General features: G+C 53.8%; 52 protein-coding genes. 31 read left to right on the forward strand and 21 right to left on the reverse strand.

What is annotated here, in order from left to right:
* Positions 1-265: 265 nt before the first annotated feature.
* Positions 266-502: a hypothetical protein gene (locus tag ACVB80_RS21520; protein ID WP_481083344.1), complete on the reverse strand. Its 237-nt coding sequence runs from the start codon at positions 500-502 to the stop codon at positions 266-268.
* Between the two features lie 157 nt (positions 503-659).
* On the opposite strand from ACVB80_RS21520, the gene ACVB80_RS21525 reads away from it, so the two are divergent.
* The 5 genes from ACVB80_RS21525 (at position 660) to ACVB80_RS21545 (ending at position 7,093) form a co-directional block, all read left to right on the forward strand.
* Entirely contained in the window at positions 660-2,375 is a 1,716-nt protein-coding gene (locus tag ACVB80_RS21525) for a dipeptide ABC transporter ATP-binding protein (protein WP_481083423.1), read from the forward strand.
* A 70-nt stretch (positions 2,376-2,445) separates the two neighbouring features.
* Complete coding sequence (locus ACVB80_RS21530; protein ID WP_481083345.1) at positions 2,446-3,999, forward strand: ABC transporter substrate-binding protein; 1,554 nt, start codon at positions 2,446-2,448, stop codon at positions 3,997-3,999.
* 141 nt (positions 4,000-4,140) lie between these two features.
* Positions 4,141-5,118, forward strand: coding sequence for an ABC transporter permease (locus ACVB80_RS21535; RefSeq protein WP_481083346.1), 978 nt, complete (start codon positions 4,141-4,143; stop codon positions 5,116-5,118).
* Between the two features lie 2 nt (positions 5,119-5,120).
* Positions 5,121-6,062, forward strand: a complete 942-nt coding sequence (locus ACVB80_RS21540; RefSeq protein ID WP_481083347.1) for an ABC transporter permease — start codon at positions 5,121-5,123, stop codon at positions 6,060-6,062.
* A 107-nt stretch (positions 6,063-6,169) separates the two neighbouring features.
* Positions 6,170-7,093, forward strand: coding sequence for an SPOR domain-containing protein (locus ACVB80_RS21545; protein WP_481083348.1), 924 nt, complete (start codon positions 6,170-6,172; stop codon positions 7,091-7,093).
* A gap of 47 nt (positions 7,094-7,140) precedes the next feature.
* Here the strand turns inward: ACVB80_RS21545 and ACVB80_RS21550 are convergent, their stop codons facing one another.
* The 7 genes from ACVB80_RS21550 to ACVB80_RS21580 form a co-directional block, all read right to left on the reverse strand.
* Complete coding sequence (locus ACVB80_RS21550) at positions 7,141-7,668, reverse strand: phosphatase PAP2 family protein (protein ID WP_481083349.1); 528 nt, start codon at positions 7,666-7,668, stop codon at positions 7,141-7,143.
* Positions 7,669-7,799: 131 nt separating this feature from the next.
* Positions 7,800-9,095 (reverse strand): hypothetical protein, encoded by a 1,296-nt coding sequence (locus ACVB80_RS21555; RefSeq protein WP_481083350.1) that lies wholly within the window; start codon positions 9,093-9,095, stop codon positions 7,800-7,802.
* A gap of 99 nt (positions 9,096-9,194) precedes the next feature.
* On the reverse strand, positions 9,195-9,755 hold the full coding sequence (locus tag ACVB80_RS21560) for an ECF-type sigma factor (RefSeq protein ID WP_481083351.1): 561 nt from the start codon (positions 9,753-9,755) through the stop codon (positions 9,195-9,197).
* A 3-nt stretch (positions 9,756-9,758) separates the two neighbouring features.
* The gene (locus ACVB80_RS21565) at positions 9,759-10,718 is read right to left on the reverse strand and encodes a hypothetical protein (RefSeq protein WP_481083352.1); all 960 of its coding nucleotides are present in this window, start codon (positions 10,716-10,718) and stop codon (positions 9,759-9,761) included.
* 2 nt (positions 10,719-10,720) lie between these two features.
* On the reverse strand, positions 10,721-12,037 hold the full coding sequence (locus ACVB80_RS21570; RefSeq protein WP_481083353.1) for a serine/threonine protein kinase: 1,317 nt from the start codon (positions 12,035-12,037) through the stop codon (positions 10,721-10,723).
* 150 nt (positions 12,038-12,187) lie between these two features.
* A complete protein-coding gene (gorA, locus tag ACVB80_RS21575; RefSeq protein ID WP_481083354.1) occupies positions 12,188-13,543 on the reverse strand; it encodes a glutathione-disulfide reductase in 1,356 nt (451 codons plus the stop codon).
* Between the two features lie 292 nt (positions 13,544-13,835).
* Positions 13,836-14,675, reverse strand: a complete 840-nt coding sequence (locus ACVB80_RS21580) for a 23S rRNA (adenine(2030)-N(6))-methyltransferase RlmJ (protein WP_481083355.1) — start codon at positions 14,673-14,675, stop codon at positions 13,836-13,838.
* Positions 14,676-14,874: 199 nt separating this feature from the next.
* Between ACVB80_RS21580 and prlC the strand changes: the two genes are divergently transcribed.
* Positions 14,875-16,914 carry an oligopeptidase A gene (gene prlC / locus ACVB80_RS21585; RefSeq protein ID WP_481083356.1) on the forward strand — a complete coding sequence of 680 codons (2,040 nt, stop codon included), beginning with the start codon at positions 14,875-14,877 and terminating at the stop codon, positions 16,912-16,914.
* A 126-nt stretch (positions 16,915-17,040) separates the two neighbouring features.
* Here prlC and asnC read toward each other — a convergent pair whose 3' ends face one another.
* Positions 17,041-17,505 (reverse strand): transcriptional regulator AsnC, encoded by a 465-nt coding sequence (gene asnC / locus ACVB80_RS21590; RefSeq protein ID WP_481083357.1) that lies wholly within the window; start codon positions 17,503-17,505, stop codon positions 17,041-17,043.
* Between the two features lie 90 nt (positions 17,506-17,595).
* On the opposite strand from asnC, the gene ACVB80_RS21595 reads away from it, so the two are divergent.
* The 3 genes from ACVB80_RS21595 (at position 17,596) to ACVB80_RS21605 (ending at position 22,171) form a co-directional block, all read left to right on the forward strand.
* Positions 17,596-20,733: an ABC transporter substrate binding protein gene (locus ACVB80_RS21595; RefSeq protein ID WP_481083358.1), complete on the forward strand. Its 3,138-nt coding sequence runs from the start codon at positions 17,596-17,598 to the stop codon at positions 20,731-20,733.
* An 88-nt stretch (positions 20,734-20,821) separates the two neighbouring features.
* On the forward strand, positions 20,822-21,607 hold the full coding sequence (locus ACVB80_RS21600; protein WP_481083359.1) for a class I SAM-dependent methyltransferase: 786 nt from the start codon (positions 20,822-20,824) through the stop codon (positions 21,605-21,607).
* A 75-nt stretch (positions 21,608-21,682) separates the two neighbouring features.
* Complete coding sequence (locus ACVB80_RS21605; protein ID WP_481083360.1) at positions 21,683-22,171, forward strand: hypothetical protein; 489 nt, start codon at positions 21,683-21,685, stop codon at positions 22,169-22,171.
* A 66-nt stretch (positions 22,172-22,237) separates the two neighbouring features.
* Here ACVB80_RS21605 and ACVB80_RS21610 read toward each other — a convergent pair whose 3' ends face one another.
* Positions 22,238-22,666 (reverse strand): universal stress protein, encoded by a 429-nt coding sequence (locus ACVB80_RS21610; protein WP_481083361.1) that lies wholly within the window; start codon positions 22,664-22,666, stop codon positions 22,238-22,240.
* A gap of 158 nt (positions 22,667-22,824) precedes the next feature.
* Between ACVB80_RS21610 and ftnA the strand changes: the two genes are divergently transcribed.
* From ftnA to ACVB80_RS21625, 3 genes are all read left to right on the forward strand, one after another.
* A complete protein-coding gene (ftnA, locus tag ACVB80_RS21615) occupies positions 22,825-23,352 on the forward strand; it encodes a non-heme ferritin (RefSeq protein ID WP_481083362.1) in 528 nt (175 codons plus the stop codon).
* Positions 23,353-23,429: 77 nt separating this feature from the next.
* On the forward strand, positions 23,430-23,753 hold the full coding sequence (uspB, locus tag ACVB80_RS21620; protein ID WP_481083363.1) for a universal stress protein UspB: 324 nt from the start codon (positions 23,430-23,432) through the stop codon (positions 23,751-23,753).
* 85 nt (positions 23,754-23,838) lie between these two features.
* Positions 23,839-25,026, forward strand: a complete 1,188-nt coding sequence (locus tag ACVB80_RS21625; RefSeq protein ID WP_481083364.1) for a BaiN/RdsA family NAD(P)/FAD-dependent oxidoreductase — start codon at positions 23,839-23,841, stop codon at positions 25,024-25,026.
* 141 nt (positions 25,027-25,167) lie between these two features.
* On the opposite strand, the gene ACVB80_RS21630 is transcribed toward ACVB80_RS21625, so the two are convergent.
* Positions 25,168-26,058 carry a LysR family transcriptional regulator gene (locus tag ACVB80_RS21630; RefSeq protein WP_481083365.1) on the reverse strand — a complete coding sequence of 297 codons (891 nt, stop codon included), beginning with the start codon at positions 26,056-26,058 and terminating at the stop codon, positions 25,168-25,170.
* A gap of 151 nt (positions 26,059-26,209) precedes the next feature.
* Between ACVB80_RS21630 and ACVB80_RS21635 the strand changes: the two genes are divergently transcribed.
* Positions 26,210-26,572, forward strand: a complete 363-nt coding sequence (locus tag ACVB80_RS21635) for a MaoP family protein (RefSeq protein ID WP_481083366.1) — start codon at positions 26,210-26,212, stop codon at positions 26,570-26,572.
* A 35-nt stretch (positions 26,573-26,607) separates the two neighbouring features.
* Here the strand turns inward: ACVB80_RS21635 and ACVB80_RS21640 are convergent, their stop codons facing one another.
* Positions 26,608-27,513, reverse strand: coding sequence for a DMT family transporter (locus ACVB80_RS21640; protein WP_481083367.1), 906 nt, complete (start codon positions 27,511-27,513; stop codon positions 26,608-26,610).
* 141 nt (positions 27,514-27,654) lie between these two features.
* Here ACVB80_RS21640 and rmuC point away from each other — a divergent pair, with 141 nt between their 5' ends.
* From rmuC to tatC, 7 genes are all read left to right on the forward strand, one after another.
* Positions 27,655-29,157 carry a DNA recombination protein RmuC gene (rmuC, locus tag ACVB80_RS21645; RefSeq protein WP_481083368.1) on the forward strand — a complete coding sequence of 501 codons (1,503 nt, stop codon included), beginning with the start codon at positions 27,655-27,657 and terminating at the stop codon, positions 29,155-29,157.
* 42 nt (positions 29,158-29,199) lie between these two features.
* On the forward strand, positions 29,200-29,970 hold the full coding sequence (gene ubiE, locus ACVB80_RS21650) for a bifunctional demethylmenaquinone methyltransferase/2-methoxy-6-polyprenyl-1,4-benzoquinol methylase UbiE (RefSeq protein WP_481083369.1): 771 nt from the start codon (positions 29,200-29,202) through the stop codon (positions 29,968-29,970).
* 7 nt (positions 29,971-29,977) lie between these two features.
* Positions 29,978-30,583: a ubiquinone biosynthesis accessory factor UbiJ gene (locus ACVB80_RS21655; RefSeq protein ID WP_481083370.1), complete on the forward strand. Its 606-nt coding sequence runs from the start codon at positions 29,978-29,980 to the stop codon at positions 30,581-30,583.
* Positions 30,580-32,214, forward strand: coding sequence for a ubiquinone biosynthesis regulatory protein kinase UbiB (gene ubiB / locus ACVB80_RS21660; protein WP_481083371.1), 1,635 nt, complete (start codon positions 30,580-30,582; stop codon positions 32,212-32,214). The genes ACVB80_RS21655 and ubiB overlap by 4 nt, the downstream gene beginning before the upstream one ends.
* A gap of 143 nt (positions 32,215-32,357) precedes the next feature.
* Positions 32,358-32,606 (forward strand): Sec-independent protein translocase subunit TatA, encoded by a 249-nt coding sequence (gene tatA, locus ACVB80_RS21665; RefSeq protein WP_481083372.1) that lies wholly within the window; start codon positions 32,358-32,360, stop codon positions 32,604-32,606.
* A gap of 3 nt (positions 32,607-32,609) precedes the next feature.
* A complete protein-coding gene (tatB, locus tag ACVB80_RS21670; RefSeq protein WP_481083373.1) occupies positions 32,610-32,984 on the forward strand; it encodes a Sec-independent protein translocase protein TatB in 375 nt (124 codons plus the stop codon).
* 95 nt (positions 32,985-33,079) lie between these two features.
* A complete protein-coding gene (tatC, locus tag ACVB80_RS21675) occupies positions 33,080-33,838 on the forward strand; it encodes a twin-arginine translocase subunit TatC (protein WP_481083374.1) in 759 nt (252 codons plus the stop codon).
* Between the two features lie 36 nt (positions 33,839-33,874).
* Here the strand turns inward: tatC and ACVB80_RS21680 are convergent, their stop codons facing one another.
* Complete coding sequence (locus ACVB80_RS21680; protein ID WP_481083375.1) at positions 33,875-34,639, reverse strand: TatD family hydrolase; 765 nt, start codon at positions 34,637-34,639, stop codon at positions 33,875-33,877.
* 147 nt (positions 34,640-34,786) lie between these two features.
* On the opposite strand from ACVB80_RS21680, the gene hemB reads away from it, so the two are divergent.
* From hemB to spfP, 4 genes are all read left to right on the forward strand, one after another.
* The gene (hemB, locus tag ACVB80_RS21685; protein ID WP_481083376.1) at positions 34,787-35,827 is read left to right on the forward strand and encodes a porphobilinogen synthase; all 1,041 of its coding nucleotides are present in this window, start codon (positions 34,787-34,789) and stop codon (positions 35,825-35,827) included.
* 72 nt (positions 35,828-35,899) lie between these two features.
* Positions 35,900-36,343 carry an N-acetyltransferase family protein gene (locus ACVB80_RS21690; RefSeq protein ID WP_481083377.1) on the forward strand — a complete coding sequence of 148 codons (444 nt, stop codon included), beginning with the start codon at positions 35,900-35,902 and terminating at the stop codon, positions 36,341-36,343.
* A gap of 581 nt (positions 36,344-36,924) precedes the next feature.
* A complete protein-coding gene (polA, locus tag ACVB80_RS21695) occupies positions 36,925-39,705 on the forward strand; it encodes a DNA polymerase I (RefSeq protein WP_481083378.1) in 2,781 nt (926 codons plus the stop codon).
* A gap of 192 nt (positions 39,706-39,897) precedes the next feature.
* On the forward strand, positions 39,898-39,945 hold the full coding sequence (gene spfP / locus ACVB80_RS21700) for a small protein SpfP (protein WP_438356636.1): 48 nt from the start codon (positions 39,898-39,900) through the stop codon (positions 39,943-39,945).
* A 426-nt stretch (positions 39,946-40,371) separates the two neighbouring features.
* Here the strand turns inward: spfP and yihA are convergent, their stop codons facing one another.
* Positions 40,372-41,037 (reverse strand): ribosome biogenesis GTP-binding protein YihA/YsxC, encoded by a 666-nt coding sequence (yihA, locus tag ACVB80_RS21705; protein ID WP_481083379.1) that lies wholly within the window; start codon positions 41,035-41,037, stop codon positions 40,372-40,374.
* A 136-nt stretch (positions 41,038-41,173) separates the two neighbouring features.
* On the opposite strand from yihA, the gene ACVB80_RS21710 reads away from it, so the two are divergent.
* The 5 genes from ACVB80_RS21710 to hemN all read left to right on the forward strand — a co-directional run bounded on the left by ACVB80_RS21710 (position 41,174) and on the right by hemN (position 45,148).
* Positions 41,174-41,791 (forward strand): c-type cytochrome, encoded by a 618-nt coding sequence (locus ACVB80_RS21710; RefSeq protein WP_481083380.1) that lies wholly within the window; start codon positions 41,174-41,176, stop codon positions 41,789-41,791.
* A 153-nt stretch (positions 41,792-41,944) separates the two neighbouring features.
* Entirely contained in the window at positions 41,945-42,595 is a 651-nt protein-coding gene (locus ACVB80_RS21715) for a class I SAM-dependent methyltransferase (protein WP_481083381.1), read from the forward strand.
* Positions 42,582-43,106: a Der GTPase-activating protein YihI gene (gene yihI / locus ACVB80_RS21720; protein WP_481083382.1), complete on the forward strand. Its 525-nt coding sequence runs from the start codon at positions 42,582-42,584 to the stop codon at positions 43,104-43,106. The genes ACVB80_RS21715 and yihI overlap by 14 nt, the downstream gene beginning before the upstream one ends.
* Before the next feature lie 5 nt (positions 43,107-43,111).
* On the forward strand, positions 43,112-43,603 hold the full coding sequence (locus ACVB80_RS21725; RefSeq protein WP_481083383.1) for a DUF2489 domain-containing protein: 492 nt from the start codon (positions 43,112-43,114) through the stop codon (positions 43,601-43,603).
* A 171-nt stretch (positions 43,604-43,774) separates the two neighbouring features.
* A complete protein-coding gene (hemN, locus tag ACVB80_RS21730; protein WP_481083384.1) occupies positions 43,775-45,148 on the forward strand; it encodes an oxygen-independent coproporphyrinogen III oxidase in 1,374 nt (457 codons plus the stop codon).
* A 246-nt stretch (positions 45,149-45,394) separates the two neighbouring features.
* On the opposite strand, the gene gepA is transcribed toward hemN, so the two are convergent.
* From gepA to glnA, 5 genes are all read right to left on the reverse strand, one after another.
* Positions 45,395-47,950 carry a phosphodiesterase GepA gene (gene gepA, locus ACVB80_RS21735; RefSeq protein ID WP_481083424.1) on the reverse strand — a complete coding sequence of 852 codons (2,556 nt, stop codon included), beginning with the start codon at positions 47,948-47,950 and terminating at the stop codon, positions 45,395-45,397.
* Between the two features lie 59 nt (positions 47,951-48,009).
* Complete coding sequence (gene glnG / locus ACVB80_RS21740; protein ID WP_481083385.1) at positions 48,010-49,422, reverse strand: nitrogen regulation protein NR(I); 1,413 nt, start codon at positions 49,420-49,422, stop codon at positions 48,010-48,012.
* 23 nt (positions 49,423-49,445) lie between these two features.
* Positions 49,446-50,501: a nitrogen regulation protein NR(II) gene (gene glnL, locus ACVB80_RS21745; protein ID WP_481083386.1), complete on the reverse strand. Its 1,056-nt coding sequence runs from the start codon at positions 50,499-50,501 to the stop codon at positions 49,446-49,448.
* A 102-nt stretch (positions 50,502-50,603) separates the two neighbouring features.
* On the reverse strand, positions 50,604-51,167 hold the full coding sequence (locus ACVB80_RS21750; RefSeq protein ID WP_481083387.1) for a DUF4124 domain-containing protein: 564 nt from the start codon (positions 51,165-51,167) through the stop codon (positions 50,604-50,606).
* Positions 51,168-51,288: 121 nt separating this feature from the next.
* Positions 51,289-52,698, reverse strand: a complete 1,410-nt coding sequence (gene glnA, locus ACVB80_RS21755) for a glutamate--ammonia ligase (protein WP_481083388.1) — start codon at positions 52,696-52,698, stop codon at positions 51,289-51,291.
* Between the two features lie 497 nt (positions 52,699-53,195).
* On the opposite strand from glnA, the gene typA reads away from it, so the two are divergent.
* Positions 53,196-55,025: a translational GTPase TypA gene (typA, locus tag ACVB80_RS21760; protein WP_481083389.1), complete on the forward strand. Its 1,830-nt coding sequence runs from the start codon at positions 53,196-53,198 to the stop codon at positions 55,023-55,025.
* A 111-nt stretch (positions 55,026-55,136) separates the two neighbouring features.
* On the forward strand, positions 55,137-55,658 hold the full coding sequence (locus ACVB80_RS21765; RefSeq protein ID WP_481083390.1) for an AAA family ATPase: 522 nt from the start codon (positions 55,137-55,139) through the stop codon (positions 55,656-55,658).
* 179 nt (positions 55,659-55,837) lie between these two features.
* On the opposite strand, the gene ACVB80_RS21770 is transcribed toward ACVB80_RS21765, so the two are convergent.
* Together ACVB80_RS21770 and ACVB80_RS21775 are read right to left on the reverse strand one after the other, a co-directional pair.
* A complete protein-coding gene (locus ACVB80_RS21770) occupies positions 55,838-56,392 on the reverse strand; it encodes a hypothetical protein (protein ID WP_481083391.1) in 555 nt (184 codons plus the stop codon).
* A 441-nt stretch (positions 56,393-56,833) separates the two neighbouring features.
* On the reverse strand, positions 56,834-57,463 hold the full coding sequence (locus ACVB80_RS21775) for a DUF2959 domain-containing protein (RefSeq protein WP_481083392.1): 630 nt from the start codon (positions 57,461-57,463) through the stop codon (positions 56,834-56,836).
* Positions 57,464-57,496: the final 33 nt, after the last annotated feature.

Here is a 57,496-nt window from a genome sequence, read left to right on the forward strand (position 1 = left end):
AACCACAGAACCACAGAACCACAGAACCACAGAACCACAGAACCACAGAACCACAGAACCACAGAACCACAGAACCACAGAACCACAGAACCACAGAACCACAGAACCACAGAACCACAGAACCACAGAACCACAAAAAAAGCCGAATATTTTCACCAGCCTTTGTGCCCCGCGCTTTCCCCAGTTTTTTATTCCAACCGCTTTCGTTATTCATTTTATTTTGGCCAGTGAATTGTGCTGCCTTGTTCCGGTTGTACAGATCGTTTCATCCAGATAATCGCTGTGCTACTGGTGTTTGTTTCTGTTTTGTTAATTTTGCTTTTGGCATATTTATTGTTTTATAAATAACTGCCGAGTGTGTCTTTGGTAGTGGTTTGTTGTGCTTCTTTGCTTGTTTTTCCGATGTTTTCGCTGTGGGGGAAGATTTATTAATCCGCACTAAAAGTCTTAAATGATGCATTAATATGCAGTTATTCTGCTTTAAATTCAGGCTAAAACCCATTTTTCTGCTTTATTTGTTGCTTTCCTGTGAATTATTTGCCAAATTGTGTGCTGACTGATTTTTGTCAGAGGGTCGCATGAAGCATAAACCTCTGGCGCTGAATGGATTCAATTTTACAGACAGGGCAGAAAGCTGCCGAAGCAGTAGAGGTCTGGTGATGTCACTATTAGAAGTAAAAAATCTTCGCATTGAGTATCCGTCCCGTCACGGTGTGCACGCTGCGGTTAAGTCATTGTCGTTCAATATCGAGCGCGGCGAGATCGTGGGTGTGGTTGGTGAATCGGGCGCGGGTAAATCGACCGTGGGCAACGCGGTTATCGATCTGCTGAGCCCTCCGGGTCTTATCGCAGACGGTGAGGTGTTTCTCGATGGCGAGAAAATTTCCGGGCTGAGCCCTGAGCAGATGCGCAGAGTGCGCGGCTCAAAAATCGGGTTTATCTTTCAGGACCCGATGACTTCCCTGAACCCCCTGTTTACCGTAGAGCAGCAGCTGACCGAGACCATTCATGCCAATATGAAAGTCTCCGAGCAGGAAGCGTACGACCGTGCGCTGGCGCTGATGAATCAGGTGGGCATCCCGCAGCCGGAAAACCGTTTAAAACAGTATCCACACCAGTTCTCTGGCGGTATGCGCCAGCGGGTGGTGATTGCGATTGCACTGGCCGGTGAGCCGGACCTGATCATTGCCGATGAGCCGACTACCGCACTGGATGTGTCGATTCAGGACCAGATCCTGACCCTTATTCGCGAGCTGTGTATTAAAAACAACGTCGGCTGTATGCTGGTGACCCACGATATGGGCGTGGTGTCTAACGTGACCGATAAGGTCGCGGTGATGTACCGCGGCGACCTGGTAGAGTTTGGGCCAACCCAGAAAGTATTAGGTACTCCGGAACACTCCTATACCCGCAGTCTGATCTCAGCGGTACCGCGCTCGGATATTAAGCTGGAGCGTTTCCCGCTGGTGAGCTACATCGAAGAGGCCCACGAGATGGAGCCGCTGGATGTGAAAAACCACTGGCTGGGCCAGAGCCAGGACCAGCGCGAGTACACCGGACCGCTGCTGAACGTGGAAAACGTCAATCTGCGTTTTATCACTAAAGATTCGCTGTTTGAGAGCCGCCGCCAGTACGTGCAGGCCTCCAATAACGTCAGCTTTGAAGTGCATGAAGGTGAAACCTTTGGCCTGGTGGGTGAGTCCGGTTCGGGCAAATCGACCATTGCACGGGTTATCGCTGGTCTGTATGAGCCGAACTCGGGCAAAGTAACTTTTGAAGGCATCGACCTGACATCGCTGAAGTCAGAGAAAGAGCGCCGTCCGATGCGCCGTCAGATGCAGATGGTGTTCCAGAACCCGTACACCTCAATGAACCCGCGGATGAAGATCTTCGATATTATCGCCGAGCCGATCCGTTTCCATAACCTGACCGCCAATGAAACCGAGACCCGTCAGATCGTCCACGATCTGTTGGATCACGTGGGGCTGGGCAGAATGGCCGGGGTGAAATACCCACACGAATTCTCCGGGGGCCAGCGTCAGCGTATCTCTATCGCCCGCGCACTGGCGACCCGCCCAAGACTTCTGATCTGTGATGAGCCGACATCGGCACTGGATGTATCGGTTCAGGCACAGATCCTCAACCTGCTTAAAGACCTTCAGGACGAGCTCAACCTGACGATGCTGTTTATCAGCCATGACTTGCCGGTAATACGTCAGATGTGTGATCGGATTGGGGTGATGCAGATGGGTACCCTGCTTGAAGTGGCGCCCACTGAACAGCTGTTTAATGACCCTCAGCACGAGTACAGCAAGCAGCTTATTTCCCTGATGCCTGAATTTACCGGGCTGCGGGAAGACGTAAAAACGGCATAAGCCAACAACAAACACAACACAGACAAATACAACAAACAGGGATTCGGATTCCCGCATAAGGAGTTATGCAATGAAAACCATTAAGAGCAAATTAGCTTTGGCGCTAATCGCAGCAGGCCTGAGTGCCAGCGTTGCTGCGGCAGATATCACTGTTGCTTACGATGCTGACCCGGTATCACTGGACCCGCATGAGCAACTGTCCGGTGGTACTCTGCAAATGTCTCACATGGTGTTTGATCCTCTGGTTCGTTATACCCAGAAGCTGGACTTTGAACCTCGCCTTGCAAGCAGCTGGGAGCGTGTCGATGACAAGACCTTCCGTTTCAGCCTGCGCAAAGGTGTGAAGTTCCACTCCGGCAACGAGCTGACCGCTGATGATGTGGTGTGGACCTTTGAGCGACTGAAGAACTCTCCGGACTTTAAAGCCATCTTCGACCCGTACGAGAAAATGGTCAAAGTGGACGATTACACCGTAGAGCTGGTGTCTAAAGGCGCTTACCCTCTGGTTCTTCAGACCGCGACTTACATCTTCCCGATGGACAGCAAGTTCTACTCAGGCCAGACCGCAGACGGCAAAGACAAAGCGGAAGTGGTTAAGCACGGTAACTCATTTGCATCGACCAACGTTTCCGGTACCGGCCCGTTCGTGGTGACCTCGCGTGAGCAGGGCATCAAGGTGGTATTCGAGCGTTTTGCTGACTACTGGGATAAAGACGCAGGTAACGTGGACAAGCTGACTCTGGTACCGATCAAGGAAGACGCGACCCGTGTTGCAGCACTGCTGTCCGGTGACGTAGACATGATCGCGCCGGTTGCGCCGAACGATCACAAGCGTGTTGAGAAAGCCAAAGGTGTGGATCTGGTGACCCTGCCGGGTACCCGTATCATCACCTTCCAGATGAACCAGAGCAGCAACGAAGCACTGAAAGATGTGCGCGTTCGTCAGGCGATTGTTCACGCGATCAACAACGAAGGTATCGTGAAGAAAATCATGAAGGGCTTTGCGACCGCTGCCGGTCAGCAGGGACCGGAAGGTTACGCGGGTTATGGTGCAGATCTGGTACCACGTTATGACCTGAAGAAAGCCAAGGCGCTGATGAAAGAAGCAGGCTACGAGAAAGGCTTTAACCTGACCATGATGGCACCGAACAACCGTTACGTGAACGATGCCAAAGTGGCTCAGGCTGCCGCGGCGATGCTGTCTAAGATCGGTATCAAGGTTGACCTGAAGACCATGCCTAAAGCGCAGTACTGGCCTGAGTTCGACAAATGTGCGGCAGACATGCTGATGATCGGCTGGCACTCGGATACCGAGGATTCAGCGAACTTCTCTGAGTTCCTGACCATGACCCGTAACGAAGAGACCGGCCGTGGCCAGTACAACTGTGGTTACTACTCGAATGCCGAAGTCGACAAGCTGGTGGAAGCGTCGAACGTAGAAACCGATCCGGCCAAACGTGCGGCGATGCTGAAGCAGGTTGAAACTACCCTGTACAACGAAGCGGCGTTTGTTCCTCTTCACTGGCAGAACCTGGCGTGGGGCGCGAAATCTACTCTGGATATCAAGCCAATCGTCAACGCAATGAACTTCCCTTACTTCGGTGACCTGGTGGTTTCTGAGTAAGGTGCTGATGGCTGCCTGCAGTGCGGGCAGCCACGGGTGACCAGGAGGTCACCCTGGTTTTTTGGTGCTTAACCTTCCTTCAGTCGGGTTGAGTGCCATTTTTCAGACTGAATAGTCAGGGAAAGCAAAAAGGGGCAGGGAATGTTTACGTTTCTGGTCAAGCGCCTGTTTCAGGCACTGATAGTGATGTTTGTGATCAGTTTGGTGGCGTTTGCTATTCAGGATAACCTGGGGGACCCGCTGCGTGAGCTGGTCGGCCAGTCGGTTTCTGAAGCGGAGCGTCAGGCATTACGCGACGAGCTTGGTCTCAACGACCCGTTTATTACCAAATACACCCGGTTTATCGGCGCTGCATTGCAGGGCGATCTGGGGACATCTTATTTCTTTAAACGTCCGGCGGTGGACGTGATCCTCGATAAGCTGGTGGCCACTCTTGAACTGGTGTTCGGAGCCTCCGTGATTATCGTGGTGCTGTCGATTCCGCTCGGGGTTTATTCCGCCATCCATCCAAAGAGTCTGTTTACCAAATTTGTGATGGCGATGAGCAGTATCGGGATCTCGATACCGGTCTTTCTGACCGCGATTATGCTGATGTACATCTTCTCCATTGAGCTGGGCTGGCTGCCGTCCTTTGGCCGCGGTGAGACCGCCAATGTGCTCGGCTGGGAGTCCGGCTTCTTTACCGCAGACGGACTGGCGCACCTGGTGCTGCCGTGTATCGCGCTGGCTTCGATCATGCTGCCGTTGTTCATCCGTCTGGTGCGTTCAGAGATGCTGGAAGTGCTGAGTTCAGAGTACATCAAGTTCTGTAAGGCCAAGGGCCTGGCAATGAACAAGGTGTATTACCAGCACGCGCTGAAAAACACCATGCTGCCGGTACTGACCGTCGGCGGGGTGCAGATAGGTACCATGGTGGCCTACACCATACTGACTGAGACCGTGTTTCAGTGGCCGGGTACCGGTTTTCTTTTCCTTGAGGCGATCAACCGGGTAGATACCCCGCTTATCACCGCCTATGTCATCTTTGTCGGCCTGATTTTTGTTGTGACCAACACCATCGTTGACCTCATGTATGGTCTGATCAACCCGACCGTTAACCTGACCGGAAAAGGAGCATAACCATGAATACCACAACCGCCGCTGCTCCTGGCCGCTGGGAGCGTTTTAAGCAGTCCGATATTCTGTATTACTTTCTGAAAGACAAAGTCGCCATGTTCAGCTTTACGGTGTTTATGCTGTTCCTGGTGATGTCACTGGCGGCGCCGCTGATTGCGCCGACCAACCCGTACGACCTGACTTCGATCGATATCATGGACGCTGAGCTGCCGCCTTCCTGGATGGAAGATGGCGAAGAGCGTTTTGTACTGGGTACCGATGAGCAGGGCCGGGATATTTTCTCGACCATTCTTTACGGTTCGCGCCTGTCGCTGACCATCGGCTTTCTGGCTGTGGGTCTGCAGCTGCTGCTGGGCATCATCATCGGCCTGTCGGCGGGCTATTTTGGTGGCCGTATCGACAGCTTCCTGATGCGTTTTGCGGATGTGCAGCTGTCGTTCTCGACCATGATGGTGGCGATCATCGTCTCGGCGATTTTCAAAGCCAGTTTTGGCAGTGAGTTTTACAGCCAGTACGCAGTGGTGATGCTGATTGTGATCATCGGTGTCGCCGAGTGGCCGCAGTACGCCCGGACCATACGTGCTTCGGTACTGGCTGAGAAGAAGAAAGAGTACGTGGAAGCCGCGCGGGTGATGGGCTTTAAAGCGCCGCGGATCATGTTCCGCCACATTCTGCCGAACTGTCTCTCGCCAATTCTGGTGATCTCAACCGTGCAGGTGGCGAATGCCATCATGTCTGAGGCTGCACTCTCATTCCTTGGTCTGGGTCTGCCGGTAGACCAGCCGTCTCTGGGCGCGCTGATCAGTACCGGTTTTAACTACATCTTCTCCGGTGCCTGGTGGATCACCGCCTTCCCTGGCATCGTACTGGTCCTTCTGGTACTGGTGATTAACCTGCTGGGTGACTGGTTGCGTGATGTATTTAACCCTAAGATCTACAAAGGGTGATCCAAGCCGATTGATTTCTAATCAGTTTTATTCCTAAACTAAAGAGTCGAATTTTTCGGCTCTTTTTTTGCATCCGTTTAGACCTGGATTTGCTGTGGAGAGGAACTATGGACGGAAAAGTGACGGTGCGTGCCGTCTTCATTGCAGCTGTGATTGCCCTTATGCTGCCTGCACGCGCCGCAATGGCGGATGATTACCTGTGTGACGCTACTCAGGCGTCAAAGAACGAGTTGCCGCTGCTGAGCGCCGGTTGCCCGATCGGTGATGGTCTGTGGGGCAAGAAACGGCCGCGCAATCAGGAAAACCTGTTCTGGGTGCAGTGTGGCATCCTGGATAAAGCGATGCCGCTCAAAGACGCCAAGCCTCTCTACCGTCAGATTTCTGCCGATGTGTGGATGAAAAAAGAGGGGAAGGGTTACCGGTGTCTGATTGGTCCTTACGAGGATTATGCGACCGCCCGCAGTGACTGGAGCAAGGTACGCAAGCTTGCCGGCTATCAGGATGTGTTTATCCGTGAGGTCGCCATTAAGCCTGATCTGAAACCTGCCGCCAAACAGAAACGTCCTGCACCAAAGCCGGCGCAAAAGAGCGCCTCTTTACCAGCCAAACCTGCGGCCGCCGCTCCGGCTGCTGTATCGACTGCCGCAACATCAAAAACGGCAAATTTTTCTTCGGCGCCCAAAGCCGTTGCTAACGGGAACATCGAAATCCGCCGCAAAGCCAGCCTGAATGGTCACAACTATGTGGTGCCGTACATCAATGATGGTTCAGATACTTTCTATATGGAGTACGACACGCCCTGGAACAGGATGAGTTACAAGTCCGCCAAAGCGCTGTGTGGCAAGTTGTCGATGCGTCTGGCCAACCATGATGAGTGGCAGGCCATTCTGCAGAGCGATGAGCTGGGTAAGAACAGCTGGCCGGTGCACCTGCCGTACTGGGGTATCAACCAGCAGGGCTTCTTTACCAGCGGAAAGGTCACCCAGCTGAAAGGTACCTCGCTGCTCAATGTGCTTTGTATCGAGCCGTAACCGCAAACCTGAATAAAAAAGCCAGCTTATCCAGCTGGCTTTTTTATTCAGAAATTTACCTGTGCCGTCAGGCCGGTCTCTTCGCCGGTGAAGTAAGGCAGCACCGTAATCGAGTAGCCTTTTTCGGTGACCATATACTGAATGCCGGTCGCCAGTGCCATGCCGGCTACCACATCACGCCAGTAATGGTAATCTCCTTCAACCCTGGAATACCCAACCAGTGCCGCCGCTGCATAGGCAGGAATGCCATACGCCGCGCCGTAGCGGAACTGCAGATAGGCCGCGCCCTGAGTGGCTGCCGAAGTGTGGCCGGACGGGAAAGAGTGCTCGCCGCCGTTTGGCCGCTCGGCATTGACCGAATATTTCAGCGCCTGGGTGGCGACCACGGTATAAACCGCGCCTTCAGCGAGCTGAATAAAGCCCTCTTTATCGCCCTTATACAGTGAGATGGCACCGGCGGTCAGCGGAATACCGATCTGGGCGATATCGCCGTAGGTGGTCAGGGTATCTTTAGCCTGCAGGGCCGGGGAGGTCAGGCTGGCACCGAGTGCGAGCAGGGTAAGGGGCTTTTTCATTCCGTTGGATTTCTTTGTGTTTTGGGGCGGCTATTGTAACGGGCGGGGAGATTTCTTTCAGCCGGATATTTGTAAGTCTTCGTATTGACCTCATAAATTAAAGCCCGGCGATGCCGGGCTGTATTTTTCTGTCAGTCATTACAATCGGTGCAGATCGCGACGCCGGAGAAATCAATATCACCCAGTTCACCATTTTTAACGGTTTTGGTTATAGGGCCGTAAATCACATCGTCTGTCGTTCCTGCGTAGATGAGCCAGGTACCATCCTGCAGTGGCTGATTAAAGGTGTAGCTGTCCTGAGCCTGGTTGATCCAGCCGGTTGTCAGCTCTTTGCTGCCATCGGACGTAAACACGTACAGCTCTTTCATCGGGCTGGTGATGTCATCGGTGTAACCCGCACTGTAGTTTTCATTGCCCAGCCAGCCGTCGATAACATGCGCCTGGTAGTCCGCAGTGTTTTGCCTGAGGTTGGTATAGGTGGTTGGCAACTGCAGGCTGTTTTCCAGAGTCGCCATTGCGGTATCGAAAGCTGTAAAATTTGTATTGCCCGGGGCCGTGTAAGCGTCACGGGTCAGCTGAAGCAACTGTTCACTGGTCATGCCTTTTTCGTACATGTATTCCAGTGATACCAGGTACATACGGTACATGTGGTTTTCATACTTACCCGCAGTGGCTGCAGTGATGTTCTGCTCGTCGTTCCAGGTGGTGACAGCCAGTGGTGTCTGGCGGGTCTCTGCCAGGTATTCGGTCAGCAGACCGGCAGTAACGCTGGAGGTGTCTTTACCGGCAAACAGCTCTGCAGAGGCTTCCTGGAACCAGCGTGGCAGATGCAGGTAGACGGTATTTTCACCCAGCAGGGAGTCCTGAATTACGTGAAACAGCTCGTGCTTGGCCAGTTGATAGCCTTCGGTGAAATTAACGGTGTCAGCCGGGTTGAGCGTTTTCGGAGAGAACTCAAACCGGCGGGTTAAACCTGAGCCATTACCTGACTTGTCGTCGTTATAGCACACTGTCCACTTGTTGCTGGTGGTGATTTTCAGATCATCGGTTTTGCTCAGACCAGTGTGGGCGATCAGCTCATCCAGAGCCACCTGGGCCAGGCGGGCGACCTGGTTCAGCTCTTCCATGTTTTTGTGGGTGTTGTTCTGCCCAAATGTAACTCTGAAGTCAGCCGTTTCAATAACAGCCCCGGCAGCAGGAGTCTGACACAGGTTAGCATTCTCTGTTTGAGTAGTGTTTTCTGTGCTCATTTTGGTGACCACGGTATCGTTGGTCCAGGCTTTGATCAGCGGAGCTCTTTCACCGCCCGGCGTTACTACTGGTGGCACTGACGGAGTTGTTGAAGTACTGTCGCTGCTTTCTGAACCACCACCGCAACCGCTCAGAGCGGCTGCCAGTGCGATGGTCAGTAGAGAGTATTTGTTCATTGGTTGATCCCTGTTTATAAACCTTATTGGCAGTTATCTTGTTGATAAAACCGCCAGTTAACAAGGAACGTAATTTCAGCAAAAAACCGTAAAAATAAATCAGCTGATCTGCAGTTGCATCCATCCCCGGGAGAAGCGCAGGTCTTTTTCTATCAGACTTTCGCTGCATTCCAGTATCTGGCTGATCTCTTTGGTTTTCAGGCCCGCGAAGTATTTCAGCCTGACCACATCGGCCTGACGCGGATAGTGAGTGCTCAGTCCGTCCAGCGCCTGGTTGAGGCTGATGAGCCTGTCGACCGGGTCATCCGCTTGCTCAGGGCTGCCGGGCTGGCGCTTTTGTGCACTGGCTTTGCGGGCGTGGTCGATCAGCAGCTGACGCATCACTTTGGCCACCATCAGAAAGAACTGGCGGCGGTTGGCGAGCTCCGGGGGCCGGCTCTGGCTTAGTTTCAGGTAGGCATCGTGGACCAGGGCGGTAGTGTTGGCCATAGCGCTGCCGAGTACCTGATTATCGTCACCGTATTTTTGTGCGCAGCGGACTCTTTCCTGTTTTGCCAGCTGGTGGAGATGCTGATAGGCGAGACTGTAGAGAGCCTGTTCAGCCTGTTTGTCATTTTGCTGCCAGAGCAGCAGCAAATCTGTGTAGTTATCCTGCTTCATCGCTTAGTTTACCCGCTGCAGTTCAGAAATCCGGTAAGTGCTTACTTCGGTGCCGGATACTGCTTGTTCGAGGCGGTAGAGTATGCCCTGTTGCCAGTCTTCGCCTGTTGGCTGATATTCCCAGCTGGTGTAACGCTGCGGCCCCCATTTGACCATACTGTTGAGCTGAGCCAGGCTGGCGCTGCTTCCATTTTCCAGCCACCACATATCGCCAAAGCGGCCTGTGACCTCATCCTGGTAAGCTTTGCTGTTTTGCGGACATTCCGTATTCATTTCTCCGGTTTGCCATACGCGGTTGTCAGCGATGCGCAGGCAGTGTTTTTGTGGGCCTTTGGCGGTATAGGTTGTCATAACCCAAAAGCCTTCCATGCGGATCTTCTGCTGGCGTGAGGCCGGGTAGGAGAACCAGATGTATTCGGCCCGGTTGGCATGCGGCACGCCTTCGGCTTTGCCCAGTCCTTTGGTTTTCTGGATGGCGACCTGGGTCTGAGGGTCAAACTGGTTGGCAACCGAGCGGTATTTTCGCCGGTCATAATCGTAATAGTCGTCGGTATAGAAGCCGTTGAGGTCGTTGTAGGTACAGCCGGTCAGGGCGCAGCCGACCAGGCCGTCCCAGCCGTCAAACACCGTAATCGCCTCAAATTCGGTTTCGGTGTAGCGCATGGAGTGGTTCATTTCACAGTTGTTTTCGCCGTTTTTACCGCCAAAATAGTCGCCGGTGTCCGGGTAGGTGTAGATCCCTTTACGGGTGACTTTGTAAGTCAGGCCGCCGATTGGCCCGAAGTAGCCGGGCTCGTTCAGCCGGGTAGTGTCGATATAACAGGGCGTACCGTTGCGGTCGTGTTTTTTGACGATCTCATTTTTTATTACGGTATCTAACGGGCGAAGCACGACCTGGCTGAGATCTTCAGCGGCGATAGTGGTGCTGGTTGCCAGCAGCAGAAGCAAAGTGGCTTTATTCATGATTATTCTTTTTCTTGATTGCATTCGGGGCCACAGTCAGCGCTGAGCTGCTGTTTGGCCGGGATTGGGGTGACCATAGCGGTCAGCAGTTTTTGTTTGAGTTCGCCGGGCAGTTCCGGGTTGGCCAGTACCCGCCGTCTCGTCAGTTCAAGGATGCTTCCCAGTGGCGCATCCTGCTTGCTGTTAAACATCAGCGCGGTCATCTCGAACACCATCTGCTCGGCGAGTTTTTTCTCGCTGGCGAGCTGGGTATTTTTACTGGCCAGAACATGGTTAAATCCAATCAACAGCGTCAGCAGGCTGATTAGTACCCCTGTACGAAACGGGTGCCGCCGGGCGGCTTTAGCGGCGACCTGGCGAAACTGATGGCGCTGCATACTGAGCGGGTGATGACTGAGCAGGGCCCGGACATCTTCTGCCAGTGATACCACGCTCTGGTAGCGCCAGATCGGGTCAGGGTCGCAGGCTTTGGCGATGATCAGATCCACTTCTTTGCTGGCTTTGTCCTTTCGCAGCATCCATTCCAGCAGCCGGCCGAGCGAGTAAACATCGCTTTGAGTAGTCAGGTACTCACCGGCGGCCTGCTCCGGGCTGGCAAACTCGCGGCTCAGGGCGCGTATTTCGCTGTTGCCGTTACCTGTGATGTTAAAATCGAGCACTTTTGGGGTGTGGTCCGGCTGAATGAGGATGTTTTCCGGTTTCAGGTCCGCGTGCAGAATGTGGTTCTGGTGGGCGTGCGCGATCGCCTGGCAGATGCGTTCAAACAGTACCAGTTTTTCCTTTACCGGGATGGAATGGCGTTGCAGAAAGGTGCCGAGCGGGTCGCCGTCGACCTTTTCCATGACGATGTAGGCCAGGCCATCCTCCCGCCCGCCATCAAAGACTTTGGCGATATAAGGGTGGTTAAGCCTCGCCAGCAGCTGCGCTTCCTGGTAAAGAAAACCACTGCCGAGCATGGCCTGCAGCCTGGGCCTGCTGATTTTAATTGCCAGGGTCTGCTCAAACGTCTCATCAAAACGCTCAGCCTGGTAGACCACGCCCATCCCGCCGCGGCCAAGCAGATGTCTGAGGCGGTATTTTCCAAGCCCAGTCCCCTCAAGCTCAAACAATCGGTCATCGCTGGCCAGCATTTGCTCTGCCTGACCGGATATCAGCTCGGTCAGCAGCGAGGTGTTGGCGGCTTCCGCTTCAATAAAGGGTTTCAGTTCCTCCGCCAGTTGCGGGTTATCGCGTTCGAGCTGATGAAGAAAGCTGGCTTTCTGTTGTTCACATAGGTCAAAGTACTGATAAAGGAGATCGAGTTGCGGGTTGCCGGACATTCGGATATTGCGGTTTGATTAACAGGCGAATCAGCCCATTTTAACCGATTGATTTAGTGAATGCTTGTGAAGGATGTGAGCCGGGCAGGAAATTTTATAAAAAATAAAGCCCGGCAGAAGCCGGGCCTGAATGAGAGGTGGCTGAAGCAGTTACCTCATAGTAACGAACTCTTCCGACCCCGTCGGGTGGATTGCCACTACGCTGTCAAAGTCCGCTTTGGTCGCGCCCATCTTCATGGCCACACCGAAGCCCTGGATCATTTCATCCACGGTAAAGCCGATGCCGTGCAGGCCGACTACGGTCTCTTCTTCACCGGCACAGACCAGTTTCATCTTACATGGCTGACGGTTTGAGGTAACCGCGGTGTACATGGCGGTGAAGCCGGATTTGTACACTTTCACGTTCTCTTCGCCGTATTTGGCGATGGCTTCCGGCTCAGTCAGGCCGATGGTGCCGATTGGCGGGTGGCTGAATACCACGGTCGGAACCAGGCTGTAATCCATTTTGGCGTCTGGCTTGTTGTTGAACAGGCGCTCAGACAGCTGACGGCCCGCTTTAACAGCAACAGGGGTCAGCTCGATGCCACCTTCCATAATGTCGCCGACACAGTAGATGCCTTCAACGTTGGTTTGCTGGTATTCATCCACTTTGATGTAGCCGCGCTCGTTGGTTGCTACGCCGGTTGCCTGCAGGTTGATGGCGTCGGTCGCCGGGTGACGGCCGATAGCCCAGATCAGGGTGTCCACGTTCTGTGAGTTGCCGTTTTCCAGGTGCAGGGTCAGGCTGCCGTCGGCTTCTTTTACGATTTCTTTTGGCACCGAATGGGTGTGCAGGGAAGGCCCTTCGTTTTCCATCACTTCCATCAGGGTGTCGATGATCATAGGGTCAAAGCTGCGCAGCGGAGACTGCTTGCGGCAGAACAGATGTGTTTCGCTGCCCAGCGCGTGCAGTACGCCTGCGATTTCAACGGCGATATAGCCTGCACCCACAACTGCAACGCGTTTTGGCTGCTCGTTCAGCTCAAAGAAACCGTTTGAGTCGATGCCGTGTTCCGCACCCGGAATGTTCGGGATAGTCGGACGGCCGCCAACGGCGATCAGGATATGGTCTGCGGTGTAGTGCTCGCCGTTCACTTCAACGGTGTTGGCATCAACAAATTTGGCAAACCCTTTGATCACGTTGATTTTGTTGTTGCCCAGTACGTTGTCGTATGCGGTGTGAATACGGCTGATGTACGCCTGACGGCTCTCAACCAGTTTGCTCCAGTCAAAGCCTTTCACATCCACATCGAAGCCGTAGTCTTTGGCGTACAGGTGCATGGCTTCCGCGATCTGAGCGCCGTGCCACATCACTTTCTTAGGTACGCAGCCTACGTTGACACAGGTACCACCCAGGTCCTGCGCTTCAATCAGCGCCACTTTCGCGCCGTACATCGCTGCACGGTTCGCCGACGCAATACCGCCGCTGCCACCACCGATACAGATATAATCAAAATGTGTTGCCATGACTTTCTCCTTGGTTTTTATTTGGTTGGCGTAAGGCGTGGGATGTTGTTGAGCTTTCCCTTATTGGAGCCTTACAGCCGTAAACTGTTTTTTGGGACGTGGTACGTGAGCGCTTCGCTGCGTGGGACGAGGGGCTGAGTTGCCTACTGAATGTCCTTAAGTCACGTTTCTCGAACCTTGTTTCCTTTTTTCTGATACGCGGGACGTGTGCGCTTCGCTGCGTGGTACGCGGGGCTGATTTATCCACTGAACATCCTCAAACCGCGTCCCACGAACCACGTACCCATTGTTTTTACTCCGGTACCACCCATTCCACTTTATGGAACCCTGTCGCAGGCGCAATAGCCTGCTTCAGAAACGGCAAAATGACCTCCATCTGCTGCTCCAGTTTCCACGGCGGGTTGATGACGATCATGCCTGAGGCGGTCATGCCGCGCTCGTTGGTGTCCGGGGAGACGCCCAGTTCGATCTGGAGGATTTTACGGATGCCCAGCGCTTTCAGGCCGTCGAGCATGTCGTCGATATCCAGGCGGTTTACTACCGGGTACCAGATAGCGTAGATACCGGTTGCCCAGCGTTTGTGGCTCTCTGCAATTGCTTTAACCACGTCGCGGTATTCGTGTGACAGCTCATAAGGCGGGTCGATCAGCACCAGGCCGCGGCGCTCTTTTGGCGGCAGGCTGGCTTTAAGGCGCTTAAAGCCGTCTTCTTTGTAGATGCTGACCTGGCGGTCACGGTGAAACTCCTGCTCCAGCAGCGGGTAGTCGCTCGGGTGCAGCTCGGTCAGAACCATGCGGTCCTGTTTGCGCAGGTGAGCGCGGGCTACGCGTGGAGAGCCCGGGTAGTAGCGCAGTTCGCTGCCATCGTTCAGGGTTTCAATCGCGGCCAGATAGCTCTGAATATCTTCCGGGATATCCTGCTGTTGCCAGATCCGGGCGATGCCCTGTTTGTATTCGCCGGTCTTTTCTGACCATTCGTGAGTCAGGTCGTAGCGGCCCACACCTGAGTGGGTATCGTGGTAGACAAACGGCTTCTCTTTCTGCTGAAGCGCGTTAAGGATCAATGATTGCACGATATGCTTCACCACATCAGCGTGGTTGCCGGCATGAAAACTGTGTCGATAACTTAGCACGGTAGTCTCTTGATTATTGGATTGGGCTTGCCCGGTTGGCGAAGTATATCAACTCCACTGACGATTTACTTATAGCTGGGGATTAAAAAAACGTCACACTCCGGCGCAAAGTGATTAAGTTTTACGCTTAGCTATTGAATTATTGAGTAGCCGACTACATTTAGTCAGGACAAGAACAGAGATTCAAAAGGAACCCCCGATGTCTAATCCACTTCTTACTATCACCGATTTACCGCAGTTCTCCCAAATCCTCCCGGAGCACGTAAAGCCGGCTATTGACCAGCTGATCGCTGAGTGCCGCGCTATGGTGGAAAAAGTGACGCAGCCGGATGTTGTACCTGGCTGGGAAACGGTTTGCCAGCCGCTGGAAGAAGTGGACGATAAGCTGAGCCGCGCCTGGTCGCCGGTCAGCCATATGAACTCGGTGGTGAACAGCGCTGAACTGCGCGAAGCGTATGAGAGCTGCCTGCCTGCGCTGTCTGAGTACGGCACCTGGGTTGGTCAGCACAAGGCGCTGTATGAAGCCTACAAAACCATTCACGCTTCAGAAGCGTTTGCCGGCCTGAACCAGGCGCAGAAGAAGAGCATCACCGATGCACTGCGTGACTTTGAGCTTTCGGGTATCGGCCTGCCGGCGGATGAGCAGCACCGATACGGTGAGATCAGCAAGCGCATGTCTGAGCTGGGTTCTCAGTTCTCCAACAACGTACTCGACGCGACCATGGGCTGGACCAAACAGATCGCTGACGAAGCCGAACTGGCTGGTATGCCGGAATCAGCCTTGGCAGCGGCTAAAGCCGCAGCAGAAGCCAAAGAGCTGGAAGGCTGGCTGCTGACGCTGGAGATGCCGTCTTACCTGCCGGTGATGACTTACTGTGATAATCAGGAGCTGCGTAAAGAGATGTACGAAGCGTACGTGACCCGCGCTTCTGACCGTGGCCCGAATGCCGGTAAGTGGGACAACAGCGAAATCATGGCCGAAGAGCTGAAACTGCGTCATGAAATCGCCCGTCTGCTGGGCTTTGCCAACTACAGTGAGAAGTCACTGGCGACCAAGATGGCTGAAGAGCCACAGCAGGTCGTGGCATTTTTGAACGACCTGGCGACCCGCGCCAAACCTCAGGGTGAACGTGAAGTGGAAGCGCTGCGTCAGTTTGCTCATGAGAAGTTTGGTGTCAGTGAACTGAACCTGTGGGATATCGCTTACTACAGCGAAAAACAGAAGCAGGACCTGTTCCAGTTCTCAGATGAAGAACTGCGTCCGTATTTTCCGGAAAGCACCGTGGTATCTGGCCTGTTTGAGGTCCTTAAGCGCGTGTTCGGCATGAAGGTTACCGAGCGTGAAGGTGTGGACACCTGGCATGAGTCGGTGCGTTTCTTCGACATCTTTGATGCGGAAGGCACATTGCGCGGAAGCTTCTACCTGGACCTGTACGCCCGTGAGAATAAGCGTGGCGGTGCCTGGATGGATGACTGCCGCGGACGCCGCGTAACTGCATCCGCCGAGCTGCAGACACCGGTTGCCTACCTGACCTGTAACTTCAACAAGCCGGTGGGTGGTAAACCTGCCCAGTTTACCCATGATGAGGTCGTGACTCTGTTCCACGAGTTTGGCCACGGTATCCACCACATGCTGACCCAGATTGAGGTTTCAGCGGTATCGGGTATCAACGGCGTGCCGTGGGATGCGGTAGAGCTGCCAAGCCAGTTCCTGGAAAACTGGTGCTGGGAAGAGGAAGCGCTGAGCTTTATCTCCGGCCACTTCGAGAGCGGTGAGCCCCTGCCAAAAGCGATGCTGGACAAGATGCTGGCGGCGAAGAACTTCCAGTCTGCGATGTTTATCCTGCGTCAGCTGGAGTTCGGCCTGTTCGATTTCACCCTGCACACAGAATACGATCCGGATGTGGGCGCACGCGTACTGGAAACCCTGGCGGAAGTAAAAGCCAAAGTAGCGGTACTGCCTGGCATTGAATGGAACCGTTTCTCACACAGCTTCGGCCATATCTTCGCCGGTGGCTACGCTGCAGGCTACTACAGCTACCTGTGGGCAGAAGTGCTGTCTGCCGATGCGTTCTCCCGCTTCGAAGAAGAGGGCATCTTTAACGCCGAAACCGGTAAGAGCTTCCTGAACAACATCCTGGAAATGGGTGGCAGCGAAGAGCCAATGGACCTGTTCAAACGCTTCCGCGGCCGCGAGCCGGAGATTGATGCGTTGTTGCGACATGCTGGGATTAAATAAGGCGCTTGGCCCTTGGTACTAGGCCCTGGGGGAGTGCGTTGACAGAGAGGCGTCAATCGAAAGGTTGGCGCTTTTTTTATTGTCTGGCAGGACTGGGCTATTGTGGTTCAGAGCCCAGAGCCTTAACTACGGATTCACATTCCTGTTAATCGGGTTCTGCAGCGAGATCAGCGTCTCTGTTGACTGCACTTCATCGATCGCCTGCAGTTTGTCTATCAGGACGAACTGCAGCTCTTCAATCGACTTACACATCAGTTTGACGAAAATATTGTAGGCGCCGGTGGTGTAGTAGGCTTCGACGACTTCATCCAGCGCGTTGAGCTTTTCCAGTGCGGAGTGGTAATCGCGGGCGGCGTTGAGGTTGATGCCGATAAAGCAGCACACGTCGTAGCCGAGTTTCTTGGTGTTGACGATTACCTCGGTGCCTTCAATCACACCAGCGGCTTTCATCTTTTCGATCCGGACGTGGATGGTGGCGGGACTGACATTGAACTGTTTGGCCATCTCCGCATAAGGGGTTCTGGCATCGGTCATCAGCGCTTTGAGTATGGCACGGTCGAGGTCATCGAGGCGCTGCTGGCTGGTTTGCATGTCAATCTCCTGGGGGGAACTCAATCAGTTATCGGATCTGATATACTAATCTACATCGTCTATCTTTTCAGCATTTTGGATATAGCTTACGTGCGTTGGTGGTTGTTGCTTTACACATTTCTGTGCTCAGTTCCGGCTCTGGCCGCCAAGGAGCAGGTGCTGGTGGTGCATTCGTATCATCAGGGCTTTTTCTGGACCGATAATCTGCACCGGGGCATTGAAGAGCAGTTGCACCAGCATCAGCTCAGCCACCGGGTGTTTTATCTTGATTCCAAGCGAACCCAGAGCAGCCGTTACTTTAAGCAACTGGAGCAGCTGTTTCGTACCAAGCTGGAAAACGAATCCTTCCGCGCGATCATCGTCACCGACAACAACGCCCTCGCACTGATGCAGCAGCTGCACGATGTGGTGGGGGATACCCCGGTGATCTTTGGTGGCATCAACAACTACTCCCCGGACCTGCACCCGGATCTGAACGCGACCGGCGTCTCGGAGAATGCGGTACTGGAGAGCAACCTCAGGCTGGTGCATGCCCTGCAGCCGGACGTCGAGCAGATTCTGGTGGTGACCGACAGTTCTAATACCGGTCAGGCGGTGCGTAATGAGCTCAAACAGTTCTATATTGCTGAGCCGGAGCTGGCGAGAAAGATGCGCAGCGTGAGTCCAAAGTCTTATGAGCAGCTGTTTGAGCTGGCTGAGCAGCTGGACAGCAAAAGCGCACTGTTGTTCTGGATCTATTTTCGTGACGACAAAGGTTACTCACCAGATGAGCAGGCCTGGCAGGAGCTGACCCTGCGCTCCAATGCACCTGTGTATATGCTGTATAACGCCGGGGTGGGTTATGGCAGCGTTGGCGGTATCATGCTCGATGGTTATACCCACGGCAGCCAGGTTGGCCGGATCGCCGCGCAGGTGATTAAACACCCGGACGAGCCACTGCCGCCGGTCCGCGCCAGCAGCCCCAAGCTGAGCCTTGATTATGACGCCCTTGAGCGCTGGGGCATGGATGATGAAGTGGTGCTGGCCGATACCCTTCTGCACAAGCCGCAGCCACTGTGGCAGCGCTACGCCCGTCAGCTGAAGGTGTTTGTTATTCTGCTGGTGGTCATGGGAGCGGTGATCCTGATACTGCTCTACTATACCCGCCGTCTCGCACACAGCCGTGGGGAACTGAAAAAGAATCAGCTGCTGCTCGAAAGTATCTTTGATGAGAGTTATATGCACATTGGTATTTTCGATCAGCATGGCCGGCTGGTTTCCAGTAACCGGCGCCTGCAGGAGCTGCTGTTCAGTCAGGATTTCAATATTGAGCGTCCTCTGTGGCAGCTGGGCAGCTGGTCCCAACCTTCTTCTCAGTCGGTGTATCACTTTTTTAATCAGGACAGGGCCACCCAGGACAGGGCCGCCCAGGTCAGCCGCTTTGAAGCTCAGATCCTGCACCACGGGCTGGGCAGCCGCACCCTGGATGTGTCGCTTAAGCCGTTGCCGCGTGAAGTGGATGAGCTGCCGCAGTATCTGCTGGAAGCACAGGACATTACTGAGCGTAAAGCGACCGAAGACAAGCTGTTTGAGAGCGAAGCCAGTTTCCGTCACTACTACGAAAAGCAGCCGGTAATGATGCTGACCCTGGATGACAATAACCGGGTCCAGGCAGTTAACCGCTTTGCCCAGGAGCTGTTGGGTTATGACACCATGGATATGCTTGGTCACCGGTTGCGTGAGTTCTATTTTGATAACCGTGAGCTGAGTGCCCGTCAGTTGCTGCTTCAGCCAAGGGCGTCCGGCCTGTCGGTATGGCGCCGGGAAGTGCAGTACCGGGCCAGTAATGGCATGCCTGTCTGGATCCGGGAGAACATCCGTCCGCTCAGTGATACCCATCAGCTGCTTATTGTCGGGGAGGACATCAGTGAAACCCGCCTGCTGGCGGATCAGCTCGCATACCAGGCTCAGCATGACCTGCTGACCGACACCTATAACCGCAACTACTTTGAGCAGCAGCTGCAAAAAGCGATGCAGGAGACCGAGGGCTACTACCGCACCCACGCCATGCTGTTTATCGACCTCGACCAGCTCAAAGTGATCAACGATACCGTCGGCCATGAAGCCGGGGACGAGGCGATTATCTTCTGCGCCCGGCTGATTCAGGACGTGTTGCCGTTTAATGGCGTGCTGTCGCGTATGGGTGGGGATGAGTTCGCGGTGCTGCTGCGTGACTGCACCGAGCGGGATGCGACCCGCATCGCTCAGGAGATCATCAGCAGCCTGAGCGGGCAGGCTTTTGAGCTGCAGGACCTGCGGCTTAACCTGAGCTGTTCCATTGGTATCCGTTTGATTGACCACACCGCGACTTCGCCGCAGATGGTACACGCCCAGGCCGATACTGCCTGTTACGCTGCCAAGGAAGAGGGCCGTAACCGTTATCAGCTCTATCATGTTGATGATGCCGAGCTGCGCCAGCGTGAGAAAGAGATGGAGAGCGTGAACCTGGTGCACGAAGCGTTGGCGAGCCAGCGGCTGGAGTTGTTTGCCCAGCAGATCCTCGCGCTTCAGAATCCGGATATTATTCACTTTGAAATCCTTGTACGCCTCAAAGACAATCAGGGCGGGTACCTCTCTCCGGGCGTGTTTATGCCGGCTACCGAGCGCTACCATATCGCCCATCTGGTGGACCGGGAAGTGGTCCGTCAGACCCTGAAGTGGCTCGATGAGCACCCGCAGCAGGCAGCGCAGATCACCATGTGCTCGCTTAACCTGTCCGGTCAGTCGGTCAACAACTATGAGTTTGTGGCCTTTCTGAAAAATGCCCTGGCGGAGAGCGCGTTCCCGAATGAGAAGCTGTGTCTGGAGATCACCGAAACCGCAGCGATTCAGAACGTGGAGATGGCTACCCGTGCCTTTGGTGAGCTGAAACAGCTGGGCTGCGCGATTGCGCTGGATGATTTTGGCTCGGGCCTGTCGTCGTTTGGTTACCTGAAGACCCTGCCGGTCGATACCGTTAAGATCGATGGCCTGTTTGTGCGTGATATCGACCAGAATGAAACCGACCTGATTATGGTGCGCTCCATCAATGACCTTGCGCAGCAGATTGGTAAAACCACGGTGGCCGAGTTTGTCGAAAATGAGCAGATCCTGGCGCTGTTGCGTGAACTGGGTGTGGATTACGCCCAGGGGTACCATATCGGCAAGCCCAAGCCACTGCCTGAGCTGATGCGGGAGCTGACGTCCTGAGCCTGCCGCAGGCATGAATCTGACATAGCAGCAGGGCGCAATTGGTATTACACTTGTCGCCCGCCAATCTGACCCAACCGGAGTTTACGTGCGTATTCAACTTATCTGTGAACAATCTGACCACCAGGCTCACCTCGATGAACTGGCACAGCGCTGGCAGCTGGAGCATGACCCGGAGTCCTGCTTTGCGCTGGTGTACACCGGCACACAGCTGGAGTTACGTAAACTCGATGAACCAAAACTGGGCGCGATCAGCGTTGACCTGGTGGGTGGTGCGGTTGGGCACAGGCGCAAGTTTGGCGGCGGTAAAGGTCAGGCGATTGCCAAAGCGGCCGGGCTGAACAAAGGCGTAACGCCAACCGTGCTCGACGGCACCGCGGGCCTTGGCCGGGATGCATTCGTACTGGCGTCACTGGGCTGTAAAGTGCAGATGGTCGAGCGTAATCCGGTGGTCGCGGCGCTGCTCGATGATGGCCTGAAGCGGGCAGGGGAAGACCCGGAGATCGGCCCGTGGGTAAGTGAGCGGATGTCACTGCTGCACGCCAGCAGCCTGACGGCGCTGAATGAACTGGCGCAGCAGAAAGACTTTGTCCGCCCGGATGTGGTCTACCTCGACCCTATGTATCCGCACCCGGAAAACAAAAAGAAGTCCGCGCTGGTGAAAAAAGAGATGCGGGTATTTCAGTCTCTGGTTGGTCCGGACAACGATGCCGATGGCCTGCTTGAACCGGCGCTGGCGCTGGCGGCCAAACGGGTTGTAGTCAAACGCCCGGACTATGCGGAGTGGCTGGACAATCACAAACCCAGCATGGCGATTGAAACAAAGAAAAACCGCTTCGATGTGTACGTGAACGCGGCGATGAGTGCGGAGTAAATCTGCTTGCTTTCCAGGCTGATTCGGGATATATCTTAAAGAGAATTATTATCGTTTCGGTGTCAGGAGAGCAGTATGACCAGGCGTTTATGTAAACTCAGTCGCCATGAAAGTTTGGGCACTATTTCTCAGCTGGTGGCTCAGCCTGAATTTGTCTGTCGTTCGTGTCACCGCGCTGCGGCGGATAAAGGCAGCCTGTGTAAGCCGCAACGCCTGCCTGACGTGCAGAAGGCCGCTTCTGCATCTGCTAACACACTTGCCGTCGCCCCCGCACCTGCGCCCGCACCTGAATCCATGAAGAAGGCTTCGTTGCCGGCTCAGACAGAGCGGCCGGTAGCCGTGTTGGGTAAAAAAGCGCTGAATAAACAGAAGAAGCGTAACAAGCAGCTGAAAAAGCTGCTGAAGAAGCAGACCAAACTGGTCAAAAAGATGGAAAAGCTGGAGCGGCGATATGCCCGCCTCGAACCTGGCAATGCTTTACAAAAAGTGGCTTCGCGAGCGGGTGCCCCAAAGAGCTCTGTTCCGGAAAAAACAGCTCCGGAAAGCACACTCCCGCTGCACTGACATCTGTCAGTATTTTTCATCATGTCACCGTACCGGCAGCATGGCTGCCGGCAGACGACTTTCCTTTTACGCCTCTTTGATCGGCACTACCAGCATGTCGACCGGTGAGCTGTTGATCAGCTGACGGGTACTAGACAGCAGTTTGCTCCAGAAGTCCTGATGGTGTCCGCACACCAGCATATCCACTTCCAGTTCCTCGATGGCCTGCTGCAGTTCGCCGCTCAGGTCACCGCTGCCTACCAAGGTGTGTTTGATTGGATAGCTGGCGTGATCCGCCAGTGCCTGCAGTTGTTGCTGAGAGGCTTCCATATTGTGGTGCTGGGTTTCGGCCAGGTTGATGTCGATAAGGCCGGTGTAGAGCTCAGCGTAGTTCACATCTATATGGATGAAAGAGACCGCCGCATCAAGCGGTTTCGCCAGTGAAACCGCTTTGTCTATCAGCAGTTTGCTGTCCTCTGAAAGGTCGATGGCGACCAGGATGTGTTGATAACTCATAGAATTGCCTCCCTGAAAAATTCCTTACTATCAATGTAGCACTCAGGCAGGGATTTTTTTGCCATGATGATCCCATTCCCTTGTTTCTAAACAATCGGAATATAAGTAAATAAAGTGTTATAGTGAATGTGACACAATCAATTCAACAGGAGTTTCCCATGCTGTCGCAAACCATGGTCGAGCAACTTAATGAGCAAATTAACCTCGAATTCTTCTCATCCAATCTATACTTACAAATGAGTGCCTGGTGTGAAGACAACGGGTTTGAAGGCGCAGCTGAATTCCTGCGTGCCCATGCCTCCGAGGAGATGGAGCACATGCAGCGTCTTTTCACTTATGTCAGCGAAACCGGTGCGATGCCGATTCTGGGAGCTATCGAAGCACCTCGTCATCAGTTTGACAGCCTGGGCGAAGTGTTTCGTGAGACCTACATGCACGAGCAGATGATCACGGAAAAGATCAACAAGCTGGCGCATGTGGCATTCACCAATCAGGACTACTCGACGTTCAATTTCCTGCAGTGGTACGTGGCTGAACAGCACGAGGAAGAGAAATTGTTTAAAGGGATATTAGACAAGCTGGAGTTGGTCGGCGAAGACGGCAAAGCGCTGTTCTTTATCGACAAAGACCTGGCTGAAATGGCGAAAGCAGGTTCATCTTCGATTATGGACGCGCCGGCTGAGTAAAGCATCTGGTACAAGATACGGTTACTCTTTTCCTTCCCGGCGTTTTTTCGAAGTCCCAGAAGATGTAGGGAGGAAAGATGATCAGTGGAGATACCGTATTATTTGCATTGCTGATAGTCACGTTAGTGAATCTGGCACGTTACCTGACCGCATTGCGCTCACTCATTTACATCATGCGTGAAGCCCACCCGCTGTTGTATCAGCAGGTCGATGGCGGAGGTTTTTTTACCACCCACGGTAACGTCACCAAACAGGTCAGGCTGTTTCATTACCTGAAAAGTCGTGAATATCTGCACCACCATGACCCGGTGTTTACCGGTAAGTGCATCAAAGTCAGGGAGTTATTTATCCTGACCAGCGCCCTGGTTGGCGTGACACTGCTGATGGCGATGGTGGTATAGCCCTGACGTCAGGAAATGGTTAAAATAGCGTCCCTGAAGGATGCGCGAGCTGTCGCGCATCTTTTTTTGTTTTTGAGGGCACGAAATGAGTAACCAGTTTGATGTAATTGTAATTGGCGCCGGGGCTGCCGGGCTGATGTGTGCCGCCCAGGCAGGCGCACGTGGCCGCCGGGTGCTGGTGGTGGACCATGCCAAAAAGCCTGGCCGTAAAATCCTGATCTCCGGTGGCGGCCGCTGTAACTTCACCAACTACGACGTCAGCGCGGCAAACTACCTGTGCCGTAACCCTCATTTCGTCAAATCCGCCCTGTCGCAGTACACCAACTGGGACTTTATCTCACTGGTCTCCAAATACGGGATTGAGTTCGAAGAGCGCGACCACGGTCAGCTGTTCTGCCTCGATTCGGCCAAAGAGATCGTCGATATGCTGCTCGAAGAGTGCAAAAAAGCCGGAGTGGAGTATCGCTACCGTTGTGACGTGCACTCGCTGGAGAAAACTGGTGCCGGATTCAGCCTGAATCTGGATACAGACCAGGTGAGCTGTGAGTCTCTGGTCGTGGCGACCGGTGGTCTGTCGATGCCTAAACTGGGCGCGACGCCGTTTGGATATAAGATTGCTGAGCAGTTTGGTCTGGATATGGTTCCAACCAGTGCTGGTTTGGTTCCATTCACCCTCCATACCCAGGATAAAGAGTCACTGGAAGACCTTTCCGGTATCGCGGTTCCGGCTGAGATCACCACCGAAGACGGCACCCTGTTCAAAGAAGCGCTGCTGTTTACCCACCGTGGCCTGTCTGGTCCGTCGGTACTTCAGGTCTCCTCTTACTGGAAAGCCGGTCAGTCGGTACGCATCAACCTGGTACCCAATGAAGACATTCCTGAGCTGCTGAGCCGTTCAAGAGAGAAACACCCGAACCAGAGCCTGAAAAACACCCTCGCCAAGGTGCTGCCAAAGCGCCTGGTGGAGGTACTGATCGATCGCAAAGAGCTGCAGGACAAACCGCTTAAGCAGTTCAATCCCAAAGAGATGCAGGCTATCTGCGATAAGCTGGAAAACTGGCATATTCTGCCAAACGGCACCGAAGGTTACCGCACTGCGGAAGTGACCCTTGGCGGGGTGAACACCGATGAACTCTCTTCCAAAACCATGGAAGCGAAGAAAGTACCGGGCCTGTACTTTATCGGTGAAGTGATGGACGTCAGCGGCTGGTTAGGCGGCTACAACTTCCAGTGGGCCTGGTCGAGCGGATTCGTTGCCGGGCAGAATGTTTAAGAAACTGAGATACGAGAGTTGAGATGCGAGAGCAGGGAGTTTAGTTTCCCGTACCCCGTACCCCGTACCCCGTACCCCGTACCCCGTACCCCGTACCCCGTACCCCGTACCCCGTACCCCGTACCCCGTACCTCGTACCTCTTATCCCGCTCCCGCTTCCCCCGCCTGCTGCAGACTGTACGCCGTAGACGGGTCGGTTTTCTTCACAATCACTTCTACTTTTTCGATCGCCGTCAGCGAGGTGGTGTCTTTGCGGTAGCTCAGGTAGATCGGCCGGTACCAGGGTTCCACACCTTCCACTCTGTGCAGCTGGCCGGTGGCGATAAAGGGCTCGACCACGGAAGCCGGAAGGTAAGCTGAGCCGCCTTTCTCAAGGATAAAGTCCAGTGCGATACGTCCTGTCGCAGTGCGCAGGGTGGGCGGTACAATTTTCGGGTGCCGGGCTGCGTGCTCGGAGGTAAAGCGGGTTCCCCAGTCTACGTATACGTACTGATTATTCAGCGCAGTCTCCTGGTCGCACTTTTGGGTTGAGACCAGCACCAGTACCAGCTCCGCGACCTGTTTGCACGCCAGTTCATCTGCTTTGAGCGGGTCAAAACCAAACGCCATATCCAGGGTACGCTCAACCAGCCTGCGGTTGAGGCCTTCGCGGGTCAGGGCTTCGGCCTGGAATGCGTAACCGGCAAACTCATCTACCATCACGCTGAGACAGTTCTGCAGGTAGGCATCCCAGATATTGGGGGTACCGGCCAGGGTGAGCTGGATGGCTTTGTCTTCGGCCAGCGCCAGTTCGATTTTGGCCTGGTCGAGGGTATTGACCATGATCTCGGCATAGCTCACCAGGCGCTCGCCGGTGCTGGTCAGGCGAATGCTGTTGCGCTCACGGGTAAAAAGCGCAGTATCGAAATAGCTTTCCAGCTGTTTAATCCGGGCACTGACTGCCGCCTGGGTGATATACAGATTTTCGGCCGCCCGGCCGAAGTGACGCACCCGCGCCAGTTCAAGGAAGGTGCGAAAGACTTTCACATCCATACGCATAGCTCTCAAATAGGGTTAACCCGCTCAGCTTAACAAGCTTTATTTGTGGTGACGATATAAATTTTTTGTTTCCGTTTTCCTGCTTAACTGCCTAATTTCACTCTCAGAATCAGTCCGATTTTATGACCATTTAACAGAGGTTCCTATGCATCAGGAAATCGCAATCCGCCTCGGGCAAAAGCGTTTTTTTGACAACAGAAAGTTTCCGCGTGGCTTTGGTAAATCCGGGGATTTCACCCTGTCTGAAGCTGACCTGCTGACCATGTACGGCGATACGCTGAATGCGCTGCAACATGGTGAGCTGCTGGCGGCCAACGATGAAGAAGATCACTTTCTTGTGGTACTCAGAGACCCGTGCAAAGCCCGCAGCCGGGTTGAAAAAGTCTGGCTGAAATATCAGAAGCTGGCCTATGGCCGCCGTTCATTCCATACCCTGCATTCGGTGGGCAGATCGTCTGGTGAAGAGATGGATGAGAGCGAAGAAGCCATGATGATCGATGATGAATAAGATAACGGCGCCTGATGGCGCCGTTATTGTATGGATTACTCCGGCGTGGGCTCGGGGTGAGCTTTTTTGCCTTTCAGTTGCTGGATCAGCAGTCCGGCCACAATCAGGCACAGGCCGACCAGGGTCGAAGGGTGGATCTCTTCGCCGATGATGGTCGCCAGCAGCATCAGTGAGATAAACGGCGAGGTAAAAATCAGGTTGCTGATCCGCGCCGTATTGCTGGTCAGCTTCAGCGCGCTCAGCCAGAGTACAAACGTCACGCCCATCTCAAACAGCCCCACATAGCTGACCGCCATCCAGCCTTTCCAGCTGATCTGACTCCAGCTGCTTCCCTCGTACCAGGCAAGCCCAAACGCAAAGGGCTGGGCAATCAGAAAGCCCAGCAGTACGCCCAGTACCGGGTCGGCTTTGTTTTTGGTGTTCAGAATCCAGTAACCGGCCCACAGCAGGGTGGAAAGCAGCGCCAGTCCGACGCCCAGCGGGCTTTCAAAATCCAGCGCCAGCAGGTCGCCTTTGGTGGCGATCACCACCACGCCCAGGTAGCCAAGCACGCAGGCGGCCCAGTCCTGTTTTCGGATCTTCTGGCCCAGAAACAGCGCCGCCATCAGGGTCAGGGTGATGGCCCAGCTGTAGTTAAGTGGCTGGGCCTGGGAGGCAGGCAGCAGCTCGTAAGCTTTGAACAGGATCAGGTAGTAGCCTAGCGGGTTGATTAAACCCAGCAGCAGGTAATAGCCCGGATTGGCGGCAAAAGTGGAGCCCAGGGCGGAAAGCTTGCCCTGCAGCGCGCAGATAACCAGCAGCGCGATGGCAGACACGCAGCTGGCAGCGGTCAGCATCTGCACCGGGGTCAGCTCGGCCAGGGTGAGTTTAAATGCGGTCGCGACAGTCGACCACAGCAGTACCGCACTGATACCAAAGCCCAGTGCACGACGTTCATTCATTGTATTTACTCTCTGAAACAGCAGGCAAAATTTGCGGGAAATACCGCCAATATATCCGCCATTCGGTAAAGGTCAAAACTGGACATTTATCCAGTATGTGACTTACTATTTTAATCAGTCAGATAAGCCCGGACATAACCCATGCAATGGATCGTTGAAAATCAGCAATTACTTCTCTCACTTGCCGGCACCGCGCTGGCCTCCGGATGCCTTGCCGGCTGGTGGGTGAAACAGACCATGACCACCCGGCTGCGGGTAGTGGAAGAGCAGCTGAGTCATGAGCAGTATCTTCATCAAAGCTGTACGGAGCAGCTTGCTCAGGCGCGTCAGGAACTCGATGAGCTCGATGACGAGCGGGATAAAGCGGCTCATGAGCTGAAGCAGTCTCATGGCCGGCTGATGGCAGCGATGGAAAAACTGCGTTATCTGGAAACGGTTAAACAGGAGAAAGGCCAGCTGACCGGGCAGCTGGAGCATACCCGTGAGATGCTGGCCGACAGTGAAGCCCTGCGCCGTGAGCAGGAGGCCCGCCATGAGCAGGAGCAGATCGCTGCCGCAGAAAAACTGACGCTGCTGGAAAATGCAGAGCAGCGTCTCAAGCAGCAGTTTGAGCAGCTGGCCAGTCAGCTGTTTGAAGTGAAGACCGCCAAAGTGGACCAGCAAAACCGCCAGAGCCTGGACGGACTGCTGACACCGCTCAAAGAGCAGATCGAAGGATTCAAAAAACAGGTCAGCGACGGCTTTGGTCAGGAAGCCAAAGAGCGTCACACCCTGATGCATGAAGTGCGCAACCTGCAAAAGCTCAACGAGCAGATGGCTCAGGAAGCGCTAAACCTGACCCGGGCGCTGAAAGGGGACAATAAACAGCAGGGCAATTGGGGCGAGGTGGTGCTGGCGAGAGTGCTGGCCGAATCGGGCCTGCGTGAAGGGCATGAGTACCACACCCAGGTCAGCCTGCAGGGCGAGGCCGGTAAGCGCTATCAGCCGGACGTGCTGGTAGAGCTTCCGGGTGAGAAGCAGGTGGTGGTCGACTCCAAGATGGCGCTGGTGGCTTATGAGCGTTACTTCCACGCTGAAGAAGAGAGTGAACGTGAACAGGCGCTCAGTGAGCACCTGCTGGCGATCCGAACCCATATTAAAGGGCTGAGCAACAAGGATTACCATCAGCTGAAAGGGATCCGAAGCCTGGATTACGTGCTGATGTTTGTGCCGGTCGAGCCGGCATTCCAGCTGGCGGTACAGGCCGACCCGAAACTGGTGAATGATGCACTGGAGCATAATATCATTCTGGTCAGCCCGACCACACTTCTGGTGGCACTGCGCACCATCGATAACCTGTGGCGTAACGAGCGCCAGAACCAGAACGCAAGGCTGATCGCCGAGCGCGCCGGCAAGCTGTATGACAAGCTGCGCCTCTACCTGACGGACATGGAAGCCCTTGGCGGAGCGCTGGATAAAGCCAACCAGAACTACCAGGGCGCGATGAACAAACTGGTCACCGGCCGGGGCAATGTGTTGCGTCAGGCGGAGTCGTTTAAAGAGCTGGGCGTGGAAGTAAAAAGGCCGATGCCATCGTCTTTGCTGGAGCTGGCACAAAATGAACAACTGACACAAAGACAAGCGGTTGAGGATAAAGTAGACTAGAGCGCAGCATTGTCCCCCAGATGCGGGAAGAAGGAAAAACAGATGACAGATGTAAGCGCTCAACTCGATAACCAGTCAACCACCCACTTCGGTTTTGAAACCGTCGCCAAAGAGGAAAAAGTCGCCCGGGTCGCCCAGGTGTTCCACTCTGTGGCAGCCAAATACGACATCATGAATGACCTGATGTCCGGCGGGGTTCACCGGTTGTGGAAGCGCTTTACCATCGACTGCAGCGGTGCCCGTCCGGGCCAGCGCATTCTTGACCTTGGCGGCGGCACCGGTGACCTGACCGCCAAATTCTCCCGTATCGTGGGCGACAAAGGCCATGTGATCCTGGCCGACATCAACAACTCTATGCTCAACGTTGGCCGTGACAAGCTGCGCGACAAAGGCGTGGTGGGCAACGTTCATTACGTTCAGGCTAATGCTGAAGAGCTGCCGTTCCCGGATGACTACTTTGACTGTATTACCATCAGTTTCTGCCTGCGTAACGTGACCGATAAGGACAAAGCGCTGCGCTCTATGTTCCGGGTTCTGAAACCGGGTGGCCGCCTGCTGGTACTGGAGTTCTCCAAACCGGTATTTGAGCCCCTGTCCAAGGCGTATGATGCTTACTCTTTCCACCTGCTGCCTAAAATGGGTGAGCTGGTGGCCAATGATTCAGAGAGCTATCGCTATCTGGCCGAATCTATCCGTATGCACCCGGATCAGGAAACGCTCAAAGGTATGATGAATGAAGCCGGATTTGAGCAGACCAGCTACTACAACCTGACCGGCGGTATCGTTGCGCTGCACCGTGGCTACAAGTTCTGAGGTGTTCATGCCATTTGACCCGATTGTCACCGCTGCGGTGGAATCCACTCTCAATTTGCTGATCCAGGACGACCCGGAACTGGTGCGCCGTCTTGGCCGCCTGAAAGGTAAAGTCATACAGGTGGAGTTGCAGGAGTTCTCCAGGAGGCTGACGTTTGTTTTCAGCCAGCAGGTGGACGTACTGGCGAAGTATGAAGGTGAGCCGGACTGTTTTCTGTCGCTGAAACTGCAAACCCTGCCGGAGCTGCGTGAGCAGGCGAACATCACCCGCCTTCTTAAACAGGACAAGCTGGTGCTTGAAGGGGATATCCAGCTGGCGCAGTCTTTTGCCCGCCTGCTGACCGACGCCCGCCCGGATATTGAAGAGTGGCTGTCCCGCCTGACCGGCGATGTGGTCGCCCATACCCTGGTTTCCGGAGTCAAAGGTGGCCTGTCGTTCCTGAAGCAGGAAGCGGGGCGCAAACACCGCCATCTTGGTGAAGCGATCACCGAAGAGTGGCGACTGGCCCCGCCACCGCTTGAGCTGGCGTATTTCTGTGACCAGGTGGATGACCTGGTACGGGATGTGGCCCGGCTTGAAGCCCGCCTCAATGCGCTGGGAGAGAAACTATGACCCCGGCAGAGCTGAGTCGCCTGTACCGCATTACCAAAGTCATGCTGGAGTATGGTCTGGATGAACTGATGCCCGACCATCAGCTGACCCGTACCCCATTGCTTGCCCGCCGTGGCCTGTTCTGGATTAAAAACCGTCACCCTGAGAAGCCGCTGGGTGAGCGGTTGCGTTTTGCACTGCAGTCGCTCGGCCCGGTATGGATCAAGTTTGGTCAGATGATGTCTACCCGCCGGGACCTGTTCCCGCCGCATATCGCCGATCAGCTGGCGATGCTGCAGGACAGGGTCGAGCCTTTTGACGGCGCTCTCGCCAGAACGCAGATGGAGCTTGCCCTTGGTGGTGAACTGGAAAACTGGTTCAGCGATTTTGATATTGAGCCGCTGGCTTCTGCTTCCATTGCCCAGGTCCACACCGCCAGGCTGAAAGAGTCAGGCCGGGAAGTTGTGCTGAAAGTGATTCGTCCGGACATCAAACCGGTGATCGACGCGGATATTAAGCTGATGTACCGCATGGCCCGCATCGTTGCCAGAGCGCTGCCGGAGGCCCGTCGCCTCAAGCCGGTGGAAGTGGTGCGCGAATACGAGAAGACCCTGCTCGATGAGCTGGATCTGCGCCGTGAAGCGGCGAACGCCATGCAGCTGAGACGTAACTTTGAAGGCAGTGAAGAGCTGTACGTTCCAGAGGTGATCAGTGACCTCAGCAGTCAGGAGCTGATGGTTTCAGAGCGGATTTACGGTATTCAGGTATCGGATATTGAAGCGCTGCACGCCAACGGTACTAATATGAAGCTTCTGGCTGAGCGCGGTGTGAGTGTGTTCTTTACTCAGGTGTTCCGCGACAGCTTTTTTCACGCGGACATGCACCCGGGTAATGTGTTTGTGAATCCGGACCATCCGGAAAATCCGATGTGGATCGGTCTGGACTGCGGTATTGTCGGTACCCTGAACAGTGAGGACAAGCGCTATCTGGCGGAGAACTTCCTCGCTTTCTTTAACCGCGATTATCACAGGGTCGCCCAGCTGCACGTTGACTCGGGCTGGGTTCCGGCCGACACCAATGTGCAGGAGTTTGAGTTCGCTATCCGTATGGTATGTGAGCCGATTTTTGCCAAGCCGCTGTGCGAAATCTCGTTTGGTCACGTGCTGCTGAACCTGTTTAATACGGCGCGCCGGTTTAATATGGAAGTGCAGCCACAGCTGGTATTGCTGCAAAAAACGCTGCTCTATGTTGAAGGGTTGGGGCGTCAGTTGTATCCTCAGCTTGATCTATGGGAAACCGCCAAACCTTTCCTTGAGAAATGGATGGCGAACCAGGTCGGCCCTCAGGCTGTGCTGAATGCAGTAAAAGACAAAGCGCCGCTGTGGGCGGAAAAGCTGCCCGAGCTGCCTGAGCTGTTATACGACAGCCTGAAGCGGGGGCGGGATGTCAGCCTTCGTCTGGATCAGATGTATCATGGCTACCGTGAAATTAAGCGCCAGCAGGCTAAAAGCCGTTTCTGTCAGGGAATGGCTGCGACCTTTACCCTGAGCAGTGTGATTTTGTTTGTTTATGGCCAGCCCTGGTATGCTTTGCCGGCGATCACATCCGGGATCATATTCTGGTGGCTGAGCTGGCGAACACTGAAAATATAGTTTGACGTAGAATCTTATTCTGGCGCAGGATTAACCTGCACCGTTAAAAAACCGGCACTGTTTGTAGCGGGAACTTCACAATTTCCGGCTGCAGATTAGTGTACTCTGACTGTAAGTAAATTAACCCGAGGAAGACAGAACAGATGGGTGGAATTAGCATTTGGCAACTTTTGATTATTGCCGTTATCGTTGTTTTGCTGTTTGGAACCAAGAAGCTGCGCAATATTGGCGGTGACCTTGGCAGCGCGGTCAAAGGCTTTAAGAAAGCCATGAATGACGACGAAGACAAGAGCGCGAAAAAAGACGCAGACTTCGATACTCCTAATCTGGAGCAGAAGTCGTCAGCGCAGGAAGAAACAACCGAAAGCAAAAAAGACAAAGAGCAGGTTTAATCCGTGTTTGATATCGGTTTCTGGGAACTGATCCTGATTTCGGTGGTGGGTCTGGTGGTACTGGGGCCAGAGCGCCTGCCGGTCGCCATCCGCAATGTGTCCCGTTTTATCGGTGCGGCCAAAAGCATGGCCAACAACGTCAAAGACGAGCTGTCACATGAGCTGAAAATTCAGGAGCTGCAGGAAAACCTGCGCAAAGCTGAGAAGATGGGGATGGAAGACCTGTCCCCGGACCTGAAAGCTTCGGTAGATGAGCTGAAAAAGGCAGCTCAGGACGTGCAGCGCCCGTATGCAAAGCCTGATGCCGGCGAGTCCCGGTCTGACACTTCAGACCATCAGGAAAAAGCTCAGACGCCGCAAAAACCAGCCGGTGAATAAAACTGTTAATCAGGTAAGCGTTGCGCTTACCTGTTTTTTTGCTGCGTGTCAGACAGGGCCCCTGCCTGGCAGCATTCCCATTGTTGAGGTTAGATATGTCTACTGTTGAGCAGACACAACCGCTGATCAGCCACCTGATTGAGATGCGTAACCGCCTGCTTAAGGCGCTGGCATCGGTGATGGTGGTGTTTATTGGCCTTATCTGGTTCTCGGGTGATATCTATGAGTTTATCGCCTCACCGCTGATCGAGCGTCTGCCGGAAGGGGCGACCATGATCGCCACCGATGTGGCGTCGCCGTTTTTTACCCCGCTGAAACTGACCCTGGTGGCCTCAGTGTTTGTCGCTGTGCCGCTGATCCTGTATCAGGTATGGGCATTTGTTGCGCCGGGGCTGTATAAGCATGAGCGCCGCCTGATCGCGCCACTGCTGTTTTCCAGCTCAATCCTGTTTTACTGCGGTGTGGCGTTTGCTTACTTCGTGGTATTTCCGCTGGTGTTCAGCTTCTTTACCGCGATCTCGCTTGGCGGTGTAGAGTTTGCCACGGATATTTCCAGTTACCTGGATTTTGTGCTGGCGCTGTTTATGGCATTTGGCATCGCATTTGAAGTACCGGTGGCGATTATCCTGCTTTGCTGGACCGGTGCGACGGATGTGAAAAGCCTGTCTGAGAAGCGTCCGTATATCATTGTGGTAGCGTTTATTGTTGGCATGCTGCTGACCCCGCCGGATATGATCTCTCAGACCCTGCTGGCCATTCCTATGTGCCTGCTGTTTGAGGTGGGGCTGTTCTTCGCCCGCTTCTATACCCGCCGCTCTGATGATGAAGATGAGCAGCAGACAGAAGAAGAGTAATCAGAGAAACGGCGCCGGAAGGCGCCGTTTTTATTATCAGCTCAGTGAGAACAGCTGCAGGGCATTGCGGGTAGTCGTGGAGATTACTTCCTCTGCTGACACCTGTTTAAGGTCAGCAATGCGTTGTGCGACCAGGCTGGTATAAGCTGGCTCATTGCGTTTCCCCCGGTGAGGAACCGGAGCCAGATATGGGCAGTCGGTTTCCAGCACCAGCTGGCTCAGATCCAGATCCGGGATCACTTTATCCATTCCGCCATTCTTAAACGTCGTAACACCGCCAAGGCCGAGGTGAAAACCGAGATCCGTGATGGCTTTGGCTTCTTCCAGGGTCCCGCCAAAGCAGTGGAAGATACCGCACAGGTTGCCATTCTGTTCCGGTTTAAGCAGTGCCAGGGTCTCTTCGATGGAGTCCCGGGTGTGGATCACCACCGGCAGGTCTAACTGTTTGGCCCAGTTCAGCTGGGTGACAAATGCCCGTTCCTGCTGCGCGCGCCAGGTTTTATCCCAGTACAGGTCGATACCGATTTCACCCACGGCGATATACGGGTGGCTGTCGAACATCGGCTCCATGGTGGCCAGTACCTGATCGACATTTTCATCCACATAGCAGGGGTGCAGGCCCAGCATTGAACGGCACAGGTCCGGGTAAGCCTTTTCGGTGGTCAGCATCGGCTCTATCGATTCCAGGTTAATGTTTGGCATCAGAATCTGGCTGATCCCCTGTTCGCGGGCGCGCTGGATCACCAGGTCCCGGTCCTGGTCAAATTCGCTGGCGTAGATATGGGCGTGGGTGTCGATCATGGTGTGTCTCTGTATATCGCTTTAATTGTGCACAGTATACCCGTCTGAAAGATTTGCGCACCGGGACATTTTTTGGTGGTGGTGCTGCTCATCTTTGCACTCAGTGGTATAGTCGATGCCAGCTTTCCACCGAATAAGGAGAATCGCGTGTCGGTTTCAGTTCAGGGGCAGTTTCCTGCCCGTCGTATGCGTCGCATGCGTAAGCACGATTTCAGCCGTCGTCTGATGGCAGAAAACCAGCTCAGCGTCAGTGATCTAATTTATCCAGTGTTTATCCTGATGGGGAAAAACCGTCGCGAAGAAGTGCCGTCAATGCCGGGTATTGAGCGTCTGTCTGTCGATCTGCTGCTGGAAGAAGCGCAGTATCTGGCGAAGCTGGGCATTCCTGCGATGGCCCTGTTTCCGGTGGTAACCCAGGACGCGAAAAGCCTGTGTGCGGCGGAAGCCTGGAACCCGGATGGTCTGGTGCAGCGCGCGGTGAAACTGCTTAAAGAGCACGTGCCGGAAATGGGCGTGATCACCGATGTGGCTCTGGACCCGTTTACCACTCATGGTCAGGACGGCATCATTGATGAGCAGGGTTATGTGCTCAACGATGAAACCACCGAAGCCCTGATCAAACAGGCCCTTTCCCACGCAGAGGCAGGTGCGGATGTGGTGGCTCCATCGGACATGATGGATGGCCGCATCGGCGAAATCCGTAAGGCGCTGGAAGAGGCGGGTTACATTCATACCCAGATTATGGCTTATTCGGCTAAATACGCCTCGAACTACTATGGCCCGTTCCGTGATGCGGTCGGTTCCGCTGCCAACCTGAAAGGGGGCGACAAGAAAACCTATCAGATGGACCCGGCCAACAGCGACGAAGCGCTGCACGAAGTGGCGATGGACATCAACGAAGGCGCGGATATGGTGATGGTCAAGCCAGGTATGCCTTATCTGGATGTGGTACGCCGGGTGAAGCATGAGCTGCAGGTTCCGACGTTTGCTTACCAGGTATCGGGTGAATACGCGATGCACATGGCGGCGATTCAGAATGGCTGGCTGAAAGAGCGCGAAACCATCATGGAATCCCTGCTGTGCTTTAAGCGCGCCGGTGCTGACGGCATTCTGACTTACTTCGCCAAACAGGTTGCCGAGTGGCTGGCTGAAGATGGCGCTAAGGCCGAAAAAGCGATCAGTGAGTAACCCCCGCCGTTGAGCAAATATCCTGGCCGGGCGAATGTCCGGCCTTTTTTATTTTTACTACAGGAGCCCATAATGCAGATCAGAAACGGCACACTGCAGGAGTGTGTGGACATTGTTCAGGCGATTCCTGAGTTTGCCCACAAAGAGACGGTACAAAGCCTGCAGGCCAGGCTGGATAAGTTTGAGCACGCTCAGGTGCTGGTCGCAGAGGCGCAGGGTCAGCTGCTTGGCTTTAAAATTGGCTACGCACTGGATGAGGCGTGTTATTACAGCTGGTTTGGCGGTGTGGCTCCGGCCGGGCGTAAGCAGGGGGTAGCTCAAAAACTGCTTGAAGCGCAGGAGGCCTGGGTGACGGAGCAGGGCTTTTCACGTCTTAAGGTCAAATCACGCAACCGCTTTGCTGCTATGCTGAGAATGCTGCTCAGAAATGGCTATCTTATTGAAAACTTTGAGCATTACCCTGGTGATCTGGACTCAAGAATTCACTTTGTGAAGCAGTTGAGTGAAAGTAAATGAGAAAAGTTATCATTTGGACTTGATCTCTAAGTGAGAATTGTTATTATTTAACCGTCTTAGGGAAAACGCTGAAACTTCAGGTTTTAATGCACTCCTGAATGACACGACATTGCTCACATTGCTTCCAGTGTAATTTAGCTTTAAGGCAAAACGATAACTCCGAATATGGTTAGGCCGCATATGCTAAGCGACATCTTTATGATGTCGCTTTTTTTTTGCTTTCCGGCTAAGGCTATTGCCAATCCTTCCCATTTTTTTCCACACGCCGGGATCAAAAAAGGATCGGGGATTATGGTGATCTGTTTGCTTTAAGTTATTGTAATTGCTGGATTTAAAATTCATATCTTCTGTTTTTGTGAGGTGTGAATTGGTTGTGAATAACTTTTCTCAACAGAGTTATCCACAGATTCGGGATGTTATTCTTTGCTCAAATTCGGTGCAAATTGGTGCAAAAAGGGGCACTGAGCGATGCATTTGCTGACACTGCTGTGCGGCACAAATCCTGTCACGCTACATGACAGGTCAGGGCAAGTCATGGCATCCTTAGCCAATTCAAAAACAAGCCACCGGACGCACTGACTATGGCAACCATTCCTGACAATCCGCTGATTCTGATCGACGGCTCTTCTTATCTTTACCGGGCGTTTCATGCCTACCCGGGCACAATGAGCAACGGGGATATCCCGACTAACGCCGTTTACGGTGTGGTGAATATGCTGCGCAGTATGATGCGTCAGTTCAGCTCTGACCGTATCGCGGTGATTTTTGATGCCAAAGGCAAAACTTTCCGTGACGATATGTACCCGGAATACAAAGCGCACCGCCCGCCAATGCCGGACGACCTGCGCTGCCAGATTGAGCCGCTGCATCAGGTGATTAAGGCGATGGGCCTGCCGCTGTTGTCCATCGAAGGGGTGGAAGCCGATGACGTGATCGGCACCCTGGCATACCAGGCTTCGCAGGCGGGGATGCCGGTGCTGATCAGTACCGGTGATAAAGATATGGCTCAGCTGGTGGATGACAACATTACCCTGATCAACACCATGACTAACGTGGTGATGGACCGTGAAGGGGTGGTGGAGAAGTTCGGTATTCCGCCGGAGCTTATTATCGACTATCTGGCGCTGATGGGCGATAAAGTCGATAACATCCCGGGTGTGCCGGGCGTGGGCGATAAGACTGCAACTGCGCTGCTGCAGGGTATTGGTGGTCTGGACAAGCTGTATGACAACCTGGACGATATCGCGCCGCTGGGCTTCCGTGGTTCTAAAACCATGGCGAAGAAGCTGACCGAGCATAAAGAGAACGCGATGCTTTCATACCAGCTGGCGACCATCAAGCTGGATGTGGAGCTGGATGTGACGCCGCAGGACCTGGTGAAACAGACACCGGATAAAGATGAGCTGATCAGGCTGTACGGTCAGATGGTGTTTAAGTCGTGGCTGAACGAGCTGCTGGAAGGCGGCAGTGGTGAAGTGGAAGCGATTGAGCGACCGGCTGCTGGTGCGGCGAAAGCGGACGACATGGACACCAGCGCGGTGACCATCGACCGCAGTCAGTATGAAACCATCCTCGATGAAGCGTCTCTGGATAAGTGGCTGGAGAAACTGAGCCAGGCAGAGTTGTTCGCATTTGATACCGAAACCGACAGCCTGAACTATATGCAGGCTAACCTGGTGGGCGTCTCGTTTGCGACCGCTGAAGGTGAAGCGGCTTATGTGCCGGTTGCCCATGACTATCTGGATGCGCCTGAGCAGCTGCAGCGCGATCTGGTGCTGGCTAAGCTGAAACCTCTGCTGGAAGATGCGGCCAAAGCCAAAGTTGGCCAGAACCTGAAGTACGATGCCAGCGTGCTGGCGCGTTATGACATTGAGATGCAGGGCATTGCCCACGATACCATGCTGGCTTCTTACGTGTACAACAGCGTAGGCGGCAAGCACGATATGGATAGTCTGGCGCTGCGCTTTTTGCAGCACAGCTGCATTTCGTTTGAGTCGGTTGCGGGTAAAGGCAAGAAACAGCTGACCTTTAACCAGATAGACCTGGAGCAGGCTTCGCCGTACGCCGCAGAAGATGCAGACATTACCCTGCGCCTGCATAACCGCATCTACGCTCAGATTGAGCAGGATGAGAAGCTGAAAGCCATCTACGAAGAGCTGGAAGTGCCACTGGTACCGGTTCTGTCGCGTATGGAACGCAATGGTGTACTGATCGATGATATCCTGCTGTCAGCCCAGTCTCAGGAGATCGCTCAGCGTCTTGATGAACTGGAGCAAAAAGCCTTTGAGGTCGCCGGTGAAGAGTTTAACCTCAGCTCACCAAAACAGCTTCAGGCAATCCTGTTTGAAAAAATGGGTCTGCCAGTGGTGAAGAAAACCCCGTCCGGCGCACCTTCGACCAACGAAGAAGTGCTGCAGGAGCTGGCACTGGATTACCCGCTGCCCAAGCTTATTCTGGAGTACCGTGGCCTTGCCAAGCTGAAGTCGACCTACACCGACAAGCTGCCTAAGATGATTGACCCGCATACCGGTCGGGTGCATACCTCTTACCATCAGGCAGTGACCGCGACCGGTCGTTTGTCTTCGACCGATCCGAACCTGCAGAACATTCCGGTGCGCAGTGAAGAGGGCCGCCGTATCCGTCAGGCCTTTGTTGCACCGCATGGCCGTAAGATCCTCGCGGTCGACTACTCGCAAATCGAACTGCGGATCATGGCGCACCTGTCTGGTGATAAAGCGCTGCTGGATGCGTTTGCCCACGGTAAAGACATTCACGCCGCCACGGCTGCTGAAGTGCTGGGTCTTCCTATTGATCAGGTCAGCTCTGAGCAGCGCCGCCGTGCCAAGGCAATCAACTTTGGTCTGATTTATGGCATGAGCGCGTTTGGCCTGGCCAAACAGTTGGGTATTCCGCGTGGTGAAGCTCAGTCTTACATGGACACTTACTTCGAGCGTTACCCGGGCGTGATGCAGTACATGGAAGATACCCGTGCTATGGCATCGGAGCAGGGCTTCGTTGAGACCATCTGGGGCCGTCGCCTGCACCTGCCGGAGATCAAGTCACGCAACGGCATGCGCCGTAAGGCAGCTGAGCGTGCAGCAATCAACGCCCCGATGCAGGGTACCGCAGCGGACATCATTAAAAAGGCGATGCTGCTGGTGGATGAGTGGATTCAGACCGAAGGCGAAGGCCGCGTGACTCTGTTGATGCAGGTACACGATGAACTGGTATTTGAAGTTGATGAATCTTCGCTCAGCGATGTTGAAACTAAAATACAAAAGCTGATGGAATCAGCGGCTGAACTGGATGTGCCGCTGGTTGCAGATGCTGGTCATGGTGACAACTGGGATCAGGCCCACTAAGACGTTTTTTAAACAAAAACGGGATTTTTATATGAGCCAGCGCACACGCTGGCTTTTTTTTGTTGTTAAGAAAGTGCCTGAATTCATTCACATCGCTGAAATTCACAAATCATTAATGAAAAAAAACTACGAAAGTGGTTTCCATTTCTGTGTGATTGTTGTACATTAACTCTCGTAGGGTACAGAGGTAAGATGTTCTATCTTTCAGACCTTTTGTTTCACGTTATTGGATTAGGCTGATTCAGCCGCCCCAGTCAGTTTTTGACTGGGGCGTTTTTTATTGTGCCAAAACAAAATGTTAGCCTTACATTCATCTCTTTTTTGCACCAGTGCAGATCTGACTTTTCTTCCCTTCAGCCCGTTTTGTGACAGAGAGCCTTATGGCCGTGACCGGTTTGGGTGATGGTTTTAACCTTCATTTAATATGTTGGAAAAATCCACACACACATTCTGGTGTTTTGTTACAAGAAAAAAGTGATTGATTTTTATAGGAATGGCGGGTGGTTTGAATAAAAGCGCTGTATGGCAAGCTTTGGGCAAAAAAAAGCAGAAATGACTTGAGTTTTGGAGGCAGTTATTGAATGATTTTTGCCCATAATAATAATACCTCCTAATTTCTCTCCCGTTGCCCCACCTCTCCGGTGGGGACTTTATTATTCAGGGAGATCAGGCCTCCGGCTCACCTTCATCTGACGCTTCTTCCAGCTCCAGTTCCAGCGCAGGGGCAAACCAGGTATCCAGTTTCGCACGCAGCTGATCCACGCCGATGCCTTTCAGGGATGAGAACATGTCTACCTGAACTTCACCACCAAACGCCAGTGACGCTTCGCGGATCTTCAGCAGAGTCGCTTTACGGGCGCCGCTTTTCAGTTTGTCAGCTTTAGTCAGCAGTACCTGAACAGGGATGCCAGACTCTACTGCCCAGTGGATCAGTTGCTGGTCCAGGTCTTTCATCGGATGACGGATATCCATCAGTACGACCAGGCCTTTCAGTGACTCACGCTTTTGCAGGTATTCACCCAGTGATTTCTGCCACTTTTTCTTCATCTCCAGCGGTACCTGGGCAAAACCATAGCCTGGCAGGTCGACAATATGGCAGTTGTCACACACCTTGAACAGGTTGATCAGCTGTGTACGGCCTGGCGTTTTACTGGTCTTGGCCAGGCTTTTCTGGTTGGTCAGGCGGTTCAGCGCGCTCGATTTGCCGGCGTTGGAGCGTCCAGCGAACGCGACTTCGATACCTGCATCTTCCGGCAGGTGACGAATATCTGGCGCACTGGTTATAAAATGCGTGTTTTGGTAATGAATTTTTACGCTCACTGTTAACTCCATCTCGTCTTTGTGTAGTTGAATGATTACTTTTTCGTTAAATTGTGTAAAATAACCGTGATCGGTATAAGGTCGCCTATTGTACCATGAGCACCCACATATAGTGGTACCGGAAGCTTGATAATTATAATGGAATGTCATGAAGAAATTAGCGCTAATCCTGAGTTTATTAGCCAGCTGCTCTGTATGGGCTCAGGGTAGTATCGAAGCTGGCAAAGCAAAATCCCAGACCTGTGTCGCCTGCCATGCAGCAGACGGTAACAGCCTCATTACCACCTATCCCAAGCTGGCCGGTCAGCACGCCGGGTATCTTGAAAAGCAGATGAAAGATCTCAAACTTGGCGGGGAAACCATGGGTAAACAGGGCCGGTATGACCCGGTAATGAGCCCGATGGCAATGCCTCTGAGTGAGCAGGATATGGCCGATCTGGCCGCTTATTATGCGTCGTTGCCGGTATCGGAAAACGCCACACCTGAAAACGTGGTAGCCAAAGGCAAGGTGCTCTATCAGGCCGGAGATATGGAGCGCGGCCTGACCGCTTGTATCGCCTGTCATGGCCCGCGTGGTAATGGTACTGAGCTTTCTGGTTTTCCGAAAATCTCCGGTCAGCACGCCGACTATGTTAAAGCGCAGTTACAAAAATTCCGGGCCATGGAGCGCGGTAATGATATGAATGCCATGATGCGAGACATCGCCAAAAAGATGACCGATGAAGACATTGAAGTCCTGTCTCAGTACGTCGGTGGTCTTCACTGACAGACAGGCAGCGATAAACAGAACAAACGGCAGCCCGGGCTGCCGTTTTTGCATTTGGCCAAAATGAACAAAAAATCTCCTCTGCTGCTAATTAATGCTCCAATCTGATATGAGTTTCTGGTATGTTGCGCTACCCTGATGGAGGAAGGCCCGATGCAAGCATGTCCGTTATGTGACTGTCACCAGACCCGTGACTATTTCAGCGATAAGCACAGAGACTATAAACAGTGTCTGCGTTGTGAGCTGGTGTTTGTCGATCCCAAAGACCGTCTGGATGCGACGCAGGAAAAAGTCTTCTACGATCTGCATGAGAATGACCCGGGCGATGCCGGATACCGCCGCTTTCTCAGTCGTATGGCCGAACCGATGGCCGCCCGTTTAAACCAGCCTTCCAGGGGGCTGGATTTTGGCTGCGGACCAGGCCCGACGCTCTCCCTGATGCTCGAAGAGCAGGGACACCAGATGTCACTGTATGATATCTACTATTATCCGGATAAGTCGGTACTCGACACTGAGTACGACTTTATGACTGCCACCGAGGTCATTGAGCACCTGTTTGACCCTAAATCGGTGTGGCAGCAATGGTTGAATTTAGTCCGGCCTGGAGGCTGGATAGGCGTGATGACCAAAATGGTGAAAGATCAGGACGCCTTTGCCAGCTGGCACTATAAAAACGACCTGACCCACGTGAGCTTTTTCAGCCGGGCGACCTTTTGCTACCTGGCGGAACGGGACGGACTCCAGCTCGAATTTGTTGGCAATGATGTTATTTTACTGAGGAAACCCGGTAATGAGCCGTACTAAGAAATCCAGAAAGCCTGGTGCCGCTGGGGCACCGGAGCCGATTGTTACCCGCAACCGCACTGAGTCTGATGTTGAAGGACGTCTGCGCAAGAAAAACAAAAAGCGCAAAGGCCTGAAGTCAGGCAGCCGTCACTCTGAAGGCAACGACAAGCAGCAGAACGGTGCAGGTAAAGCCAGAGACCCGCGTCTTGGCAGCAAGAAGAAAATCCCGCTGATCATCGAGCCGGTGAAGAAGCAGACTAAACAGGAACGCCGCCTGAGCGCTGAGCAGGAACTGGCGATGCTGGAGAACGATGCGCAGCTGAACATCCTGCTCGACCGTATTGAGTCCGGTGAGAGCCTGGGCGCTGGCCTGCAGAAACAGGTTGATGAGAAGCTGGACCGCATCGAAGCGCTGATGAAGCAGCTGGGCATTTTCGAAGAAGAGAGTGAAGAGTCTGAAGGCGGCGAGAGCAGCATCGGTGATACCGATATGTTCGATGAGTACGACTTCGACGAGTACAAGGACTGATAACCATGAACACTGCCTTACTGCTTGGTGCGGGCGGCCTGATCATTGCAGCACTGGGCGGCTACGCGGCCCATCTGCTGATCAGACTGCGCAGACAGAAGAAATTGCTGAGCCAGCAGCAGGCACTGGCGATGGGTAAGCGTAACGCCAACATTTTTGAGAATGTTGACCTGTTGTGCCAGGCCGGGATCCAGGGGCAGTGTGATTTATCGGAAATCAGTATCCGGGTGTGTGGCATGCTGGAATATCTTCAGGGTGACGAGCGTATCGACGCCGCCGCCGATTACCCGGCGCTGTACGAGCTTTATCAGACCGTGAATGAGATGGCGAGAGGCGAAGCGCGTCAGGCACTGGAAAAACAGGAGCGGATGCGTCAGAACCTTACTCGTCAAAAGGCAGAAGCCCGTCTTGGCGATGCCATCAACGAAGAGCTGAAGGCGCTCAGGGAGCGGGTCAGGCCGCTCAATGACCAGATCCTGGTGACCCAGGTCGGCTGATCGTCATCAAAAACGGCCGAAGCTCCATCCGGACGGGGCTTTGAACCGGATTTTGCAGTGATCCAGTCTGCAATTTCACACATTTCTGTTACAAATAATCTACCCAATTCTTTAGCTGCTATGCAGCTGTGGCAAAATAGCCGCTGAATTGACTAACCGGAAGCGTAAACCATGTCGAGCGAGCAAATTGTTTGGGACCAGGCGGTATTGGAAAAATACAATTACTCCGGCCCGCGCTATACCTCATACCCAACCGCAGTGGAGTTCCACGAAGCGTTTACCATTGCTGAGCTGGACATGGCCTGTACCCGCTACCCGGAGCGGCCACTGTCGCTGTACATTCATATCCCGTTTTGTCATAAGCTCTGCTACTACTGTGGCTGTAATAAGGTGATCACCCGTCACCAGCACAAGGCTGATGATTATCTGGATGTGCTGGAGCACGAGATCCGCCAGCGCGCTTCGCTGCTTTCCGGCCGTGAAGTAACCCAGCTGCATTTTGGAGGCGGTACACCGACCTTTCTGAATAAAGCCCAGATCACCCGCCTGATGCGCCTTATCCACGAAGAGTTCATATTTGACCAGGATGCGGAAATCAGCATCGAGGTGGACCCGCGTGAGATTGAGCTGGATATGCTCGACCACCTGCGCGCAGAAGGCTTCAACCGTCTGAGTATCGGCGTGCAGGACTTCAATAAAGAAGTGCAGCAGCTGGTGAACCGCGAGCAGGATGAAGCATTTATTTTTGCCATGGCGGAGCGTGCCCGTGAACTGGGTTTCCGTTCAACCAACCTGGACCTCATCTATGGCCTGCCAAAGCAGACCAAAGAGAGCTTTGCACAGACCCTGCAGCAGGTACTGACCATGCGCCCGGGCCGCCTGTCGGTATTTAACTATGCCCACATGCCACAGCTGTTTGCTGCCCAGCGCAAAATCAAAGATGAAGACCTGCCGGCTGCAGAAGAGAAAATGGCGATCCTGCAGGACACGATAGCGACTCTGACCGGTGCCGGTTACCAGTTTATCGGTATGGACCACTTTGCCCTGCCGGATGACGAGCTGGCTGTGGCCCAGCGCGGCGGCGTACTGCACCGCAACTTCCAGGGCTATACCACTCAGGGCGAATGCGACCTGATCGGTTTTGGCGTGTCGGCGATTTCTATGGTGGGTGACTGTTACGCCCAGAACCAGAAAGAGCTGAAGAAGTACTACGCTCAGGTCAACGAGATGCGCCACGCCTTGTGGAAAGGGGTCTCGCTGGAGAAAGATGACCTGATCCGCCGCGAAGTGATCAAGCAGCTGATCTGTAACTTCCGCCTCGACACCCGTGCCATTGAGCAGCAGTTCGGTCTGACGTTTAAACGTTACTTTGACGAAGACCTGAAGCTGCTGCAGACCTTTATCGACGATGAGCTGGTGGAGCACGATGGCCAGTGGATTCAGGTCACCCTGCGTGGCCGCCTGCTGATCCGCAACATCTGTATGTGTTTTGATAAGTACCTGCGCCAGCGGGCACGCCAGCAGCAGTTTTCGAGGGTGATATAAGGCGCTGGGCCCTAGGTACTCGGCCCTGGGGGAGTTCGCGATACGTGATTTGGGAAATCGAAGCTATCGTGTTGTAAGTAAGGTTTGAGTAAGAAAACCTGTTTGCAGAGCCCAGAGCCCAGAGCCCAGAGCCCAGAGCCCAGAGCCCAGAGCCCAGAGCCCAGAGCCCAGAGCCCAGAGCCCAGAGCCCAGAGCCAATAAAAAACCGCTGACACTTCAGCGGTTTTTTAATACCTTCCGTTTCGCTTAATCCCCGTCCCGCTTCATGTTAACAAGATCTGACGGCCATTCTGAGAATGGCATCGGGTGGCCGAAAAGGTAGCCCTGTGCCTGCGGGCAGCCGAGTTTTTTCAGCATTGAGGCCTGAGCCTGGGTTTCTACGCCTTCGGCGACCAGGTTGGATTTGAAGCCCTGGGTCATGTTGACGATCGCGGCCACGATTGAGGTGTCCATGGTCTCTTCACTCAGTTGGGTGATAAAGGAGCGGTCTATCTTCAGGCAGTCAAACGGCAGTTTGTGCAGGTAGGCCAGCGACGAGTAGCCGGTACCAAAATCATCAATCGCGATTTTGATCCCCAGCGCTTTGATGGCTTTCATGTTTTTCAGGATCACCGGATCGTTATCGACAATGCGGGATTCGGTTATTTCCAGGGTCAGGTTACCGGCCGGCAGCTGACTGTCTTTGAGTACCCCGCGCAGTTCACCGATAAAGCCGGTGTGGGACAGCTGGTTCACCGACAGGTTCACGTGCAGGCTGAAGTCCGCCGGCCACTGTCCGCCGTGGATCGCCAGCGCGGTATCAGTGCAGGATTTGAGCAGGATTTGCTCGCCAATCTCACTGATCAGGCCGCTCTCTTCGGCGATCGGGATAAACTCAAATGGCGGCACCACGCCACGCTCCGGGCTTACCCAACGCGCCAGTGCTTCAGCCCCCAGTACTTCTCCGCTCTCCAAATCAATGATCGGCTGATAGAAAGGCACAAACTCGCTGTTGGCGATCGCCATGTTCATCTCGGCCAGAGTCTGGGTTTTCCTGCGTGAGGCATCGGCCATTTCCGGGCGGTAACGGGCCAGGCGCAGCGGCTCCTGCTTGGCGTGGCTCAGGGCGATGCTGGCGTTGCGCAGCCAGGTGCTCATGTTGGTGGTGTTGTCAGTCTCGACCTGGCCCACTGAAATGTTGATTACCACGGTTTCGTTGCCCATCTGGAACGGGGCATTGAACGCCTGGCGGATGCGGTTGGTGATCTCTTCCAGGCTGCCGTTCTGTTGATCCTGAGGCAGGAAAATCGCAAACTCATCGCCACCCACCCGGGCCAGCATGGCGCTGTCCTGGCATTGCTGACGCAGGCGTTCGGCCATGATTACCAGCAGTTGGTCACCGCTGTAGTGGCCGAGACTGTCGTTAATTTCGCGGAAGCGGTCGATACCGAGCAGCAACAGGATGCCATTATCGAGCGATGGCAGTTTGCAGCTTGCTTCAATCAGACCCTGACGGCTGTAAAGCTGGGTCAGGGAGTCGTAGACCAGTTGGGTGCGCAGCGCTTCGAAGGATTGCTTGAGGCTGTCGGCCATGTTGTTAAACGCCGATACCAGCATCGAGGTCTCGAAGATCTGTCCCGGCTCAGGCATGGTGCTGTTCCAGTCACCTTTGGCCAGCTCTTTGGCGGCATTGGCGGTACTGGTGATCGGCCGGGTGATGCGGTTAAATGCCAGCGCGCCCATCAGCAGGCCAATCAGGCCAACCAGCAGCGCCACCAGCAGGCCCTGTTGCTGCTGCTGAGGCAGCTCACCGAGCAGTTCACGCTCAGAAATACTCACCATGATGTACCAGTCGAGGCCAAAGGTGCTCTTAAAGCGCGACAGCTTGTTGAAGTAGCGCTCCCCGTCCTGGCTGAACTCAAACATATAGCTGGAGTAGGGGGTGGTCAGCCTGGAGAAATCGATATGGCCGGCCCCGGAAGCGATCACCGGATTCGGGCTTTCAGCCACCAGCATTCGGGTACCTTTGGGGGAGTTTTCGCTGCCCTGTGATACCACGCCGCCAGGTTCGGAGTGAGCGATCAGCCGGGTCTCTTTATCAAAGATGTACATCGAGGCGGTGGTACGGTCTTTCTGATAGCGCAGGAACTGGTTAAAGGTGTTGATGCGGATATCAGATACCATGACCCCAATCAGGCCGTCAGTGCCCATCACCGGGTTGATGGCAGACAGGGTGATCTCCTGACGTTCATCGGCGTTGGCATAAACCTCAGACCAGGATGGCTGCAGGCTTTTGGCTGCCGGGGTGTACCAGGGGCGAACCCTTGGATCGTAGTTCTGGAAACGGGAGCGGACACCAGAGCGCGGGTCGCTGCCCTGGTAGATCAGCAGTTCATCCTGGGTGCGCTGGTCCTGCAGCATCAGGGTGAAGCTGTTATTGGGTTCACGGCGAAAGCCGACAAACTCTCCGCCTTCGCCACCAAAGCCAATCACATCGAGGTGCTCGATATGCGGATTCAGATGGGTAAAGCTCATCGCCAGGAAGTCTTCGATTTCTGACATATCATTGGCGCGGTAGAGCTCGCTGAACTCGACGGTGCGGGTCAGGGCGATATTGGTGCGGAACGGCTCTTCAAGGAAAACCGACAGCCGGCTTTTGATGTTCTCGGTGAAGGCGACCAGCTGTTTGTGGCTGAGTTTGGCCACCATGTTTTCATAGCTGTAGAACTGGACGGCGGCGATCACACCAAAGGTGACCAGGAAAATGGCCACAAAAGGGAGAATTACAGCGCTGCGCAGGGTGAGTTGTTTTTTTGCCATCAGTTATCGTTTAACGGTCATATCGGGTGATTGTTATCGCTCACACCTGACGGCGCACTCACTCAGCTTATTCCGAGCTCTTTCAGTTTCCGTGTCAGTGTGTTACGTCCCCAGCCTAATAGTTTAGCAGCATCTTGTTTGTGACCATTGGTATGTCTCAGTGCTGTTCTTAACATTATACGTTCAAATTCGGGCAGTGCATAAGAGAGCAGCTCAGTTTCTCCGTTTTTCAGCGCGTCTGATGCCCAGTTTTCCAGCTGGTCCTGCCAGTTTTCTGCTCCGGTTGCGGAAGATTTCACCGTTGTGGCCGTCAGCAGCTCCCTTGGCAGATCACCAGGAAGTACCTCGTTCCCGCTTGCCATTACCGTCAGCCAGCGGCAAACGTTCTCCAGCTGGCGCACATTACCCGGCCAGTCGAGCTGGTTGAGCTGCTCAGTGGTGGAGGGGTGAAGGGTCTTCATTTCCACACCCAGCTCAGTGGCGGCCATGCGCAGGAAGTGCTGGGTCAGTTTTTCGATATCCTGCCTGCGTTCGCGCAGTGATGGGATGTGTACCCGGATAACGTTGAGGCGGTGGAACAGGTCTTCACGGAAATCGCCGTCGGCGACCCTCTGCTCCAGGTCCTGGTGGGTGGCGGCGATAATACGCACGTCCACATTGACCGGTGAGTGACCGCCAACCCGGTAGAACTGGCCATCCGCCAGCACCCGCAGCAGCCGGGTCTGAATATCCAGCGGCATATCGCCGATCTCATCCAGAAACAGGGTGCCGCCGTTGGCCTGCTCGAAGCGTCCCTGGCGCACCGAGTTGGCCCCGGTGAAGGCCCCTTTTTCGTGACCAAACAGCTCTGATTCGATCAGGTCTTTGGGGATCGCCGCCATGTTCAGGGCGATAAACGGATTCTTTGCCCTCGGGCTGTGGCGGTGCAGGGCGTGCGCCACCAGCTCTTTACCCGTACCCGATTCACCGTTGATAAGCACTGAGATAGATGAGCGTGAGAGGCGGCCAATGGCCCGGAATACTTCCTGCATCGCCGGTGCTTCGCCGATGATTTCCGGCGCTTTGGCGGCCAGGTCGTCGTCCCCGGCTTTTTGGGTGCGCTGCTCAAAGGCGTGGGTCAGGGCCCGCTCTACCAGTGCCAGGGTTTCATCAATATCGAACGGCTTTGGAAGGTACTCAAACGCGCCTTCGTGGTAGGCGTTTACTGCCGCGTCGAGGTCGGAGTGAGCGGTCATGATAATCACCGGCAGATCCGGATACTGCTGGTGGACCTGTTTGAGCAGCGCCAGGCCGTCCATGCCCGGCATACGGATGTCGGAGACCAGTACGTCCGGGGCCTCGCGTTGCAGCGCCTGCAGGACGCTTTCTGCATCGGCGTAGGTTTCGCAGCGGATCTGAGCCGAGGAGAGGGTCTTCTCCATCACCCAGCGGATCGAACTGTCGTCATCGACCACCCAAACATAACCTTTACTCATAGTCAGTATCCTTGCAGCTCACGCTAAAAAATCGGTAATAAAACGGTGAATGTGGTTTTGCCCGGCCAGCTCTCCACTTCAATTTTTCCCTGATGCTGGTCGATCAGGTTTTGTGAAATCGACAGCCCCAGCCCGGTGCCCCCCTCACGGCCACTGACCATGGGGTAGAACAGGGTGTCCTGCAGCTCGGGCGGGATACCCGGGCCGTTGTCGATTACGTCTATTTTGGCCGCCAGCTTGTGGCGGGTGCCGTGAATATTGGCTTGATGCACCGTTCTGGTGCGCACCAGAATGTCGCCGTCATTTTGCCCGGTGAGGATCTGGGCGGCGTTGCTGACGATATTAAGCAGCGCCTGTTCTATCTGGTCCGGGTCCATCATCAGCGCAGGCAGGCTGGGGTCATAGTCACGGCGGATAGTCAGCCGGTTACCGTTGTCGAGCTCAACCAGCTGGCGGACTTTCTCCAGTACCAGGTGCAGGTTAACCCGCTCTTTGCGGCCGGGTCTTTGTGGCCCAAGAAGACGGTCAACCAGTGAGCGCAGTCGGTCCGCCTGTTCGATGATGATCTGGGTGTACTCTTTGAGCTCCGGCTCCGGCAGCATCCGTGCCAGCAGCTGCGCCGCACCGCGCAGACCACCAAGAGGATTTTTGATCTCATGGGCCAGGCCGCGCACCAGCTCTTTGGCCGCCTGCTGCTGGGCGTGCTGGTTGAGCTCCTGACTGAGGCGGCGTTGCTGGTCGGTCTGACGCAGTTCCACCAGCAGCAGTACCTGTTTCTGCCAGGTGACCGGACTGACGGTGACTTCCAGCATCACCGGGCGGCCGTCAATCACAAAGGTGACGTCACTGTCGGTGATGCTCTGGCCGGACTGAAGTGGCTGGCTGAGCAGGCTGAGGTCCATCGATGCGTGTTGTACCAGGCCTGGCAGGGGGGCACCCAGCAGGCGCTTGGAGCTCTGGGAAAACAACTGCTCTGCCGCCGGGTTGGCGTAACACAGCCCCAGATGCTCATCGAGCAACAGGGTCGCGGTGACAACATTGTTGATAATGGTGGTCGAGAGTTGGTCGTTGATCTGCATGCTTACCTGCCTTCACTCCGATGCACCAAAATGGTGCGCGGTGCCTGTAAGTATGGAGCAAGGCAGGCATAAAGCCAATCAGATCCTCAGGATAAGCTCCTGTTATTGCGAGCTTTTCTTTTGGATAACCCTGTTCCGGTGAAGATGCACCGTGATAGAAGGGGTTGTTGCAATAAGCTTGCCATCTTTTAAGGCATTGATTGATAAGGTATGTGTGCCGCGATCTACGTTGGTCAGGGACCAGGCGAGGCGGGACTGGGGTGCGCCGTACTCTTCTCCGTTGAGCAGCAGTTGCAGTTGTTCGCCCAATTGCAGTTTCCGGTTGGCAGAGAGTTTTATTTCGATTTTGCCCGGATTGCTGCGGATGGTCTGGTCGTTACGCGGATTATTCCATTCCAGCGCCAGTGCGGCCTGCGGGACCGGATCCTCTTCCGGGACAGTTCCTTCTTCTGGCTGCAGTTCAGGCTCAGGGAGCAGGGTTTCCTCCTGTGCTTCATCTGCGGGCGGGACCGGTGCGCTTTTCAGCGTCAGGGCCTCGGCCTGCTGCCCGGATGGCGGGGTATCACTGAAGTGACGGATACCATTTTCATCAACCCAGGTATAAGCGGTCTGGGCCAGGGCAAAAGGGGACAACAGAACGAACAGGGCAGGCAGCGCAAAACGCATCAGGGGTCTCCGTGCATTTGGTTGAGTAAATTTTACTCTATGGCAGGAGCAATGGGATGCAAATAAACAAAAGGCCCGCCTGCGAGGCGAGCCTTAGTTTTTCTGTAACAGTTACAGTGAATTACACTGAGTAGTACAGTTCGAATTCCAGTGGGTGAGTGGTCATGTTCACTTTTTCCACGTCCTGAGATTTCAGCTCGATGTAAGAATCGATGAAGTCATCAGAGAATACACCGCCAGCGGTCAGGAACTCACGGTCTGCATCCAGAGAATCCAGCGCGTCTTTCAGTGAGTAAGCCACGGTTGGGATTTCTGCAGCTTCTTCAGCCGGCAGGTCGTACAGGTCTTTGTCCATTGCATCGCCAGGGTGGATCTTGTTCTTGATACCGTCAAGACCAGCCATCAGCATAGCCGCGAAGCACAGGTATGGGTTCGCAGATGGATCGCCGAAGCGTACTTCGATACGGCGTGCTTTCGGGCTTGGTACCACAGGGATACGGATAGAAGCAGAGCGGTTACGTGCAGAGTAAGCCAGCATAACTGGTGCTTCGAAGCCAGGAACCAGACGCTTGTATGAGTTGGTTGATGCGTTAGCAAAGGCGTTGATTGCACGTGCGTGCTTGATGATACCGCCAATGTAGTACAGAGCCATTTCAGACAGGCCGCCGTATTTGTCACCGGCAAACAGGTTAACGCCATCTTTGCCCAGAGACATGTGAACGTGCATACCAGAGCCGTTATCACCAACCAGTGGCTTAGGCATGAAGGTTGCGGTCTTACCAAATGCGTGCGCTACGTTGTGAACCACGTACTTGTAGATCTGGATTTCATCTGCTTTTGCAGTCAGGGTGTTGAAACGGGTTGCGATTTCGTTCTGACCCGCAGTTGCCACTTCGTGGTGGTGCGCTTCAACAACCAGGCCCATCTCTTCCATTACCAGACACATTGCAGAACGGATGTCCTGAGATGAGTCAACCGGAGCAACCGGGAAGTAACCGCCTTTAACGCCAGGACGGTGACCTTTGTTACCTTCTTCGAAGTCAGTACCTGTGTTCCATGCCGCTTCCACGTCGTCGATCTTGAAGAAAGAACCAGACATGTCGGTTGCGAACTTCACGTCGTCAAACAGGAAGAACTCTGGCTCAGGACCAACCAGAACAGTGTCTGCGATGCCTGCAGAGCGCATGAAGTCTTCAGCGCGCTTGGCGATAGAGCGTGGGTCACGGTCGTAGCCCTGCATGGTTGCAGGCTCCAGAATGTCACAACGGATGTTCAGGGTTGCGTCTTCTGTGAATGGGTCCAGTACTGCGCTTGACGCATCTGGCATCATCACCATGTCAGATTCGTTGATGCCTTTCCAGCCAGCAACAGAAGAACCGTCGAACATCTTGCCTTCTTCAAAGAAGTCAGCGTCAACCTGGTGAGCAGGGATAGAGATATGCTGCTCTTTACCTTTTGTGTCGGTGAAGCGCAGGTCAACAAACTTCACTTCGTTTTCTTGGATCAGCGATAGAACGTTTTCTACTGACATCTTGGATAACCTCCGGTGTAAATAATGCTTCGGCGCAATATTGGTGAAATTAAAAATCTGTTACTGATTAATCTTGTGCGTGTTAATCAGTGACGATTTCTATTAAGCCAAAACTGTGCCAGTTTTTAAATCCGTTTAAAATCAACAGACTAAGTTTATCTGATTGATCGTAGTGCAAGTTTCTGCACCAAAATGATCTGCGATTGCACCATATTGGTGCGTGGGCGTGCCGGGATTCGCAACCGGTTTCGTGCCCGACATTATTTCGCACCCCGGCTACACTAAAGTCAATGCAAATTTTTGTTTCACCGGCTTTATCCGTTGAACCGCCGGGCCCGGGCGGTGACGGGAGCGCGTTTTGCCGATAAAAAAAGCGTTCCATGTCACATAAATGTGGGAATTTGGCCAAAATCTGGTACATTATTGGCCGTTTTTTTAATCAGTGCAGTGGCAGGCATGTCGCCTCGCGGCTTCACCCTTTGAGTGAATCAAAATCCATGACGACTCCAAACATCGATAACCTAAGAAATATCGCGATCATCGCGCACGTTGACCACGGTAAAACTACCCTGGTAGATAAGCTGCTTCAGCAGTCAGGCACCCTGGAATCACGCGGTGAAGTGGAAGAGCGGGTCATGGACTCGAACGACATCGAAAAAGAGCGTGGTATTACCATCCTGGCGAAAAACACCGCCATCAACTGGAACGACTACCGCATCAACATCGTAGATACCCCGGGACACGCCGACTTCGGTGGTGAGGTTGAGCGTATCATGTCTATGGTTGACTCTGTGCTGCTGATCGTTGACGCGGTTGACGGCCCAATGCCTCAGACCCGTTTCGTAACTCAGAAAGCTTTTGCTCACGGCCTTAAGCCTATCGTAGTTATCAACAAGATCGACCGCCCTGGCGCGCGTCCTGACTGGGTAATGGATCAGGTATTTGACCTGTTCGACAACCTGGGTGCAACTGACGAGCAGCTGGACTTCCAGGTGATCTACGCATCAGCACTGAACGGCTGGGCAAGCGCAGAAGAAGGCGAGACCGGCGAGAACATGGAACCTCTGTTCCAGGCGATCGTTGATACCGTAGAAGCGCCTCAGGTTGATATGGACGGCCCGCTGCAGATGCAAATCTCTCAGCTGGACTACAGCTCTTACGTGGGTGTTATCGGTGTTGGCCGTGTTACCCGTGGTACCGTGAAAGCGAACCAGCAGGTAACTGTGGTTGGTGCTGACGGTAAAACCCGTAACGGTAAAGTGGGTACGGTACTGGGTTACCTGGGTCTTGAGCGTCACGAAGTGGATCAGGCGGCAGCCGGCGACATTATCGCTATCACCGGTCTGGGTGAACTGAAGATCTCTGATACCATCTGTGCGCAGAACGCGGTAGAAGCCCTGCCTCCACTGAGCGTGGATGAGCCAACCGTAACCATGACTTTCCAGGTAAACACCTCTCCGTTCGCGGGTAAAGAAGGTAAGTTCGTGACTTCACGTAACATCCTTGAGCGTCTGGAAAAAGAACTGGTACACAACGTAGCACTGCGCGTTGAGCAGACTGAAGACCCGGACAAGTTCCGCGTATCAGGCCGTGGTGAGCTTCACCTGTCTATCCTGATCGAAAACATGCGTCGTGAAGGCTTCGAGCTGGCGGTATCACGCCCTGAAGTAATCATCAAAGAAGAAGACGGCCAGCTGATGGAACCGTTTGAGACTGTAACCATTGACGTAATGGAAGAGCACCAGGGCGGCATCATGGAGAACATCGGCCTGCGTAAAGGTGAGCTGACTGACATGTCTCCGGATGGCAAAGGCCGTATCCGTATGGACTTCATGATGCCATCACGTGGTCTGATCGGCTTCCAGACAGAGTTCATGACCCTGACTTCAGGTTCTGGCCTGATGTACCACACGTTTGACCATTACGGTCTGCACAAAGGCGGTGAGATCGGCCAGCGCATCAACGGCGTACTGATCGCAAACGCAGCGGGTAAAGCCCTGACCAACGCCCTGTTTAACCTGCAGGAGCGCGGCCGTCTGTTCATTGGCCACGGTGTGGAAGTGTACGAAGGCATGGTTATCGGTATTCACAGCCGTGACAACGACCTGACAGTAAACGCCCTGAAAGGCAAGCAGCTGACCAACGTTCGTGCATCTGGTACTGATGACGCTCAGGTTCTGACTCCACCTATCGTGATGACTCTGGAGCAGGCTCTGGAATTCATCGATGATGACGAGCTGGTAGAAGTAACTCCGGAAAGCATCCGTATCCGTAAGAAGCACCTGACTGAAAGCGACCGTAAACGCGCGGCGCGTGGTGCTATCTAATCCCGGATTAGTGGTATAAACAACACCCTGGTTTAGTGATAAGCCGGGGTGTTTTTGTATGGGCGGTACGAGGTTCGTGGTACTTGGTTCGCGGGAAAGAAGGAAAAGCAGATGAAACCGGTTGTGATTACTGGCGGGCCGGGGGCGGGGAAGACGACCCTGATTGGTGCGCTGGGTGAAAAGGGGTATGCGACGTTTGAAGAGGCGTCACGGCGTCTGATTGAAGAGCAGAGCGCGCTGGAAGACGGGATTTTGCCCTGGAATGATATGGCCGGGTTTGCCTCTTTATGCTTTGGGATCATGGGTGACCAAAAGCTCACAGCGCTGCACGCAGGCAAAACCGCCTTCATGGACAGGGCGCTGGGTGATATCTGTGCCTACATGACCATGAGCGGCCTGACCCCGGATGATGAGCTGAAAAATACCGCCAGAGATTACCACCCAATAGTCTTCGCCTGCCGCCCGGAAAAGAGTATCTATGTGCAGGATGACGTGCGCCCGTATCCGTTCGAACAGGCGCTGGAAATTCATGAATGGCTGGTTAAGACATACACCGGGCTGGGATTTGAGGTGGTTGAGGTGCCGTTTACGGACGTTGATGACAGAGTATTGTGGATATTACGCCATCTTTGATTTATCTGTATTCAACAAGACATATTGATCCTGTTGTTATTTACAAATTCAATAATAAGCTGTTTCGCTAAGTGTAAATTTATTCTTTTGGATACTCTGGCGCTTTATTCTCTTATTTACAATATTCTCCATAGAGAAATAACGTTATACCTGTTGGTATTATATTTACGGAGTGTAAGTTACAAATCATCCAACTGTAACAGGTTGGTTTCGATATTGCTTATCCAGTGTTCAAAAGTTTCTGGTGAAACTTTGTACAGAACATAGTTCATTACGAATTTGTCTCGCATAGAGATATACAATAATGTTTCATTCCCATTACAAATAACCTCAAAGTCAATACTTTCTCCGCTGTCAGAATTTGTTACGTATCCCAGTGAGCCACTATTGACCATATAGTTCTGGCATTGGCTGCTATTTGATATGCGGGTGAAGCTCAGGCTTGCTTTTCTTGAGATTGTTTTAAGCTTTTGCAGATCTCTGAGGTTCAGGCTCTCTACCAGGACAAAGTTTCTGTATTTGGAGCCGTATATGTGGAATGAATGGGAGTTGTCTGATGTGAACTTTACAATGGGCAGATCAGCTGAAATTAACTCTGCTCTTGTATTTAACGCGAAAGCAGATTCAGAAACTGACAGAAATAACAGTACGGTAATCCCAATTACTTTACTGAAGCTCATTTGTCCTGAAGGTATTGTGCGGAAAGGAGACGTTAAAAAAAATAGCTCTCTCATACGGCATGTTTCTCATGTTTTTAAAGGTCTGTTGCAGCGGAACTGGAATGGGTGCCACATATTTGCCAATTATATTTAAATATCAGCTCATAGCAACAGGTTTTATAAGCACAATGCTTATGTGCTCATTGTGGATTGACGGGCGTGATGTAGAGGCGCCTTAAATGCGTATTGCATTCATAGTCGCTGATTAAACTATTGTGGGAAGCACAGGTAATACCGGTACTTTTGTTTTATGACAGCTCGTTATATGAGAGCTGCAGGAATATGACTGATACCTGGCTTATGAAGGTGGAACTGGCTCATTCGTAATGTGCACTGATTGCTACAGGCAGGATATATATTATTTGTTAGTGAGTATAAGGAGACAGTGAAAGCATAATGTCTCCTTTACAGATTATTTTAAAAGTTTCCGTATGCTTCTTTCGAAGTTTTTGCGAGCTACTTCAACTTTGCCAAAAATTTATCCGATTCCGCAATCGCCGCTTTCATCTCTTTGATCGCCACTTCGATGTCTTTTTCCAGGCTCATAAACTCGCCCTGCAGTGAGCCGATGGCGTTGGCGTTGAGGTTGTGTTTCAGGTAGAGGGTGTTGTCGCGCAGGGTATTGAGTACCGGCGTCATCTTGCTTTCGGCGCGTTTCATCGCACGCAGCATGGAGTTATACGAACTGCGGGTCTGTTTGAGTTTGGCTTCACTGTCGCGGCGCAGTTTGGCGCTGGTGTAGAGCTCCAGCTCGTTTTCCCACTCTTCAAACAGGGCCTCGGAGACATCTTCGATGGAAGCGATGCGATCCGCGACTTTTTGTGCCGCTTTCTCGCTGTCTTCGTACTTATCGTTGATCTGGTTATACATTTTCTCCAGGTCGCCGCCATCAAATGCGGTCAGGGAGGAGAGGGCTTCCAGCGCGCTGGTGAACTCCTGTTGTGCGTCCTGCTGGGCGGTTTTGGCCTCTTCTACCCGGTCCACCATGATATCGCGTTTGTGAATGCCGACCGTTTCCATCGCAGAGTAGTAAGTTGACTGACAGCCCGCCATCAAAGCGACGCACAAAAACAATAAATTACGCATCAAAGAGTCCTTTTCGTTTACAATAGATAAGCT

The organism is Vibrio sp. 9-16B-A1 (assembly GCF_056726165.1).

Excerpts from the sequence above, each read along its gene's own strand:
- ACVB80_RS21655 (WP_481083370.1), top strand. The coding sequence starts at position 29,978 with ATGCCATTTGACCCGATTGTCACCGCTGCGGTGGAATCCACTCTCAAT.
- ACVB80_RS21625 (WP_481083364.1), top strand. The coding sequence starts at position 23,839 with ATGAGTAACCAGTTTGATGTAATTGTAATTGGCGCCGGGGCTGCCGGG.
- ACVB80_RS21520 (WP_481083344.1), bottom strand. The coding sequence starts at position 502 with ATGGGTTTTAGCCTGAATTTAAAGCAGAATAACTGCATATTAATGCAT.
- ACVB80_RS21555 (WP_481083350.1), bottom strand. The coding sequence starts at position 9,095 with ATGAACAAATACTCTCTACTGACCATCGCACTGGCAGCCGCTCTGAGC.
- tatA (WP_481083372.1), top strand. The coding sequence starts at position 32,358 with ATGGGTGGAATTAGCATTTGGCAACTTTTGATTATTGCCGTTATCGTT.
- ACVB80_RS21770 (WP_481083391.1), bottom strand. The coding sequence starts at position 56,392 with ATGAGAGAGCTATTTTTTTTAACGTCTCCTTTCCGCACAATACCTTCA.
- yihI (WP_481083382.1), top strand. The coding sequence starts at position 42,582 with ATGAGCCGTACTAAGAAATCCAGAAAGCCTGGTGCCGCTGGGGCACCG.
- uspB (WP_481083363.1), top strand. The coding sequence starts at position 23,430 with ATGATCAGTGGAGATACCGTATTATTTGCATTGCTGATAGTCACGTTA.
- polA (WP_481083378.1), top strand. The coding sequence starts at position 36,925 with ATGGCAACCATTCCTGACAATCCGCTGATTCTGATCGACGGCTCTTCT.
- ACVB80_RS21525 (WP_481083423.1), top strand. The coding sequence starts at position 660 with ATGTCACTATTAGAAGTAAAAAATCTTCGCATTGAGTATCCGTCCCGT.
- prlC (WP_481083356.1), top strand. The coding sequence starts at position 14,875 with ATGTCTAATCCACTTCTTACTATCACCGATTTACCGCAGTTCTCCCAA.
- ACVB80_RS21725 (WP_481083383.1), top strand. The coding sequence starts at position 43,112 with ATGAACACTGCCTTACTGCTTGGTGCGGGCGGCCTGATCATTGCAGCA.
- ACVB80_RS21630 (WP_481083365.1), bottom strand. The coding sequence starts at position 26,058 with ATGGATGTGAAAGTCTTTCGCACCTTCCTTGAACTGGCGCGGGTGCGT.
- tatC (WP_481083374.1), top strand. The coding sequence starts at position 33,080 with ATGTCTACTGTTGAGCAGACACAACCGCTGATCAGCCACCTGATTGAG.
- gorA (WP_481083354.1), bottom strand. The coding sequence starts at position 13,543 with ATGGCAACACATTTTGATTATATCTGTATCGGTGGTGGCAGCGGCGGT.
- ACVB80_RS21570 (WP_481083353.1), bottom strand. The coding sequence starts at position 12,037 with ATGTCCGGCAACCCGCAACTCGATCTCCTTTATCAGTACTTTGACCTA.
- ACVB80_RS21540 (WP_481083347.1), top strand. The coding sequence starts at position 5,121 with ATGAATACCACAACCGCCGCTGCTCCTGGCCGCTGGGAGCGTTTTAAG.
- ACVB80_RS21775 (WP_481083392.1), bottom strand. The coding sequence starts at position 57,463 with ATGCGTAATTTATTGTTTTTGTGCGTCGCTTTGATGGCGGGCTGTCAG.
- ACVB80_RS21545 (WP_481083348.1), top strand. The coding sequence starts at position 6,170 with ATGGACGGAAAAGTGACGGTGCGTGCCGTCTTCATTGCAGCTGTGATT.
- hemN (WP_481083384.1), top strand. The coding sequence starts at position 43,775 with ATGTCGAGCGAGCAAATTGTTTGGGACCAGGCGGTATTGGAAAAATAC.
- ACVB80_RS21550 (WP_481083349.1), bottom strand. The coding sequence starts at position 7,668 with ATGAAAAAGCCCCTTACCCTGCTCGCACTCGGTGCCAGCCTGACCTCC.
- ACVB80_RS21635 (WP_481083366.1), top strand. The coding sequence starts at position 26,210 with ATGCATCAGGAAATCGCAATCCGCCTCGGGCAAAAGCGTTTTTTTGAC.
- ACVB80_RS21750 (WP_481083387.1), bottom strand. The coding sequence starts at position 51,167 with ATGCGTTTTGCGCTGCCTGCCCTGTTCGTTCTGTTGTCCCCTTTTGCC.
- glnA (WP_481083388.1), bottom strand. The coding sequence starts at position 52,698 with ATGTCAGTAGAAAACGTTCTATCGCTGATCCAAGAAAACGAAGTGAAG.
- ACVB80_RS21610 (WP_481083361.1), bottom strand. The coding sequence starts at position 22,666 with ATGAGTTATCAACACATCCTGGTCGCCATCGACCTTTCAGAGGACAGC.
- ACVB80_RS21640 (WP_481083367.1), bottom strand. The coding sequence starts at position 27,513 with ATGAATGAACGTCGTGCACTGGGCTTTGGTATCAGTGCGGTACTGCTG.
- glnG (WP_481083385.1), bottom strand. The coding sequence starts at position 49,422 with ATGAGTAAAGGTTATGTTTGGGTGGTCGATGACGACAGTTCGATCCGC.
- ACVB80_RS21565 (WP_481083352.1), bottom strand. The coding sequence starts at position 10,718 with ATGAATAAAGCCACTTTGCTTCTGCTGCTGGCAACCAGCACCACTATC.
- ftnA (WP_481083362.1), top strand. The coding sequence starts at position 22,825 with ATGCTGTCGCAAACCATGGTCGAGCAACTTAATGAGCAAATTAACCTC.
- asnC (WP_481083357.1), bottom strand. The coding sequence starts at position 17,505 with ATGCAAACCAGCCAGCAGCGCCTCGATGACCTCGACCGTGCCATACTC.
- rmuC (WP_481083368.1), top strand. The coding sequence starts at position 27,655 with ATGCAATGGATCGTTGAAAATCAGCAATTACTTCTCTCACTTGCCGGC.
- ACVB80_RS21765 (WP_481083390.1), top strand. The coding sequence starts at position 55,137 with ATGAAACCGGTTGTGATTACTGGCGGGCCGGGGGCGGGGAAGACGACC.
- ACVB80_RS21560 (WP_481083351.1), bottom strand. The coding sequence starts at position 9,755 with ATGAAGCAGGATAACTACACAGATTTGCTGCTGCTCTGGCAGCAAAAT.
- typA (WP_481083389.1), top strand. The coding sequence starts at position 53,196 with ATGACGACTCCAAACATCGATAACCTAAGAAATATCGCGATCATCGCG.
- ubiE (WP_481083369.1), top strand. The coding sequence starts at position 29,200 with ATGACAGATGTAAGCGCTCAACTCGATAACCAGTCAACCACCCACTTC.
- ubiB (WP_481083371.1), top strand. The coding sequence starts at position 30,580 with ATGACCCCGGCAGAGCTGAGTCGCCTGTACCGCATTACCAAAGTCATG.
- ACVB80_RS21535 (WP_481083346.1), top strand. The coding sequence starts at position 4,141 with ATGTTTACGTTTCTGGTCAAGCGCCTGTTTCAGGCACTGATAGTGATG.
- ACVB80_RS21690 (WP_481083377.1), top strand. The coding sequence starts at position 35,900 with ATGCAGATCAGAAACGGCACACTGCAGGAGTGTGTGGACATTGTTCAG.
- ACVB80_RS21530 (WP_481083345.1), top strand. The coding sequence starts at position 2,446 with ATGAAAACCATTAAGAGCAAATTAGCTTTGGCGCTAATCGCAGCAGGC.
- ACVB80_RS21605 (WP_481083360.1), top strand. The coding sequence starts at position 21,683 with ATGACCAGGCGTTTATGTAAACTCAGTCGCCATGAAAGTTTGGGCACT.
- ACVB80_RS21710 (WP_481083380.1), top strand. The coding sequence starts at position 41,174 with ATGAAGAAATTAGCGCTAATCCTGAGTTTATTAGCCAGCTGCTCTGTA.
- ACVB80_RS21680 (WP_481083375.1), bottom strand. The coding sequence starts at position 34,639 with ATGATCGACACCCACGCCCATATCTACGCCAGCGAATTTGACCAGGAC.
- ACVB80_RS21715 (WP_481083381.1), top strand. The coding sequence starts at position 41,945 with ATGCAAGCATGTCCGTTATGTGACTGTCACCAGACCCGTGACTATTTC.
- glnL (WP_481083386.1), bottom strand. The coding sequence starts at position 50,501 with ATGCAGATCAACGACCAACTCTCGACCACCATTATCAACAATGTTGTC.
- yihA (WP_481083379.1), bottom strand. The coding sequence starts at position 41,037 with ATGGAGTTAACAGTGAGCGTAAAAATTCATTACCAAAACACGCATTTT.